Source organism: Pseudomonas sp. NPDC096917, assembly GCF_044762555.1.
Taxonomy (GTDB): Bacteria; Pseudomonadota; Gammaproteobacteria; order Pseudomonadales; family Pseudomonadaceae; genus Aquipseudomonas.
In genome coordinates, this window is record NZ_JBIWEO010000021.1 from 1 (window position 1) to 57,086 (window position 57,086).

General features: G+C 54.9%; 54 protein-coding genes and 1 pseudogene (1 of these 55 running past the window's edge). 38 read left to right on the forward strand and 17 right to left on the reverse strand.

Annotation, left to right across the window (positions count from 1 at the left end):
* The first annotated feature begins 60 nt into the window (after window positions 1–60).
* From rplQ to bfr, 3 genes are all read left to right on the forward strand, one after another.
* Window positions 61–447, forward strand: a complete 387-nt coding sequence (gene rplQ, locus ACIQYF_RS20375) for a 50S ribosomal protein L17 (RefSeq protein ID WP_003444357.1) — start codon at window positions 61–63, stop codon at window positions 445–447.
* 173 nt (window positions 448–620) lie between these two features.
* The gene (locus ACIQYF_RS20380; protein ID WP_402865427.1) at window positions 621–2,069 is read left to right on the forward strand and encodes a catalase; all 1,449 of its coding nucleotides are present in this window, start codon (window positions 621–623) and stop codon (window positions 2,067–2,069) included.
* 154 nt (window positions 2,070–2,223) lie between these two features.
* Window positions 2,224–2,688 (forward strand): bacterioferritin, encoded by a 465-nt coding sequence (bfr, locus tag ACIQYF_RS20385; protein ID WP_019409911.1) that lies wholly within the window; start codon window positions 2,224–2,226, stop codon window positions 2,686–2,688.
* A gap of 83 nt (window positions 2,689–2,771) precedes the next feature.
* Here bfr and uvrA read toward each other — a convergent pair whose 3' ends face one another.
* The gene (uvrA, locus tag ACIQYF_RS20390) at window positions 2,772–5,606 is read right to left on the reverse strand and encodes an excinuclease ABC subunit UvrA (RefSeq protein WP_402865430.1); all 2,835 of its coding nucleotides are present in this window, start codon (window positions 5,604–5,606) and stop codon (window positions 2,772–2,774) included.
* A gap of 198 nt (window positions 5,607–5,804) precedes the next feature.
* Between uvrA and ACIQYF_RS20395 the strand changes: the two genes are divergently transcribed.
* The 11 genes from ACIQYF_RS20395 (at window position 5,805) to ACIQYF_RS20445 (ending at window position 18,209) form a co-directional block, all read left to right on the forward strand.
* On the forward strand, window positions 5,805–7,196 hold the full coding sequence (locus tag ACIQYF_RS20395; protein ID WP_402865432.1) for an MFS transporter: 1,392 nt from the start codon (window positions 5,805–5,807) through the stop codon (window positions 7,194–7,196).
* Between the two features lie 9 nt (window positions 7,197–7,205).
* Entirely contained in the window at window positions 7,206–7,724 is a 519-nt protein-coding gene (locus ACIQYF_RS20400) for a single-stranded DNA-binding protein (protein WP_402865434.1), read from the forward strand.
* Window positions 7,725–7,883: 159 nt separating this feature from the next.
* Complete coding sequence (locus ACIQYF_RS20405; protein ID WP_402865436.1) at window positions 7,884–9,146, forward strand: tyrosine-type recombinase/integrase; 1,263 nt, start codon at window positions 7,884–7,886, stop codon at window positions 9,144–9,146.
* Window positions 9,139–10,665, forward strand: a complete 1,527-nt coding sequence (locus ACIQYF_RS20410; protein WP_402865438.1) for a site-specific integrase — start codon at window positions 9,139–9,141, stop codon at window positions 10,663–10,665. Before ACIQYF_RS20405 ends, ACIQYF_RS20410 begins: the two co-directional genes overlap by 8 nt.
* On the forward strand, window positions 10,658–12,679 hold the full coding sequence (locus ACIQYF_RS20415; protein ID WP_402865440.1) for an integrase: 2,022 nt from the start codon (window positions 10,658–10,660) through the stop codon (window positions 12,677–12,679). The genes ACIQYF_RS20410 and ACIQYF_RS20415 overlap by 8 nt, the downstream gene beginning before the upstream one ends.
* A 9-nt stretch (window positions 12,680–12,688) precedes the next feature.
* Entirely contained in the window at window positions 12,689–13,096 is a 408-nt protein-coding gene (locus ACIQYF_RS20420) for a hypothetical protein (RefSeq protein ID WP_314917642.1), read from the forward strand.
* A gap of 242 nt (window positions 13,097–13,338) precedes the next feature.
* Window positions 13,339–13,824: a hypothetical protein gene (locus ACIQYF_RS20425; RefSeq protein WP_402865443.1), complete on the forward strand. Its 486-nt coding sequence runs from the start codon at window positions 13,339–13,341 to the stop codon at window positions 13,822–13,824.
* A 211-nt stretch (window positions 13,825–14,035) separates the two neighbouring features.
* The gene (locus ACIQYF_RS20430; RefSeq protein ID WP_314917640.1) at window positions 14,036–14,353 is read left to right on the forward strand and encodes a helix-turn-helix transcriptional regulator; all 318 of its coding nucleotides are present in this window, start codon (window positions 14,036–14,038) and stop codon (window positions 14,351–14,353) included.
* 343 nt (window positions 14,354–14,696) lie between these two features.
* Entirely contained in the window at window positions 14,697–15,959 is a 1,263-nt protein-coding gene (locus ACIQYF_RS20435) for a nucleotidyltransferase (RefSeq protein ID WP_402865446.1), read from the forward strand.
* A 250-nt stretch (window positions 15,960–16,209) separates the two neighbouring features.
* Window positions 16,210–17,730, forward strand: a complete 1,521-nt coding sequence (locus ACIQYF_RS20440) for a HesA/MoeB/ThiF family protein (protein WP_402865448.1) — start codon at window positions 16,210–16,212, stop codon at window positions 17,728–17,730.
* 158 nt (window positions 17,731–17,888) lie between these two features.
* On the forward strand, window positions 17,889–18,209 hold the full coding sequence (locus tag ACIQYF_RS20445; protein WP_402865542.1) for a Mov34/MPN/PAD-1 family protein: 321 nt from the start codon (window positions 17,889–17,891) through the stop codon (window positions 18,207–18,209).
* Window position 18,210: 1 nt separating this feature from the next.
* On the opposite strand, the gene ACIQYF_RS20450 is transcribed toward ACIQYF_RS20445, so the two are convergent.
* On the reverse strand, window positions 18,211–18,762 hold the full coding sequence (locus ACIQYF_RS20450) for a 3'-5' exonuclease (protein ID WP_314417583.1): 552 nt from the start codon (window positions 18,760–18,762) through the stop codon (window positions 18,211–18,213).
* 309 nt (window positions 18,763–19,071) lie between these two features.
* Between ACIQYF_RS20450 and ACIQYF_RS20455 the strand changes: the two genes are divergently transcribed.
* The 5 genes from ACIQYF_RS20455 (at window position 19,072) to ACIQYF_RS20475 (ending at window position 24,680) form a co-directional block, all read left to right on the forward strand.
* On the forward strand, window positions 19,072–20,175 hold the full coding sequence (locus ACIQYF_RS20455) for an SAVED domain-containing protein (protein WP_402865451.1): 1,104 nt from the start codon (window positions 19,072–19,074) through the stop codon (window positions 20,173–20,175).
* Window positions 20,176–20,307: 132 nt separating this feature from the next.
* Window positions 20,308–20,784, forward strand: a complete 477-nt coding sequence (locus tag ACIQYF_RS20460; RefSeq protein ID WP_314917631.1) for an MbcA/ParS/Xre antitoxin family protein — start codon at window positions 20,308–20,310, stop codon at window positions 20,782–20,784.
* 52 nt (window positions 20,785–20,836) lie between these two features.
* Complete coding sequence (locus ACIQYF_RS20465) at window positions 20,837–21,682, forward strand: abortive infection family protein (RefSeq protein ID WP_314917629.1); 846 nt, start codon at window positions 20,837–20,839, stop codon at window positions 21,680–21,682.
* Window positions 21,683–22,130: 448 nt separating this feature from the next.
* A complete protein-coding gene (locus ACIQYF_RS20470) occupies window positions 22,131–24,335 on the forward strand; it encodes a hypothetical protein (protein WP_402865454.1) in 2,205 nt (734 codons plus the stop codon).
* 108 nt (window positions 24,336–24,443) lie between these two features.
* Window positions 24,444–24,680, forward strand: a complete 237-nt coding sequence (locus ACIQYF_RS20475) for an abortive infection family protein (protein ID WP_402865456.1) — start codon at window positions 24,444–24,446, stop codon at window positions 24,678–24,680.
* A 2-nt stretch (window positions 24,681–24,682) separates the two neighbouring features.
* Here ACIQYF_RS20475 and ACIQYF_RS20480 read toward each other — a convergent pair whose 3' ends face one another.
* The 3 genes and pseudogenes from ACIQYF_RS20480 to ACIQYF_RS20490 form a co-directional block, all read right to left on the reverse strand.
* Window positions 24,683–25,846, reverse strand: coding sequence for a reverse transcriptase family protein (locus ACIQYF_RS20480; RefSeq protein ID WP_402865458.1), 1,164 nt, complete (start codon window positions 25,844–25,846; stop codon window positions 24,683–24,685).
* A 162-nt stretch (window positions 25,847–26,008) separates the two neighbouring features.
* Window positions 26,009–27,268: a hypothetical protein gene (locus ACIQYF_RS20485; protein ID WP_314917625.1), complete on the reverse strand. Its 1,260-nt coding sequence runs from the start codon at window positions 27,266–27,268 to the stop codon at window positions 26,009–26,011.
* 154 nt (window positions 27,269–27,422) lie between these two features.
* Window positions 27,423–27,637: pseudogene (locus tag ACIQYF_RS20490) on the reverse strand (transposase domain-containing protein); the annotation flags it as partial.
* A gap of 584 nt (window positions 27,638–28,221) precedes the next feature.
* Here ACIQYF_RS20490 and ACIQYF_RS20495 point away from each other — a divergent pair.
* From ACIQYF_RS20495 to ACIQYF_RS20505, 3 genes are all read left to right on the forward strand, one after another.
* Entirely contained in the window at window positions 28,222–30,285 is a 2,064-nt protein-coding gene (locus tag ACIQYF_RS20495) for a mechanosensitive ion channel family protein (RefSeq protein ID WP_402865544.1), read from the forward strand.
* A gap of 145 nt (window positions 30,286–30,430) precedes the next feature.
* Entirely contained in the window at window positions 30,431–31,315 is an 885-nt protein-coding gene (locus ACIQYF_RS20500; protein WP_402865460.1) for a sugar nucleotide-binding protein, read from the forward strand.
* On the forward strand, window positions 31,308–32,237 hold the full coding sequence (locus tag ACIQYF_RS20505) for an NAD-dependent epimerase/dehydratase family protein (RefSeq protein WP_402865462.1): 930 nt from the start codon (window positions 31,308–31,310) through the stop codon (window positions 32,235–32,237). The genes ACIQYF_RS20500 and ACIQYF_RS20505 overlap by 8 nt, the downstream gene beginning before the upstream one ends.
* A gap of 88 nt (window positions 32,238–32,325) precedes the next feature.
* On the opposite strand, the gene ACIQYF_RS20510 is transcribed toward ACIQYF_RS20505, so the two are convergent.
* From ACIQYF_RS20510 to ACIQYF_RS20530, 5 genes are all read right to left on the reverse strand, one after another.
* Window positions 32,326–33,024 (reverse strand): OmpW family protein, encoded by a 699-nt coding sequence (locus ACIQYF_RS20510; RefSeq protein WP_402865464.1) that lies wholly within the window; start codon window positions 33,022–33,024, stop codon window positions 32,326–32,328.
* A 144-nt stretch (window positions 33,025–33,168) separates the two neighbouring features.
* Window positions 33,169–33,678: a DUF3299 domain-containing protein gene (locus tag ACIQYF_RS20515; RefSeq protein WP_402865466.1), complete on the reverse strand. Its 510-nt coding sequence runs from the start codon at window positions 33,676–33,678 to the stop codon at window positions 33,169–33,171.
* A 25-nt stretch (window positions 33,679–33,703) separates the two neighbouring features.
* Window positions 33,704–34,969 (reverse strand): ABC transporter permease, encoded by a 1,266-nt coding sequence (locus tag ACIQYF_RS20520; protein ID WP_402865468.1) that lies wholly within the window; start codon window positions 34,967–34,969, stop codon window positions 33,704–33,706.
* Window position 34,970: 1 nt separating this feature from the next.
* Window positions 34,971–35,681: an ABC transporter ATP-binding protein gene (locus ACIQYF_RS20525; protein WP_402865470.1), complete on the reverse strand. Its 711-nt coding sequence runs from the start codon at window positions 35,679–35,681 to the stop codon at window positions 34,971–34,973.
* Window positions 35,682–35,720: 39 nt separating this feature from the next.
* On the reverse strand, window positions 35,721–36,281 hold the full coding sequence (locus ACIQYF_RS20530; protein ID WP_402865472.1) for a DUF2796 domain-containing protein: 561 nt from the start codon (window positions 36,279–36,281) through the stop codon (window positions 35,721–35,723).
* Window positions 36,282–36,414: 133 nt separating this feature from the next.
* Between ACIQYF_RS20530 and ACIQYF_RS20535 the strand changes: the two genes are divergently transcribed.
* Window positions 36,415–36,756 (forward strand): hypothetical protein, encoded by a 342-nt coding sequence (locus tag ACIQYF_RS20535; protein WP_402865474.1) that lies wholly within the window; start codon window positions 36,415–36,417, stop codon window positions 36,754–36,756.
* Window positions 36,757–36,839: 83 nt separating this feature from the next.
* Here the strand turns inward: ACIQYF_RS20535 and ACIQYF_RS20540 are convergent, their stop codons facing one another.
* The 3 genes from ACIQYF_RS20540 to ACIQYF_RS20550 are packed head-to-tail and all read right to left on the reverse strand — an operon-like array spanning window position 36,840 to window position 38,882.
* A complete protein-coding gene (locus tag ACIQYF_RS20540; RefSeq protein WP_402865476.1) occupies window positions 36,840–37,715 on the reverse strand; it encodes a tetratricopeptide repeat protein in 876 nt (291 codons plus the stop codon).
* A gap of 31 nt (window positions 37,716–37,746) precedes the next feature.
* Window positions 37,747–38,436, reverse strand: coding sequence for a class I SAM-dependent methyltransferase (locus ACIQYF_RS20545; protein ID WP_402865478.1), 690 nt, complete (start codon window positions 38,434–38,436; stop codon window positions 37,747–37,749).
* Window positions 38,433–38,882, reverse strand: coding sequence for a YbaY family lipoprotein (locus ACIQYF_RS20550; protein ID WP_402865480.1), 450 nt, complete (start codon window positions 38,880–38,882; stop codon window positions 38,433–38,435). The genes ACIQYF_RS20545 and ACIQYF_RS20550 overlap by 4 nt, the downstream gene beginning before the upstream one ends.
* A gap of 140 nt (window positions 38,883–39,022) precedes the next feature.
* On the opposite strand from ACIQYF_RS20550, the gene nrdR reads away from it, so the two are divergent.
* The 10 genes from nrdR (at window position 39,023) to ACIQYF_RS20600 (ending at window position 46,471) form a co-directional block, all read left to right on the forward strand.
* Window positions 39,023–39,487, forward strand: coding sequence for a transcriptional regulator NrdR (gene nrdR / locus ACIQYF_RS20555; RefSeq protein WP_003444283.1), 465 nt, complete (start codon window positions 39,023–39,025; stop codon window positions 39,485–39,487).
* A complete protein-coding gene (ribD, locus tag ACIQYF_RS20560; protein ID WP_402865483.1) occupies window positions 39,484–40,617 on the forward strand; it encodes a bifunctional diaminohydroxyphosphoribosylaminopyrimidine deaminase/5-amino-6-(5-phosphoribosylamino)uracil reductase RibD in 1,134 nt (377 codons plus the stop codon). The genes nrdR and ribD overlap by 4 nt, the downstream gene beginning before the upstream one ends.
* 47 nt (window positions 40,618–40,664) lie before the next feature.
* On the forward strand, window positions 40,665–41,327 hold the full coding sequence (locus tag ACIQYF_RS20565; RefSeq protein WP_019409432.1) for a riboflavin synthase: 663 nt from the start codon (window positions 40,665–40,667) through the stop codon (window positions 41,325–41,327).
* Between the two features lie 16 nt (window positions 41,328–41,343).
* Window positions 41,344–42,435, forward strand: coding sequence for a bifunctional 3,4-dihydroxy-2-butanone-4-phosphate synthase/GTP cyclohydrolase II (ribBA, locus tag ACIQYF_RS20570; RefSeq protein ID WP_402865485.1), 1,092 nt, complete (start codon window positions 41,344–41,346; stop codon window positions 42,433–42,435).
* Window positions 42,436–42,527: 92 nt separating this feature from the next.
* Entirely contained in the window at window positions 42,528–43,004 is a 477-nt protein-coding gene (gene ribE, locus ACIQYF_RS20575; RefSeq protein ID WP_402865487.1) for a 6,7-dimethyl-8-ribityllumazine synthase, read from the forward strand.
* Complete coding sequence (nusB, locus tag ACIQYF_RS20580; protein WP_402865489.1) at window positions 43,001–43,501, forward strand: transcription antitermination factor NusB; 501 nt, start codon at window positions 43,001–43,003, stop codon at window positions 43,499–43,501. Before ribE ends, nusB begins: the two co-directional genes overlap by 4 nt.
* A 15-nt stretch (window positions 43,502–43,516) precedes the next feature.
* Entirely contained in the window at window positions 43,517–44,476 is a 960-nt protein-coding gene (gene thiL, locus ACIQYF_RS20585) for a thiamine-phosphate kinase (RefSeq protein WP_402865491.1), read from the forward strand.
* Window positions 44,477–44,634: 158 nt separating this feature from the next.
* Window positions 44,635–45,252, forward strand: coding sequence for a GTP cyclohydrolase II (ribA, locus tag ACIQYF_RS20590; protein ID WP_402865493.1), 618 nt, complete (start codon window positions 44,635–44,637; stop codon window positions 45,250–45,252).
* Window positions 45,249–45,668 (forward strand): MFS transporter, encoded by a 420-nt coding sequence (locus ACIQYF_RS20595; protein WP_402865495.1) that lies wholly within the window; start codon window positions 45,249–45,251, stop codon window positions 45,666–45,668. Before ribA ends, ACIQYF_RS20595 begins: the two co-directional genes overlap by 4 nt.
* Window positions 45,668–46,471, forward strand: a complete 804-nt coding sequence (locus ACIQYF_RS20600) for a cobalamin-binding protein (protein ID WP_402865497.1) — start codon at window positions 45,668–45,670, stop codon at window positions 46,469–46,471. Before ACIQYF_RS20595 ends, ACIQYF_RS20600 begins: the two co-directional genes overlap by 1 nt.
* Before the next feature lie 32 nt (window positions 46,472–46,503).
* Here ACIQYF_RS20600 and ACIQYF_RS20605 read toward each other — a convergent pair whose 3' ends face one another.
* The 4 genes from ACIQYF_RS20605 to ACIQYF_RS20620 form a co-directional block, all read right to left on the reverse strand.
* A complete protein-coding gene (locus ACIQYF_RS20605; protein ID WP_402865499.1) occupies window positions 46,504–48,387 on the reverse strand; it encodes a TonB-dependent receptor domain-containing protein in 1,884 nt (627 codons plus the stop codon).
* A gap of 125 nt (window positions 48,388–48,512) precedes the next feature.
* Complete coding sequence (dxs, locus tag ACIQYF_RS20610) at window positions 48,513–50,411, reverse strand: 1-deoxy-D-xylulose-5-phosphate synthase (RefSeq protein WP_402865501.1); 1,899 nt, start codon at window positions 50,409–50,411, stop codon at window positions 48,513–48,515.
* A gap of 131 nt (window positions 50,412–50,542) precedes the next feature.
* The gene (ispA, locus tag ACIQYF_RS20615) at window positions 50,543–51,430 is read right to left on the reverse strand and encodes a (2E,6E)-farnesyl diphosphate synthase (RefSeq protein ID WP_402865503.1); all 888 of its coding nucleotides are present in this window, start codon (window positions 51,428–51,430) and stop codon (window positions 50,543–50,545) included.
* Window positions 51,427–51,669 (reverse strand): exodeoxyribonuclease VII small subunit, encoded by a 243-nt coding sequence (locus ACIQYF_RS20620; RefSeq protein WP_322237402.1) that lies wholly within the window; start codon window positions 51,667–51,669, stop codon window positions 51,427–51,429. Before ACIQYF_RS20620 ends, ispA begins: the two co-directional genes overlap by 4 nt.
* Window positions 51,670–52,084: 415 nt before the next feature.
* On the opposite strand from ACIQYF_RS20620, the gene tssA reads away from it, so the two are divergent.
* The 5 genes from tssA to tssF all read left to right on the forward strand — a co-directional run.
* Window positions 52,085–53,638: a type VI secretion system protein TssA gene (gene tssA / locus ACIQYF_RS20625; protein WP_402865506.1), complete on the forward strand. Its 1,554-nt coding sequence runs from the start codon at window positions 52,085–52,087 to the stop codon at window positions 53,636–53,638.
* A 34-nt stretch (window positions 53,639–53,672) separates the two neighbouring features.
* Window positions 53,673–54,173 (forward strand): type VI secretion system contractile sheath small subunit, encoded by a 501-nt coding sequence (tssB, locus tag ACIQYF_RS20630; RefSeq protein WP_402865508.1) that lies wholly within the window; start codon window positions 53,673–53,675, stop codon window positions 54,171–54,173.
* A gap of 28 nt (window positions 54,174–54,201) precedes the next feature.
* Window positions 54,202–55,677 carry a type VI secretion system contractile sheath large subunit gene (gene tssC, locus ACIQYF_RS20635; RefSeq protein WP_402865510.1) on the forward strand — a complete coding sequence of 492 codons (1,476 nt, stop codon included), beginning with the start codon at window positions 54,202–54,204 and terminating at the stop codon, window positions 55,675–55,677.
* A gap of 12 nt (window positions 55,678–55,689) precedes the next feature.
* The gene (tssE, locus tag ACIQYF_RS20640) at window positions 55,690–56,097 is read left to right on the forward strand and encodes a type VI secretion system baseplate subunit TssE (RefSeq protein ID WP_402865513.1); all 408 of its coding nucleotides are present in this window, start codon (window positions 55,690–55,692) and stop codon (window positions 56,095–56,097) included.
* 74 nt (window positions 56,098–56,171) lie between these two features.
* A protein-coding gene (tssF, locus tag ACIQYF_RS20645; protein WP_402865515.1) for a type VI secretion system baseplate subunit TssF crosses the window boundary here: on the forward strand, window positions 56,172–57,086 show its 5' portion. Its footprint extends 867 nt past the window's final position; only the first 915 of its 1,782 coding nucleotides appear in the window; its start codon is at window positions 56,172–56,174; its stop codon lies off the right edge, out of view.

Below are 57,086 nucleotides of genomic sequence, written 5' to 3' on the forward strand. Positions count from 1 at the left end.
GACAAGGCGACTGCCTGATCGTCGTAATCACCGAACGTTGTGTTTGGTAAGGAATGAACCATGCGTCATCGTAAAAGTGGTCGTCACCTGAGCCGCACTAGCTCCCACCGCAAGGCTATGTTTCAAAACATGGCAGTGTCGTTGTTCGAGCACGAGCTGATCAAAACGACTCTGCCGAAAGCCAAAGAATTGCGTCGCGTTGCTGAGCCGCTGATTACTCTGGCCAAGAATGATTGTCTGGCTAACCGCCGTCTGGCCTTCGACCGTACGCGTTCGAAAGCCATCGTTGGTAAGCTGTTCAACGATCTGGGCAAGCGTTATGCAACTCGTGAGGGTGGCTACCTGCGCATCCTCAAGTGCGGTTTCCGCGCTGGCGACAACGCGCCTATGGCGTACGTCGAGTTGGTTGATCGTCCAGTTGGCGGCGAAGCTGTATCCGCTGAGTAAGACGTCAGTCTCTACAAAGAACCGGGCCTAGTGCCCGGTTTTTTGTGCCTGTTCGATTATAATTTTCTATTGGTTTCGATTTTTTAATGCATTTGCCCCTACTGGCATAGTGGTCAATACTCTTCCTCAGCCGATTAGCCGGCAGCATCAAGAATGATTGAGGAAGGACTAGCATGAGCCAGACCAAAACGCTTACGACCGCCAGTGGCGCGCCTGTTGCTGATAACCAGAACTCTCGTTCAGCTGGGCCTCGTGGCCCGTTATTGCTCGACGACTTTCACTTGATTGAAAAACTCGCGCACTTTAACCGCGAAAATATTCCAGAGCGTCGTGTGCACGCTAAAGGTTCGGCCGCACATGGCACCTTCACACTGACGCGTGACATCACTCAATACAGCAGTGCCAAGCTGTTTGACACCGTCGGCAAGCAAACCCCTATCTTCTTGCGTTTCTCAACAGTGGGTGGTGAGCGAGGTTCTGCTGACACCGAGCGCGATCCGCGCGGTTTCGCCCTCAAGTTCTACACCGAAGAAGGTAACTGGGACATCGTGGGTAACAACACCCCGGTTTTCTTTATTCGCGACCCGCTCAAGTTCCCTGACTTTATCCACACCCAAAAACGCCTGCCGCAGAGCAACTTGAAAAGTGCACAGATGAAGTGGGACTTCTGGTCGCACTCGCCTGAATCATTGCACCAGGTCACCATCCTGTTTTCGGATCGTGGCATCCCTGATGGCTACCGTCATATGCATGGTTTTGGTAGCCACACCTACAGCCTGATCAATGCTGCAGGTGAGCGTCATTGGGTCAAGTGGCATTACAAAACCAAGCAAGGGATCAAGAACCTGTCGCCACAAGAGGCTGCACGTCTTGCCGGTACAGATCCTGATTACGCCCAGCGCGACCTGTTCGATGCTATCGAGCGTGGCGACTACCCAAAATGGCGTGTGTGCATTCAGATCATGACTGAAGCTCAGGCTGCGTCACACCGTGACAACCCGTTCGACGTGACCAAGACCTGGTCGCAAAAAGAGTTTCCGCTGATCGAGATCGGCGAACTTGAGCTCAACCGTAACCCACTGAACTACTTTGCTGAGGTTGAGCAGTCAGCCTTTGGTCCAAGCAACATGATCCCTGGTGTTGGTCTGTCACCTGACCGCATGCTGCAAGGTCGTGTATTCGCGTATGCGGATGCGCACCGTTACCGCGTAGGGACCAATCACCAGCATCTGCCTATCAATGCTCCGCGCGTGCCAGCGCACAACTACCAGCGCGATGGCTCGATGGCTTTTGGCAACAACGGAGGAGCCTCGCCTAACTACGAGCCCAACAGCTACGCTGATGCGCCCAAGCAGGCCCCACAGTACGCAGAGCCGCCATTAGCGCTCAGTGGAGCGGCAGACCGTTATGATCACCGTGAAGACACTGACTATTACAGTTACGCCGGCGCATTGTTCCGCCTGATGAATGACGAGCAGAAAGTGCTGCTGATCAACAATATCGCAGGCGCGATGGAGGGTGTCACAGATGACGTCGTTCAACGTCAGCTGCAGCACTTCTTCAAGGCTGACACCGCGTATGGTGAAGGCGTTGCAAAAGCGTTGGGTGTAAGCGTGAAGTAAGTCTAAGTGAGAAGCAGAACCGCCCTCAAATGGGCGGTTTTTGCGTTATTTAGGCGTGTTTTCTCGACAAATTACGGTTTTTCTTGCGATTGAACCGTGACCTCTCAGTCAGCTTGGTTCAAACTACAGCCTTTAAGTAGGGAGATGTGGGGCGATGCTAGGGCACCCGGACGTAATCGATTACCTCAACACGTTGTTAACCGGCGAGCTGGCTGCACGTGACCAATATTTTGTCCATTCTCGTATGTACGAGGATTGGGGCTTCACCAAGCTGTACGAACGCATCAATCACGAAATGGAAGAAGAGGCACAACACGCTGATGCGTTGATGCGCCGGATTCTGATGCTCGAAGGCACGCCGCGCATGCGCCCGGATGACTTGGATGTTGGCACCACCGTGCCCGAGATGTTCGCCGCTGATTTGCGCCTGGAATACAAAGTGCGTGCTGCACTGTGCAAAGGCATTGAATTGTGTGAACGGCATAAGGATTACGTGAGCCGCGACATGCTGCGTATTCAGTTGGCAGACACCGAAGAAGATCACACCTACTGGCTGGAAAAGCAGTTGGGCCTGATCAAATCGATCGGTCTGCAGAACTACCTGCAGTCGCAGTTCTGATCCACCTGCAAAAAGCGTAAGCCCCAGGACAGCAAAAAGCCCCTGTCATCATCTCGATGACAGGGGCTTTTTCGTACAGCTAATTAAGCCTTGTCGCGTATCAACAACGGTTTCAGGTAGAACCCGGTGTGAGATTGCGTCATTTCTGCGACCTCTTCCGGAGTCCCGGTCGCAATAATCTGGCCGCCTTTAGAGCCCCCTTCGGGCCCAAGATCCACCAACCAGTCAGCGGTCTTGATCACGTCCAGGTTGTGCTCGATCACCACTACGGTATTGCCGTGGTCGCGCAGTCGGTGCAACACATCGAGCAACTGTTGGATGTCAGCAAAGTGCAGACCCGTTGTAGGCTCATCCAGGATGTACAACGTCTTGCCGGTATCACGCTTGGACAGCTCGCGCGACAGTTTTACCCGTTGTGCCTCGCCCCCTGACAGCGTGGTTGCGGACTGTCCGAGCTTGATGTAGGACAAGCCCACATCCATCAGCGTTTGCAGCTTACGCGCCAGCGCAGGCACCGCATCGAAGAACTCTCGCGCTTCCTCGATCGTCATCTCCAGCACTTCGTGGATGCTCTTGCCCTTGTACTTGATCTCAAGGGTTTCGCGGTTGTAGCGCTTGCTCTTGCACACATCGCAAGGCACGTAGATGTCTGGCAGAAAGTGCATTTCTACCTTGATCAGACCATCACCCTGACACGCCTCGCAGCGTCCGCCCTTCACGTTGAAGGAGAAACGCCCCGGGCCGTACCCTCGAGAACGGGACTCCGGTACACCCGAAAACAGCTCGCGGATCGGTGTAAAGAGCCCGGTGTACGTCGCCGGGTTGGAGCGCGGCGTACGACCAATCGGGCTTTGGTCGATGTCGACTACTTTGTCCAGGTGTTCCAGCCCTTTGATGCTGTCGTGTGCCGCTGCCTCCAGCGTGGTCGCGCCATTCAGTGCCGTCGCGCTCAGCGGATAGAGCGTGTTGTTGATCAAGGTTGATTTACCCGATCCAGACACGCCCGTCACACAGGTCAGCAGGCCAATCGGTATCTCGAGGTCCACATTGCGCAAGTTGTTGCCGCGAGCGCCTTTGAGCGACAACGTCAGCTTCTTGTTGCGCGGTGTACGTTTAGCCGGTACAGCAATTTTTACTCGGCCGGACAGGTACTTGCCGGTTAGCGAGTCAGGGTGCGCCATCACTTCGGCGGGCGTACCCTCAGCAACAATATGACCACCATGCACCCCGGCCCCCGGGCCAATATCCACTACATAGTCCGCCAGACGAATTGCATCTTCGTCGTGCTCAACCACGATCACCGTGTTGCCGATGTCTCGCAGATGCTTAAGCGTTCCCAGCAAGCGATCATTGTCGCGCTGATGCAAGCCAATCGACGGTTCGTCGAGGATATACAGCACGCCCACCAGGCCAGCACCAATTTGACTGGCCAGGCGAATACGCTGAGCTTCACCGCCTGACAACGTATCGGCGCTGCGATCCAGCGACAGATAATCGAGCCCCACATTCACCAAAAACTGCAGGCGTTCGCGAATTTCCTTGAGGATCTTGTCCGCGATTTCACCACGACGGCCGGTCAGGCTCAGCGTGCTGAAATATTCAGTGGCATCGCCAATGGGCAAATTGGTCACGGCGGGCAATGTTTTCTCGCCTACCCACACATGGCGCGCCTCACGGCGCAAGCGTGTACCCCGGCAATCCAGGCACGACTGGGTGCTTAGAAACTTGGCCAGCTCTTCGCGAACAGTCGCCGACTCCGTTTCGCGATAACGGCGCTCCAGGTTCGGCACGATGCCTTCAAACGGATGCGCACGTTTCACAATATCGCCGCGATCATTCAGATAGCGGAAATCCACGTTCTGGGTGCCACTGCCGTACAGAATAACTTTCTGCTTATCGGCAGGCAGCTCATTGAACGGCACTTCGAGGCTGAAATCGTAATGCTTGGCCAGCGCTCCGAGCATCTGGAAGTAATAGACGTTACGCCGGTCCCAGCCGCGAATGGCACCTTCGGCCAGCGTCAGCTCGCCGTTCACCAGGCGTTTGATGTCAAAGAACTGCTTAACCCCCAGGCCGTCACACGTAGGGCATGCGCCAGCCGGGTTGTTAAAGGAAAATAACTTGGGCTCAAGCTCACTGATGGCGTGGCCACAGATCGGGCAGGCGAAGCGCGCGGAGAAGATCATCTCTTCGCCCGGTTCATCATCCATGGGGGCGACCAGAGCAATGCCGTCGGCCAGCTTCAGGGCAGTCTCGAACGACTCGGCCAAGCGCTGTTGCAGGTCGGCACGCACTTTAAAGCGGTCAACCACCACATCAATGGTGTGTTTCTTCTGTTTATCGAGCTTTGGCAGCTCATCCAGCTCGCAGAGCTTGCCATTCACTCGCGCCCGCACAAACCCTTGCGCGCGCAGCTCTTCAAACACCGACAGGTGCTCGCCCTTGCGCTCGCGAATAACAGGCGCCAGCAGCATCAGTTTGCTGCCCTCGGGCTGGGCCAGTACCAGGTCAACCATTTGGCTGACCGTCTGGGCTTCCAATGGAATATCGTGGTCCGGGCAGCGTGGAATACCCACGCGTGCATACAACAGGCGCAGGTAATCGTAAATTTCGGTGATGGTACCCACCGTGGAGCGCGGGTTATGCGACGTCGATTTCTGTTCGATGGAAATCGCCGGTGACAGACCTTCAATCGTATCGACGTCAGGTTTTTCCATCATCGACAGGAACTGTCGCGCATAGGCCGACAGCGACTCGACATAACGCCGCTGGCCTTCGGCATACAGCGTGTCAAAGGCCAGAGATGATTTGCCGGAGCCAGACAGTCCGGTGATGACGATCAGTTTGTCCCTTGGCAGGGTCAGGTCGATGTTCTTCAGGTTGTGGGTTCGTGCCCCACGTATCAGGATCTTGTCCACTGCGGCCTCGCTTGGCGGGCATAACGTAAACGACTGAGTATACGTATCTGTGTGAAAGCTGTGCAGGCTCTTAATGGCTCTATGTCATTAAGCAGGCTTTCATAACTTTTACGTGACAAAGCGTCGCGCCTTGCTCGTGTGTGTGCTGTTACTCGATGGGACTGGTAGAATCGCCGCCGGTTCACATGAGGTTTTTCCATGCACGATCCCCACAGCGAGCGCATGAGTGGTAGCGAGACCCGCGCAGCCAGCGGTCTGGCACTTGTGTTTGCGTTCCGTATGCTTGGCATGTTTATGGTGTTGCCGGTTTTGGCGACCTATGGGATGGACCTGGCAGGCGCGACACCTGCCTTGATTGGTTTAGCGATAGGCGCTTATGGCCTGACACAGGCGATTTTTCAAATTCCGTTCGGGATCATTTCTGACCGTATTGGCCGACGCCCGGTAATTTACCTCGGGTTGATCGTGTTTGCCTTGGGCAGCGTTTTGGCAGCCAACTCAGACTCGATCTGGGGCGTAATTGCTGGACGTATTCTGCAGGGGGCAGGCGCCATTTCTGCGGCCGTCATGGCCTTGCTTTCAGACCTTACTCGCGAACAGCACCGCACGAAGGCCATGGCCATGATCGGCATGACCATCGGGTTGTCATTTGCGGTCGCCATGGTTGTAGGGCCGCTGCTGACTCGCGCGTTCGGCTTGTCGGGGCTGTTCCTGGCCACCGGCGCGATGGCGCTGGTCGGTATCGTGATCATCATGTTTATGGTCCCGCGCTCGACCGGTACCTTGCAGCACCGCGAGTCTGGCGTAGCCAAGCAAGCCTTGATGCCTACGTTGCGTCATCCCGACCTATTGCGTCTGGATCTGGGCATCTTTGTGTTACACGCGATGTTGATGTCGAGCTTCATCGCCTTGCCGCTGGCGCTGGTCGAAAAAGCCGGCTTACCCAAAGAGCAGCACTGGTGGGTGTACCTGACAGCGCTGCTGATTTCCTTCTTCGCCATGATCCCGTTCATCATCTATGGCGAAAAGAAACGCAAAATGAAACGAGTTTTACTCGGCGCCGTCAGTACGTTGATGCTTACTGAGCTATTCTTTTGGCAGTTCGGCGATAGCCTGCGAGCGTTGGTGATTGGCACCATTGTGTTCTTCACCGCGTTTAACTTGCTGGAGGCGTCATTGCCTTCACTGATCAGCAAGGTGTCACCGGCGGGCGGTAAAGGAACGGCTATGGGGGTTTATTCCACCAGCCAATTCCTCGGTTCGGCACTGGGCGGCATACTCGGCGGCTGGTTATTTCAGCATGGCGGTCTGTCGGTTGTGTTCCTGGGATGCGCAGGTCTGGCTGCACTCTGGCTGGCCTTTGCTGTTACCATGCGCGAACCTCCGTACGTGACAAGCCTGCGCTTGCCGTTAACGCCCGAGGCGCTTCGCGAAGCAGGCCTGACCGAGCGTTTGAAGGCTGTTGCTGGAGTAACTGATGCAGTGGTCGTGGCTGAAGAGTCTGCGATTTATATCAAATTGGACACCGAACTATTGGATCGCGCGACACTCGAGCAGTTGGTTAACCCAGCGCCGACGTGCGAAGCCTAGGAGAACGTTATGGCCCGTGGGGTTAACAAAGTTATATTGGTCGGCACATGCGGCCAGGATCCCGAAGTTCGCTACTTGCCTAACGGTAATGCCGTGACCAACCTGAGTCTGGCGACCAGCGAACAGTGGACTGACAAGCAAACCGGTCAAAAAGTCGAGAAGACTGAATGGCACCGTGTATCGATGTTCGGCAAAGTTGCCGAGATCGCTGGCGAATACCTGCGCAAGGGTTCGCAGGTGTACATCGAAGGCAAGCTGCAAACCCGTGAGTGGGAAAAAGACGGTATCAAGCGTTACACCACAGAAATCGTGGTCGACATGCAAGGCACCATGCAACTGCTGGGTGGCCGTCCACAGGGCGATCAACAAAACCAGGGCGGCGGTAACAACTACCAGCAATCCGCTCCGCGTCAGCAGGCTCAACGCCCTGCGCCGCAACAACAGCAGCAGTCGCGTCCAGCGCCACAGCAGCAGGCTCCACAGCCAGCTCCGGATTTCGACAGCTTCGACGACGATATCCCGTTCTGAGAATTACCTGAGACATAGATGTAAAGATTCAGCTTGAAAGCCCCGGTTTAGGGGCTTTTTTTATGATTTTCTGTTGTAAAGTTTTTTGACCTAAATTGGTCAATTTCAAACTTATGCACTACCTTGAAAAATGTAAAGTTTTCATGGGGGGCGATCCTGATGAGCTCATTGGAGGTCAGACACATTCAGTTTCGCCAAGGTGAGCGGCACAAGCTGTTGGTGGATGCGCAGACCGGTATTCCCCTGTACTACCCCTCTCTTTTTATCACTACCCAGGTCCGTGCCGGCGGAGCGTCGGTTTCGACCGTACAGGCGTCGCTGACAGCACTCAAAGTGCTATATGCCTGGCAGACGGATCAAGGAATAAACCTTGAAGTGTTGTTCGCGTCAGGAAAAGTTCTTCGACTTGAGGAAATAACTTCTCTAGTTGGTTTCAGTGCGCGACTGTTAAGGGAGAAGCGCCCGCAGAAGGATTACAAGGTAGTCAGAATGAGGCTGAAAGCGGGGAGAGCGGTTGCATGTAACATTTCAAATGTTGCTGCCCAGACGCAATTTTCGCGGCTCAGCACAATTAGCAAGTACTTGGGCTTCTTGGCTGAGACCTTGCGTGTTGGGCGGCCCAGCCGTCTTACTGACACGCCTGTCAGTGAGATGGTTGAGCGGATCAACGCGTACAGGCCGAAAACCACCCAACCGACGGCAGTAGACCGGGATGAGAAGGGTTTGGACCTTAAGGTCGTAGATGACGTGTTGGAATACCTGCGCCCCGGCCACCCGCAAAATCCCTTTGCTGATCAAGCCGTTCAACAGCGTAATCATCTGATCGTGACATTACTCCGCTACCTAGGCATCAGGCGAGGTGAGCTGCTGAATTTGCGGGTGGAGGATGTGGACTTTAGTAAATCCACGATTAGCATTGTCCGACGGGCAGATAGCCCACTCGACAGCCGTCGACATCAGCCGCTGGTCAAGACCAAGCCACGGCGAATTCCGATCAATGACGCGCTGCAAAAAGTATTGAGCGACTATATTTTTCGTTGCCGAGGGTGTTGTCGCCGGGCGAAAAAGCATCCCTATTTACTGGTGACTCACAAAGCCGGTCCAACTCAGGGTAGTCCAATATCAAATAGCAGCTTTGGCAAGCTGATGGCCATCGTGCAAGGCATGACAAGCGAATTTTCAGCCGTTCATGCCCATGCGTTCAGGCATACATGGAACTATGATTTTTCGTGTATCACGGACGCGGCAGGCAATATTACTCCTGAGCAGGAGCAGAAGATGCGGGCTTATTTGATGGGCTGGTCTGAGACCTCTGATACTTCCGTTACGTACAACAAACGTCACACCAAGGAAAAAGCTACTCAGGCTGCGTTGGCGTTTCAACGGGCTCTGAAGCTTCGGAAGGAGTCAGCCGGTGATTAAAGCTAATCCGGATATGAATGCGCAGTCGGTCTCGCGGTCTCGCGACGGGTGGGAGTTTTCTAAATATGACCGGACTTGGCAGCTCAATAAAAATATCATAATAGAACTTGAGTGGATTGATGATTTAACGGAAGTGCTAAGAAGTTCGTTTCTTAACACCCTGTATTTTTATGCTCTCAATAGTTCATCGTCCCACGCTCAAAATATGATGCGTCGGGCGAAGCACTTTTTTTTATTTACCGGTGGTCGTTTGGATACAAACGCACTGTTGGAGTTTCGGGCCAAATTGAATCCGTCTACAGAGCATTATTTAGGTGCTCTTAGAGGATTTTTTGCCACTTGGTATAGGCAAGGTCATCCAGGGGTAAGCGAGGAGTTTTTCAAGACGCTACAGGGGTGGAGGTTGAAGGGGAATGAGAAAGGCCGCGCGGTATTACAGATGGACAGTCAGAAAGGGCCATTGACTGACATTGAAATGCAAGGCGTGCTTGATGGTGTTATCACCTGTTATTCAAAACGTCGTTTGAGGTTGGAGACCTTTACCTTGATCCTCATTTTGCTATACACGGGGCGGCGGGCGATCCAACTTGTTACCTTGAAGATCAAAGATGTACGGGAAAACAAGACAAACAAAATCACAGGCTATGAAATAAATTTTCCACGCGCCAAACAGCGATATGCTATGTGGCGATCGACATTTAAAGCTTGTGCCATCGACGAAGATCTTTGGCTAGTATTGCAATTGCAGGTGGCCGATACCGTCAAGAAACTGCAGTCTCTTGTTGATTTTCCTCTTTCGGACGCTGTTATTCAGGAACTTCCTCTTTTTCCTGATTTTTCCACTGTCTCTCATAGGACAACTGAGAGTGATTTATTGGGTCTATTGCAGTTCGACTATGTTCACGCGCCCGTCAACATCTGTAATACCGCTTTGGCCCGATTCTCGGAAACACATCAGGTATTTTCCGAGAGAACTGGTGAACCACTAAACCTGACGTCGCGCCGCTTTAGGTCAACGCTCGGGACGAACCTCGCCCGCCAAGGCTACGGCATTGCAATCGTGGCGGAGGTACTGGATCACTCTGATTTGCAGAGCGCGGGTTGTTACATAAAAAGTCTGTCGGATATTGTGGAGCGTATTGATAAAGCGGTTGCACAGCAGTTGGCGCCATTTGCTCAGGCCTTCCAGGGGATTCTGGTTAAATCGGAGCAAGACGCAATTCGGGGGAAAGACCCGTCCAGTCGAATTTCCAATGGTCAGGTCAACGTTGGAACCTGTGGCAGCTTTGGTTTTTGTGGGGCATTAGCGCCAGTCGCCTGTTACACGTGCACGCATTTCCAGCCGTGGGTGGACGGGCCACATGAGCAGGTTCTGAATGAGCTTCTTGCTAGCAGTGATCGCGTATGGGGGGTCACGCAGGACTTCAAAGTGGCTTCGGCCAATGATCGACTGATTCTTGCCGTCACTGAAGTGGTCAGGCGTTGTGAGGTTGCCAAGAAGGAAAGTGCACATGGCTAAAATATTCAAATTTTCCCCCAGCGAAAGCCTCGGGGCCAAAGCCAATGTGCAAGCTTTTATCATTCGCTGTCGTCAAGACCTAGACGTATTAGCGCCGGAGATTGATTGGGACAGTCATTATTGGAAGGGCGAGGTCGGCTTCACCAAAGCAGGGATCAATGCGAGAAAAATTGATCCTGATAACCTTCTTGATCAGGAGATTATTCCCTTTGCGAAGGCTTACGTGACTTATCGAAAAGCCCATCATCCATGCGCGCGGGCCACTTCCCGTAGCATTATGGCAATTCGCTGTGTCGAACCAGCCTTGTTGCGTGTTAAAGGATGTGCCGATATCTCTCTTGTGGATCCTGTCGTATTAGATCAAGCGGTGGCAGTGGCACGTGATTGTTATCCATTCTGTGGTAATCAGGCCAGCTCAGAATTGAATCGGCTCGTCAGTTTTCTGCTTGAGCATAAGATGGTGGACAGAGTTTTTCAGTGGAAGTGCTCTATTTCAGGTCCTAAAGGAAGAGGGAGAACAGACCAGGAAGGGAAAAAAGCAAGCCAAGATAAAATGCCGCCTGAGCATGTATTACATTATATGGCGGAGCTATTTGCAAATAACCCACAAAACTCAGCCGATAAATACGTAGTGTCTACTTTTGCGCTGTTAATGTGTGCGCCCTCACGAATTTCAGAAGTCCACGACTTACCTGTAGATTGTTTATGTGTCGAAGTTGATTCGAGTGGTTCACGAACGGTGGCTTTGCGCTTTGATTCAGGTAAAGGCTTTGGGCCCAACTTGAAATGGGTTCCCACAGTGTTTAATGATGTTGCGATAAAAGCTGTTGAGCGGCTTAAAGAATTAACTGATGAAGGACGGCGCATAGCAAAATGGTATGAAGACCATCCTGATGAATTTTACCGACATGCTGCATGTCCAGATGTAGGTGAAAATACTCACCTTACGCCCACGCAGGCTTGTGATGCGTTAGGAGTTGAGTATGGAGGGCTTACCGGTACTGCTAGGAAAATCCTTAAAAATATAAACAATCCAGTCAGGGAGTTTCTTGAGAAAAACAGCATAGGTGTTGATGAAATCACACTGTCAGTTCTCAATAAATATGCGCGATCGAGGCTGCCTAAAGATTTTCCGTGGAAAAATAGACGGCTTAAGTTGAAATGGTCGGAAAGTATGTTCTGCATGAGAAGTAATGAGCTACATCTTCAAAGAGGCGTGTCACCGGTTATTGTCTGGGGACCGGGTGCCAGTAGTATTAGCAGTGCGCTATCCATCACCAGCGGCACAAGGGATATGCAAACAGTATGGGATCGGAATGGGTACAAAAATCCAGATGGCAGTCGAGTAAGTTTGACGACCCATCAAGTACGCCATTTTTTGAACACCACAGCTCAACGCGGTGATTTGGGGCAATTTGATATAGCGCGATGGTCAGGTAGGGCCAATGTGTCTCAGAACAACACTTACAACCACATGACCGACGATGAGTATCAGAACAAAATCAGCAGTTTTCCGGCTCTCAAGGCATTGTCCGGTCCGTTAGAAAAAATCACCGCCAATGCGCCAGTGACACTGGCTGATCTAGGGGCCATCGGCGACGTCATGGCACATGTCACTGAGTTTGGTTTTTGCGTGCACGATTACTCGATGCTGCCCTGTCAAAAGCACAGAGATTGTTTGAATTGTGGCGAGCAGGTGTGTGTAAAAGGTGATGAGGAGAAATTGGCAAGGCTCAAGCTACAGCGAGACGCAATTTTCTTGCAGCTTTCTCAGGCTGAACAGGCATTGGAGGAGGGTTACTATGGTGCTGATAGGTGGACAGTTCATCAGCAAAAAACCTTGGAGCGAGCAGATCAGTTGATCTCACTGCTGCAATCAGATGACGTCGAGAATGGTGCGGTTGTACGCTTGAATAGTGATCAGGACTTTAGCCGGTTGAAGCGTGAGTTATCTGCGACGAGTTCTCAGCCGAAGATTACTGAACGTGCACGCTCAAAACCTGCCGCTCAATAGGGGGGAGTGATGGCAAAGCACCTTACTGAAGTCGATCTCGAAAAAATACTTCACAAAATGGATGGGTGGGAAGGGCGTCTCACGTGGGAGGCATTGTGTGATTCCTTGCTACCACTTATAGGTACGCGTCCAACACGTCAAACCCTGAGCAGTCATATTAAGCTTCAAGAAGCATTTCAGCATAAGAAAGGTAGAAGTGACCTCTCGAATGAAAAGGCCAAAATACCCCCCTCCCTCACTGTAGCCGCTCAGCGTATACAACGTCTCGAAGAGGAAAATGCTCGGCTTAGAAATGAAAATGAAGCCCTTCTGGAGCAATTTGTCATCTGGCAATACAACGCCTACTGCCACGGTCTTACTGAGCAGCAACTGACAGCGCCGCTCCCCAAGGCCAGGAGGGGATCGTCAGAGGGCTAGTCGTTGGTTCGCTGCTCTAGATAAAAGCCGTACAAGCAACGAACTGAATATGGTTTCAGTGCTCCCTCTAGGCTATTCATGAACGACTTCAGCCAATCACTGACTGTTTATGGACTAGCCAAACGGAGCATTCGACTTCGTCACTTGATACGCTATAGCGTATATTGCTGTTCGATTTCGCGGCAAAGCCAAAACCTAGCATTTCGCGATTTACATCGGTCATACATTACTGGAGTGGAAGTATGTTCTTGGCATATGACCCAGAAAAAGAAGCGATCCGTTCCTGGGGACATTTTGAATTCGAGCAACCTTGTTTCATCCTCACGATTTCTCCAATTGATGAACCAGAGTTAAGCCGGGCAGCGGTGCTGTCGAACCCTTATGACCTCAATCGGTACCTGGCAAACCTCGATGCGGTGGTGGTTCATAACATACAGCTGCTCAGCCCTGGCGAGCTTAATGGTACCGGAACATGGTGCTTGGACGAGTTACTAGAGCTTACCCACCTCTCCGACCCGAAAAGCACAGCAGAGGGCATGCGTTACAAAACGGCTGCCTGGACTGACTCCGACGTAGATCTAGTCTCCACTGCAGAGTGGGGCCACCGTGTGCTTTTTTCGAAGAGCCCCCAACCGATGAAGTTGTTCGGGGCTAGCGCATACTCACCGTTCAGTTCCCCTCAAGACACCCTTCACGAAATGCTGGCGAGGTCATCCTCTTCTCTTTAGGTGCTGACGCTAAGTAACCCCTTACCTGACAACAGCGTAATAGCTGTGCTGTTAACATCTTCAAGCCGTGCCAGATCGATGAGGTTCCTGCCAATGACAGCAAAACCCCTATGTGAAAGGGGAAATATACCTAACGAGGCTTAACTATCGCTATAGCGTATAGCCATTTTGGGCGTAGACCGGCCTTATCGTTCCTTTTGCGAGTAAGCAAATGGAGCTCAGAGAAGCGTTTGGCACGACCATCAGAAAAATCAGGCTATCAAGAGGTTTGGCACAGGACGCAATCGGCCCCAGCCAGGCTTATATCAGTGAAGTCGAGCGCGCAATCAAAAGCCCGACGCTCGATAAAATGCAAGATATAGCCGAAGCTTTGGACGTGCACCTAGTTACTGTCATGGTCGGGGCATTTGCAGAGTCCGGGCTGCCAGCAACAGAGCTGTTGGCCTTGGTCAAAAAACAACTGCGGGCCCAAGGGCTTTGGGATCAGGAGTCTGATACCGCTTCTAAGCAAAAAACTGCTATGCCCTGAATCGCCCATTACCCATCTCCCTATTGAAATACTATAAACGCCCCCTATATATGACATCATGGGGCCATCATGAGTGTTTTTCGTAGATTTCTGGTGAAAAAACCACAATATCTCTGATCTTTGATGGAGACAGGGCATGAATGCCGATAGCTACGAGAAAACGCTCAAGCTGTCAGTGGATACCCTTGAGCTTTACCTCAGTATCTCCTGCTTTAGCAATCGAGTTTGGCGCTCTTACCATACAACATCAAAATCTCTACGCGATATACGACCCGGACGGGACTGAAGAGAATCGATTTCACTGTGTTTTAAATTTGGGCCCCACTTCTGAGGAGAGCTGACAATGACTACGCAAGATGAACAGACAAGACGTCGCAGCTGGGAACGCTTGCTTCTGCGAGCGGCAAGCAGCATCTCCTTGACTGCAAGTCAGTACGAGACAATCGACGATAGGTACTCGCAACTGCAGAAGATCCTGTCAGCTTCAACGAATCCGTTGCTTGCGGGGGCCCATATTTTTCCGCAAGGCTCAATGCGCCTAAGAACCACAATCAATCCAGTCAAGAATGCCCCTAAAGATCTAGGAACGGTCGATGCGGACGCAATCGTCTGGCTTCCCAATGCGGGCAATGCGGATGCAATGACGGTTCTTGTTGCTATCGAAGAACGCTTCCGCGCAGGCAGCCGTGTTCAGTCCGATATAGTTCAGTTACGTCGCGGCATTCGAATTGAATACGCGGACGAAAACCCTGGATTTCACATTGATGTCACCCCAGCTCGGGCAGTTGCAGGTAATGCTGAGCGTGACGGTCAAGGGAAACTTGAAGTGCCTGATCGCGTTACCGGCTGGAAGGCAAGTAGCCCAATCCCCTATGCGGACTGGTTACACAGCACATCCGAGCAAAAAATCTCGCTTGAGCTTTATAAGAGCCTAATAGTCGCTAATGAAAGCCGGGACTTTATGATGGACTCGGCTACTCAGGAGTCTCTGCCCTCTTATCAGGATTACGACAAGCTCGATCCTTTGCGCGCCACCATCAAACTGCTTAAACGGCACCGTGACGAATGGGCGATTGAAACCAGAAGTGAAGATCACCGCCCTATTTCTGCTGTGATCACCACCCTTGCGACTCACGCCTACCTCAAAGTGGTTCAAGAGTCCAAGCTAAATCCAATAACACCTATTGATGCCATCATCAAAATCGTTGAAAAAATCCCCGAGGAGATCAAGGTATTCGGTGGTCACTATCAAGTACCGAACCCGAAGGATCATGGTGAGAATTTCGCTGAAAAATGGAATAGACCTGAAGAAGGGCAAAAATACCGCCTAGCTTTTTACAACTGGCATGCAAGCGCGACGGTTGCTTTCAAGATTGGTCTTCAAAGTCACGATAGTGCTGACGTCTTCGCGCAGCTCATGAAACAAAGCTTTGGGGTTAGCCAAGGCATGATCACCGACATTAACAACGAGATACCCGGAAACTGGACAATGGCTGGACGCAAAGCCGGTACGACCAGAAATATCTTGGCTGCAGCTGCGATTTTTGGCAGCTCAAGTCACGCCACCCCTCAGACTAATGTGAAACCAGTTGAACGCCTCGGTTGAGTCCACATCAAGCTCCTTTGTGGAGCGTGGAATCGCTGCGCTCCACGCTTTTATTGGAGACGAAGTCGCGACTTCCCTTCTTCGCCCGGCAAGTCGCAAGCAAGGTGAAGCGGCCAGCTTCTGGCTTCCTCTTCCCCCTGACTACACCGGTATTGAACGGCGCCTGCGAATCGCCTTCCCAAACCAATTTCCCCTAATCGCCCTTCAGGTCCATGTAGAACCATCCCCTTGGCTTAAGTGGCCGCATTCCATGAAGTCTACGCTGTGCCTACATGGATTCCGTGAAAAGCCAATCACAGGAACGCCGGAGACTGTGGTTCATGACTCCCTACTTCGCCTCGGGGTAATTCTTGACTTTGTCCGGGCGGGATCGGACCCCGCATTGCGTGATGCCGAATTCCGCAAAGAATTCACCACATATTGGAATATGCAGCTTGAAGCCTCCCCTCAAGATATCTTGCTGCTGAAGCGGCCACAGAGTGCATGTGAGCTGTTTGCTATTAGCGACCCGCGCCCTTCGCGACACAGTCGTACTGCATGGCTTGCACCAAGTGTGAATTCACTCAGGACTTACTTCAAACGTATCGTTGGGCGAAATGCAAAGATCCAATCCCCATTGGTGGCCGGCTTTTATGTGAAATTGCAGACTTACCCAGATGTGAAATTTCCGGCTCCCGAACACCTTCTTGACTGGTTGACGCCACACCTTAGTGGGAGCGATCGCAAGAAATTTCTTTCTTGGTTCTCCGGGAAGGGGTCATTGGCAAACCGTTTGGTTGTACTGGAATTACCAGGTTCCGAAAGAGCGCCGATGTATTGTTTGGATGTTCGCTCTTACAGCAAACAGCCTGATCAAGGACGCTGGTACGGATTCCGTTCCGCTCGCCGCTGGTCCGGAAAGAACCAGCCGTCCCACTCACCGGTATTGGTACGAGGTGCTGTCCTTAACATCCTTGATCGAAATGACATTCTTTCACGCGACCTCAGTGGCACCGCAGCGAATCTAGAAAAAGCCAAAGTGGTAATGGTCGGCGTGGGTTCGTTAGGAAGCACTGTTGCGTTACAACTGGCCAGATCGGGTGTTGGAGAAATCGTACTGATAGACCCGGATATTCTAGAATCAGCAAATTTGGGACGACACGTACTAGGCGTTGATGATCTAGCAAGGCCAAAATCAGATGCTCTTGCTGAGAGGATCACTCAAGACCTACCAACCGTTAAGATCGTCCCCTACATGGATTTTGCCGAGTTATTGTTAATTAAAAATCAGGCAATATTTCAAAATGCTGACTTGGTGATCGTCACGACAGCGGACTGGTCTTCAGAAGTTGCATTGTGGCGTAACAAGTCTGAAGGTGCGCAATGGGGCTTGCTTCAAGCCTGGAGCGAACCCCACTCCTTTGTGGGGCATTCGCTCCTTGCTCCCAAAGGGACACCTGATGGGCGATATTTGTTTGATGACTCCGGTAACTTCAAACTGAAGTACACCGAATGGCCAGACGGTGGAGGGGTCGTTCCACTCCCAGGCTGCGGTCAGACTTTCATTCCTGGGGGAGCCTCAGGCATGGCTAATGTGGCATCCATGGTGACCCAGGTTGCATTGAGGTCTCTAACCGGGCAGTTACAAAAACAGGCGTGGAGCACCACTATCTATAGGCCACAAGACGTAGCCAATTACGAAGGTAAGTACTTCGGGCCAGATTTAGCAGAAGGGGTTCAGCACGCAGTTATCGAGCGAGAATGGCCAGCCGTTGAGGATGGAGATCGATGACGGCTATAGCTTGGAGTTGGAAGTGGCCTGACGTCGACTACAGTCTTGCCGTTTCGCAGTCCGTTGCCGATGTACTAGATCAGTACCGGCAACGATCATGGAGAACAGAGCGAGGGGGGCAGTTATTCGTAGATCTAACCAACCCCTACGGTTTGATTATGAGTCTAGCGACACCGCCACATGAAAGTGATCGTGCGGGGTGGACATGGCTGGAACTAAATTCTGAACGCTGCCAGCACGAAGTTGAGTTTGCAAATGCACAAGGACTACGACTAGTCGGATACTGGCATACCCACCCCCAAACCGTCCCGGCAATATCCCCCACCGATATAGCGAGCTTCTCCAGATTTGCAGCGCGCTACGCGGAAGAGCTGCCCCATCCAATTGCTGTAATAGTAGGCCTTTCCCCCCAACCAAATGGTATCAAGGCATGGCTCTTTCGGGACGGGGCTTGCAGGGAGGCATCCTTAGACAGCTAAATCATCCTTGGTCCGCCCGGCGCCGCTGCATTAAGTCGAATAACTCTGCCTGAAAGCGCGCATCTTCTAACGCGTTATGCGTCGGGGAGGTCTGCGGCAGCAAGTTTGCAGTCATGTGCGAAGATTTGGTCTGCTTCCAATCTAGATTAAAAGCCCCCATATAGTATGCTTTGATATCTAGCGCCGCGAATCCGAAAGGGTTTTCTCCTAGGTATTTGTGAAAATAGTAATTCACAAACGACCAGTCAAAAGGAGCATTAAGTCCGACGAAAATTGGCTTTTTATCGGCTCCACTGACTTGCTTGATCCAAGCGGTTAGGGCCTGCATCGCGTCGAGTGGAGTGAGCCCAGTGTTAGCAAGCTCATCAAGATCAAATCCTGTTATGCCTACAGCTTCAGGGTCATGCTTGGGACTGTCAGGTTGGAGCTCCAAATAGATGGCTAGCTCTGGATGCCCAACCACACAAGCGCCTAGGGAGAGCATACTATATTCTCCAGGAATTGGCCCTGAAGCTTCAATGTCAACAGAGATGTATAACTCTTTGTTATTCATTTTGCTATCTCCTAGTGTGAAATTTTATAAGGTGAGCAGGTACGAATGTCAAAGCTAATTTTAGTGAATACGAGCATTCAATCATTAGCTTACTTGGAGCGTCAATCCAGGGTGATTTTTACTCAAATGTTCCTTGCTATATTAAGCGTGACAGTATCATTTTAAAGGCAGCTCAATAAAAACTATTGAGACCTCTCTCTTTCAGCGCATTAGTCCGGTGATGAGTGTTCGTGATGACGATTTTTACTCGATCCACCTAAGGCCAGTCGTAAACCTGCACCAACAATTTTTATACAGAAGGATGTATTGATGCTTAAGGAAGAATTACTCAGTTGGGGAAGAAAGCTTGTCGATTGGTTTGTTCGTCCCAAGAGTATTGGGGTCTGCCTAATCCGTTATGGGGCGGTCGTGATAGGTGTCGCGCTTGCTGGGGGGATTGTTGGGACTATTAAGTACGGCAGCCCTTCAATCCAACTGCAGGCTAACATTGACACCACCGGAGGTCCTGCAGCGTGGGTGAGCATCGCGGCCTTTGTCGTAGGTGTGATAATGGTCTCGGCAGGGGTTTACCTACACCTGCAAGACCGCAAGCAACTAGCCCGACAACGCGTCTTACTCCTAGAGCAGAAAGGGTTGTTCAAAATAGATAGCCCGCTAGATGCGGCGGTAAAAAATACTCTAGGAGGGGTCGTCGATACAATTCTTGTCGACATCCGAGAAGGCATTACAGAAGGTCGTATCACAAACCCGGATGTCGCCCTGCAAAAAGTAGTGGACGGTAGAGGTGACCTAGTCCGCCGTCTTGATGGCCAGAATCGAAACGATATTGAAATTGTTTACGGAGGGCTCATGCCTGTGCCGTTTACTTTTCTCACTGGCTACCTGCTTGATGACGAGGGAGGCGGGATCAAGGTCTTCGACTGGGACCGTTTAGGAGCTGGCCAATGGCGCATGATCCGAAGTGACATCGATGATGGACACAGATTGCGGACTGTAGCTGCCCTCTCCTGCAGTGCTGAGGACGTCGTTCTAGCGCTTTCGATATCCTATCCTGTTGACGAAGTAGGCATTGCAACCACCTTCCCAAGAATGCCTGTCATGCACATGAAAATGGACGAACTATCGTCAAACGCACATTGGTCATTGGAAAAGCAAAGCGCCTTAGCAGAGCAATTTCTACAGGCACTGAAGGGATTGTCGAGTCAGGGTGTAAAAACCATTCACTTGATCATAGCTGCTCCAAACAGTGTGGTTTTCAACCTAGGACGAATCTATGACAGAAGACTGCTGCCGTCAGCGGTTGTTTATCAATACGAGCGCTCAGACAGCCCCACCTATCCATGGGGCGTGGCTCTCCCACCTCACAGCCAAGGGCAGCCAGCTATTGTGAGAGCTCCCTACGATTTAGCGTGAATGGAAGCAATCATATTTCACTGTGAAACGTTTGTTTATTATCGTGGTACTTAGTTACATGAGCTGGAGACTGCCTACCAGATAGATCTCCGGAAAAAGCGGATGCCTCATCCAAGAATCAGAGGAGTATGCATGCACAAACTAATAGTCGCCCAGTGCTTACCTAGAATGAGTGTCGCCTCGCGTCAACGGCTATTCGACGTCTTTTGGGAGCTCAGCGTACAGATCCACAAGCAGACAGAAGCTGAGCGGTTGCAGCAAATCAAGGTCGGAATGCCCGGAGAACTGGTTATGGCCACGAGTGCGACCTTCAACCTGGTAGAGGATCACCTTGTGCTGCTATTCAATGCATCACTCCCCACGCTTAAACGGCGACAACATCAAAATAAATTGCTGGACTCAGTTGCCTCCGAGCGGCTCGATAGGATTGCCTTCATGTGTCAACAAGCTCTGCTAGTTTTTGAGAGTCGTGAGACTGTCGCAAGCTGGATGTCAGTCCCGAATGCCGCCTGTGGTCATAGCGCGCCGGTGCTGCTGTGCGTAACCGAGATCGGAGCCCAACAGGTACGTCGTGTGCTTCATGCGCTCGAGTGGGGCGGTGCAGTCTGATAGGCATCCTGAAAGCGGCTGAGCTGTTTCTAATATAGGGAAAGAGAGGCTTATGAATACCATTCCGCTTACAGATACCCTCGTCCATGCATTGGCTCAGTTGGTAGACGACTCTGGAAATAGTGGCATTTATCGGGAGCCATCCCATTCCGATATTGAGTTTCAAGTTAATGCCGTTGGTCTTTCTAAGCATGATCCAAAGCAGCAAGGACAAACTATTGGCAAGGCTAAGCGAGTTCGTGCTGTGCTCTACAGTGCAATGGAGCTACAGCCTGAGGCGGGTTCTCGTTTAGCCATGGGGCTGCTATCAAAAGTCAGGGCCTGCGGCGGTTTCCGCGAAACGTCCACGAATTATGTGGGGCGTGAGGCCGTGGATAACGCTAAGGGGGCCTTCAACGTAGAGGGCTTCAATCTAGCGGACGATGGAACGGTATCTCCCAAAGTCTTGGCTGCGCTTGTCGGATCGGAATTGACTGACGCTCTGTTGGGCTATGCTCTTCGTGCTCAGAAGGGAGCAGAGGATGCGGCCCTAATAGTGGGTACCGGAAAAGACTTATTAGAAGCCACCGCTGCCCACGTACTTATGAGCCTTGAGGGGCGTTATCCAGAAAAGGCGAACTTTCAGGGGCTTTTGGGTATGGCCTTCATTGCCCTTGAGTTGGCTGTGCCCGAAATTCCCGAGCAGTCTGGTGAGCCAGCGATCAAATCGATGGAGCGTGGCCTTTTCACCGCCGCACTTGGCGTGAACCGCGTACGTAACAAACAGGGGGCCGGTCATGGGAGACCTTGGGTGCCCACTCTGACTTCAGAGGAGGCTAAAGCGGCTATTGAGATTATGGGAACCATCTCGGCGTACTTGCTCGGGAAGCTATCTAAGCGCGAGCGTCGACAGCTCTAGAAAACTATCTGACTCAGCTACTGGCGCATGGTATTTGCATGCGCTATGCGTTCGACAACCTCGAAATGCCATTCGTGTTGGGGACGCTCTCCGGTAACGGTGGATCATCTCTATGCAAGCCAAATGCAGCCTAAGTCAGCGCTCTGGATTGTACTGCGTTCTGGCGTGTGATTGGATTCAACGATTCGAGAGTCGTGGTCAGTGGCAATGACCATTTCGATAGACGACTAAAGGCTATCGCTATCGACAAGCTGCGGCCCATCGATATTTCCGCGAAGCGGGCAGACAGATTTAATCTGCTGCACAGAAATCGTCCACAGAGTGGTTCCAATAGAATCCGTCTTTTTTCTGAGCACTGGGTTCTAGACTTAGGACTTATCCACGGCTAATAGACAGGATGCTGGCAAATCGATAGTGTCGACTGCTCTGAGTACCCTCAAATCGAGAAATGGATATGGACGTCTTAGGCATAAAACTTGAGAATTGCTACGGTATACAGCAACTTGACGCATCGCTTAACTTCCTGGGCAGTCCGAAATTAAAAGGCCGTCCGGAGGTTCCGCCTGGTTCCGCGTTCTCCATCTACGCTCCGAATGGTTTCATGAAAACCTCGCTGGCGCGAACGTTTCTGGATTTTCAGGAAGGGCGAGACAGCCAAGATTTGATATTCCCTGCACGTCCTACCAGTAGATCTATTACATCTGATTTGGCCACACCAATTGCTTCAGAATCCATCTTGGTAATCAAACCTTACGTTGAGCGCTACGCAGGTGGCGGGACTTCAACTCTTCTAGTAAACCCAAAGCTGAGGAACGAATATGAAGAGGCTGTTCGGAACATTGAAACGACTCAAGAAGATCTGCTGAAGGCGTTAAAGGAAATCTCAGGCTGGCCAGGGAAAACAACCCCCGCATCTGAGATCAAAGAGGTGTTTCAATTCAAGAGTCCGTACGATTTTTTTGCAGAGCTAGCTAATAGTTTGGATGGTGATACTCGTTTTTCTGATTTGTCATACGTCGAGATATTTAATGATAAAACGATTGCGGCCTTTAAAGCTGGTACGTTGCACGACCAACTACAAGAATATATGTCAAAGTATCAAGAATTAGTAGATAAGTCTCCACTGCTAAGTAGTAAGTTTAATCATGCTGGTGCAGTTGATGTATCTAAAAACTTACAAAACAATGGTTTCTTTGATGCCAATCATACGCTGAATATTTCAAATGGCGCTGAAAAGCTTGAAATAAGCTCAGCGAGGGATTTGGAGGCCCTAGTTGTTGCAGAGAAGGAGCGCATTCTAGGTGATAAAGAACTATCCAAAAAGTTCGAAGCCGTTGACAGACAGCTTCAAAAAAATGCAGAGCTTAAGAAGTTTCGTGAATACCTAACTGGGCATCCGGAAATTCTGGCTGAGCTTGCTGATTTTAACGGGTTCAGAAAGAAGCTTTGGAATTCCTATTTTAATGTCGCCCAAATAGCGCTCAGTTCGTTTGCAACGGCCTATGCTTCTGCCAAGGACGTGATAGCAGAGACGGCCAAGCAGGCACTAGAGGAGAAGACAAAGTGGGCCGCAGTGGTTACCCAATTCAACGAGCGTTTTTATGTGCCATTCAAACTGGTGGTTCAAAACCAACAGGATGTCATTCTGAAAGGCGAAACCCCTAAGATTGTGTTTGAATTCCAGGATGGGCAAGGCACGTGCGGGGTGGAGGAAGATAAGCTCCTTCAGGTTCTCAGTCAGGGTGAAAAGCGTGCTCTATATATACTGAATGTTTTGTTTGAGATTCAAGCGAGGCTAGAGTCAACGCAGCAGACTTTACTAATAATTGATGATATAGCCGACTCGTTTGATTATAAAAATAAATATGCGATTATTGAGTACTTTAACGATATTTCGAAGATACCGTTTTTCAGGCTTGTATTCCTAACACATAATTTTGATTTTCATCGCACCATCAGCAGTAGGCTACAGATTGCTAGGTCTCGGAGACTGTTCGCCAAAAAAAATCAAGGTACATTAAGTTTTGTAGAAGAAAAATATCAAAAAAATCCTTTTCTGATTTGGAAGAGCGGGTTGGCAAAAAAATCATCTTTTCTTGTTGCTTGCATACCTTTTGTGCGAAACCTAGCTGAATATTGTCACGGTGTTACCAGTCCACACTATCTCAAGCTTACTTCATTGTTGCATATTAAATCCGATAGTCGGACTCTTACTGTCGGAGACCTTGAAGCATTATTTAAGGCGACATTGCTGGATCAAGCCACCCTAACGCTTCCCAATCCGGAAAAATCTGTCATGCAGCTAATTTATGATGAGGCCGAAGAGCTGGCAGCGAAGGCGGATGATGATGTCGAGCTTGAATCAAAGGTGATTTTATCAATTGGGATCCGGCTTAGAGCTGAAGAGCTTATGATTGCTAAGATTAACGATGCTGCGTTTGTTGAATCTATCAGTAGTAATCAGACCTTTGAGTTATATAGCAGATTTTCTTTGGACTTTCCGAATGCGAGAGACCACATTGTAGTACTGTCACAGGTCAATCTCATGACCCCGGAAAATATCCATTTGAACTCATTTATGTATGAGCCAATTTTGGATATGTCCGCGCTTCACCTTTGTGATTTATATAGGAAGGTAAAAGCTCTGGCTTGAACATTTCATCATCCAAGAGTCGAGACTGGAAGGATCGCCCCGTGGTTAGCAGTCCTGCGCATATTGAGATCTCGCATTGCGCTTAAGGCAAAATTAAGTAAGCGCCCGGTGAACACACCTAGTTCAAAGCGCGTATCAGGGCTTGGAGCCATCATCCATGGGGTAGGTACTACCAGAAACGCCGGCAGTATTGCCCACGGCACAAATGATGGCGACTTTCCGCCCGAAGCAGATGTAGCGCAGCTCATCAATCACCTCGCCGGATCTAGTTCCGTGTTTGTACTAAAGCAAACGAAAAAACTTGAAAGCAAGAGAGTAGCGTCAGTGTTGGACTACGCCATCTGATATCAAGGAAACATCACATGATCAACCTGTAACGTCTCACAAATTTGTTTGAGCTTCTGTCCTTGTATAGCTCCCCACTGCGGCTCGATGCTGATGCCGTAAGCGATCTTGCCGCTGACATGGTTAATCAGCCCTTGAAGTGAGTTGAACCCTTTGCGCGTAGCATGGGTCTCGGCGCTTATCTTCGGATGTGAGAGGTAGTAGAGGTGGTCACTGACATACTTCTTGTAGACTTTTGTGAGTCTAGGTACAGGACCATCTACCAATAAGCCCAATACTACTTTTCTTGTTCCAGGGGTGACAACTTTGGTTTTAGCACGGTTCAGCCAGTACCCCTCGCCACGCAATATCTGGTTGACGGACTGAATATGACTAGAGGCCAGCGCTCGATCGAAAGGTTGCCTTGAAGAGAAAATCAGGTCGTCTGCGTACCGGGTGTAGATGAGTTCATTTCTTGAAGCAAATTCGTAGAGCTGTTCGTCGAGAGATCGCATGACAAGGTTGGCAATCTTCGGTGAGGTTGCAGCACCTTGAGGTAGATGGCCAATCCTGGAGTCTTTATATGGCAAGGTCGGCAAGAGCTCTCCATGCCAGAACTGGGTGTCTGGATTACCGCTGACGCGAGTGCGAGTACAGAGTCTCGACAACTCAAAAGCTACAAGAGGCTGATACCCAATTGATCTGAAAAGCTTGAAGACCTTTGGCTCCAGGATGGACTCGAAGAAATTAGTGAGGTCGAGCTTGATCAGCCAGGTTGCCTGGCAGTGGACGCTGGCCGCTTCTAAAACGCCGTTGCGCTCATCATATGCATAGCTCGTATGGTGAGGCGCGAGGTTCGATAGGATGTACTTGTTGATCCATCGCTGAGCTTTGAGCAGCTCAGGACTTGGGGCACAGATGTATCGGAAGCGATCTGGACTGTGGCCCACGTTGGGCTTCTGCAGCCTGAACACGGTGTAAGCTTCCGTTTGGTACGTTCTGCCAATGGTTCTGTGCAGAAAGGGGTAAGGAACACTTGTCAAGTTGGCCAAGTGTTTCAGGGAGAAGACAGGGGGGCAGCCATGATTCATTTGACTGGCGATCTTCACCGCGTTCTGCAGAACGTCCTCAGGAATGCCTGCGGCACGTCCTGCTTTTAAATAGGGCTGAGGGCTCCAGCGTTTCATCTACCTTTAGATTCCGCCCTGGCGGATGAGAGCCTTGAAATAGCCAGACATCGATAGCGTCATTTTAAGGCTCCCAACCTCCTGTCAGCGTGAGATCATTCCAACGGAAAGCAAAGTTTGCTCCCTATAAGTCCCGCACAGCGTGCGGGGTACTAGATTCCGCTATTGCGGAGCCCTCAGTTGCTCCGGATGATACGGAGTGAAGGGGTCGGGAGCTACAAAAAATTTTGCTCCCTGGCGTCGTAGCATTCTTATCTCTTTGCGCCCGGTGAGCGTTAGGGCACCCTCTACTGTAATCCAGTCTCGCTTAACAGCTCGATCTTTCGCCAGCAGCAACGTATCCAGCGATAGTGGGAGAAGCCGCCGTAGATCCGCTGCTCGTCTTTTTTTCTGAGAGAATGCGAGGAGAGTGATCACGGCTAACTTGAGCGTATTGCTTGCACGCCGAAAGCTCGGTGCGCCTTGTATTTCGGGCAGTCGCAGTGCTTCGAGTGCTTTGGTAATGACGGGAGCCATGTCAATCTCGGAAGTGCGCCAGTAGTATTCAGTTACTCGTTTTGGGAACAGAGGTGCCCAGCGTTTGGCACCCCGATTCTTCTCAGACACGAAGATCGCGGGCATATTGTTCGGTGCACCATGCTCGAAAGCTAGGAGTGCAGCTGCGCCTTGATATCCCAGCGGGTTATCACTATGAGCGCCGTACACCTTACACAGGGTAATAATGTCATCCTTGTCTGCATCGAAGCTGTTGAAGATGGTGGGGCAGTCAGTGACCACATGCACTTGAGGCGCAAATCTATGGTTGCGAACGTTGTTAATGCCTTGCTCCGTCCCGCTGTAAGCTAAGACCCAGAACTTGACGAACTTGCCTGAACACCAACTTCTGATGGAGGCCACCCCCCACATGGCATCCAAGATTTTTCGTGCCCGATCGCCGCTACCGATGAAGTCCGTAAGCACTACGAAATTTCTGATTTTCGAGTTTCTGACGTTGTCAGCGGTGGGTTGCAGGAGAAAGCGTGCATCGTTGTGGCGGCATAGAGTGTTTGCTATCCACGCGGTCAGCGCTTCACTGCCAATATCCTGAGTTTTGTACTTGATTGACTTGACCGCTTGGATGGCGGCTCCGTGTGCCCTGACGTGCTTTTTCTTTGATCGTGCACTGAAGGTTTTTTTTTGCTTGTACAGTGGGGGGGGGAGCTTGGCTCTGGTGGGCTGGAGTTCACGCTCGATGAACAGGGCTGAAGGTTGTTTTGATGGAAGGACCTTACGAGTGAGTTTGACCATGCTGCCCTTGAATTCATTCAGCGGGCAGTAATTCACCGAGTTGAGCAGCTTTTCGGCGAGCGCGCGGTCATTCGGTACTTGGTCGAATTGTGAGAGCCAGAGCTTGGCTTTTTCCTTCTGATTAACCTGCTGCATAGTCTGTATCCCTTTAACTTACGCCTCACATCTGAAGAAAGCCTATGTGCCGCCCAGAGCACTCCTTCGTATCGGTAGAGCATACCGATGTTTCTCTACTCAAGGCAGGCTTGGCCTTCAAACGTAAGCGTCTGCGGAAGTCACCTTGCATGACTCAGGCCAGCACCCACTGATGCGGCAGCAGTTGATCAATCTCACTGGCACGCTGTGTTGGCAGCCGTGTCAGCACATCTTTGAGATAGGCATATGGATCATGCCCATTCATGCGCGCCGACTGGATTAAACTCATGATTGCCGCTGCTCTTTTGCCGCTGCGCAGTGAGCCGGCGAACAACCAGCTGGAACGGCGAGTACCCACGGCCGTATCCATTCACTAGAAGGATTGATTGCCGGGTTACAGACAATGTCTTGTTAAGCGGCTCCGTCCTTTGGTTGTGCCTGATTAGAGGCGGCAGGACGAGAAACAGATGTCGGGCTGAGGCCGTCCTCTGAGGTCATTTCGCGGGCTGCAAAATTTAAAAGTGTCGCGTTTTAGGTAGGTAAAATGGTTAAAAATTGACAAAAAAATTTACGTTTCAGTATTACATGATCAGTAACTGATTGAGACGATGGTATTTTTCTTAAGGCTGAGGGCGTGAAGAATTCAAAAGGTATTTGGAACGGTACTAGGTCTTACCTTCGGGTTACCTCCTCAGAACCAAAAAGGCCCGCCGCTGATTCAGCGCCAGGCCTTTTTTTTGGGCCCGGTTTTGCGAGGCAGCAGAAGGTTTTCGAGCGAAGTTGTCGGGCTCGTGTGTCTGTTGACTAAGCTGTATCCAGCCAGAGTGCTGTTGGGCTGTTCATCGAACACGGGTGTTCGTGATCAAGCCACTGCTTACAGATGTCCAGGAGGACCCACGATTTTGTCCATTTTTAAAACTGTCACCTTGTTCGTCGCCTTGCTGCTTGCCGGTATGGGCACCCTTCAGGCCGCGCCGACGCTAGCCTCTGTCATGAAAGCCGAAGAAGCCGGCGGCAAGCCACCGGTGCTGGTCGATGGCGGTTTGCTGGGGGCTTTAGGGTCCAGCATGGACGCAATGCATGACCAGTTGGGCATGAGTCTGCATCTATTGGACATCTGGCGCTTGCGGACTGAGCGAGCGGCAGATGAAGCGGGGGAGTTGGCCGGGCAAGTGGTTACACAACCTGCCAGAAGCGGCATGGGTGATCTGTTGATACTAACGATCATCTGGTTTGGTTGTTTTATTGGACTCATGCTGGTCGGCAAATGGCTGGCGCGGTACCTGAGCAATAGTCGTCTGGTTCGAACCCGACCTCGGGTGTGCATGCTCATTGGCTATGGCGTTCCGTATGTGTTGCCAGCGGTACTGGCCTTGGCGCTGACACTGTTCGGCAGCCGCTATCTGCAAGATTCTATTGGGCGCTCCCTGGCTCTGTGCCTGGCTTATGCCAGCAGCGGCGGGGTGTTTTGCGCGGCCGTGGTGTTATCTCTGAGCGTCATGTTTGATGTAGGACACAAGCGGCGAGCGGTGCAGATTATTCGCCAGTATTCCCTGCGCCCGCTGTTCGCGATTGGCTTTTTTGCAGCCTTGAGCGATGCGACGAACAACCCGCAGATTGCGCAAGATTTTGGCCGCAATATCGCCAGCTGTTTTTCGGTACTGTCAGGGCTGGCGGCGTGTTTCATCTTCGCCTATCTCTCTATCAAGTTACGCCGCCCGGTGGCGCACCTGATTCGAAATCGCGCGCTGGCCCAGCGCCTGGGGCAACCGGCTTTGCAGGAGTCGTTGCGAATTTTTTCGGTACTTTGGTATTGGCCCATCCTTCTCATGCTACTGGTCTCGGCGCTTAACCTGCTGGGTGTTGGCGAGGGCAGTGAACAAGCGCTGCGCAGCGCGTTGCTGACCTCCGGGTTGCTGATTGGCACGGTGTTTTTAAGCACGGTTCTGCATCACTCATTCCGTACTCGCCTGCGCTCCACGGGCGCCTATAAAGAGCGCTTTCTGACGGTGATTTACGCCTTGTTGCGTATTGCACTGGCCGTGACCTTTATCGAATTGCTGGCGCAAATCTGGGGCTTCTCGCTGCTGGCGTTTGCGTCCGATAGCCACACCGGCCAAGTCATCAGTGATTCACTTGGACACATCCTGCTGATTTTGCTGGTCACGTGGCTGGCCTGGGTGGTGCTCGATACGGCTATCCAGCAAGCGCTGGAGCCTACAGTCACGCGGCGCGGTCTACATCAGCCGAGCACGCGGACCAAAACCATCCTGCCGCTGCTGCGCAATGCCATAAAAGTCATTCTGGTCGTGGTGTGCACCATCACCACCATGGCCAATCTGGGCGTGAACGTCGCGCCTTTCCTGGCGGGGGCCGGGGTCATCGGTCTGGCGATCGGCTTTGGTTCTCAGCAATTGGTGCAAGACGTCATTACGGGCTTGTTCATCATTATTGAAGACACCATTTCAGTCGGTGACTGGGTCGTGGTCGACTCCAACCATGCTGGCACCGTCGAGGGGCTGACCATTCGGACCCTGCGGTTGCGTGACTCGCGTGGCTATGTGCATTCGGTGCCCTTTGGCCAGATCAAGGCGGTGATCAATCATTCCCGACAATTTGCCTATGCCTTCTTCTCTATTCAGTTCACCTACGACAGCGATATTGATAAAGCCACGGACTTGATGCGCGAGGCGGGTCGGCAGATCAGCGACGACGCTTTGCTCAACCTCAGTCTGCAGGGTTCACTGACGATTTTTGGGGTCGACAGCATGAATCTGGATGGGGTGACGATGACCGCGCAGTTCAGGACCATGTCCGGTGCGCAGAGCTCTATTACACGGGCGTTTAACGATCGGCTCAAAAAGCTTGTGGATAAGTCGGCGGATGTACATTTTGCGCAACATTATCCGCAGGGCTTCCTGGTGCCGGTGCGTGGACCAGAGGAAACTGCGCAAGCCGCCCCAGAATCTCAGCACTCCACGCTACTGCTGCCTGACGTGCCACCGCCGTCACGGTGATGGCTGATGACCGACTGTGCAGTTTGTCAGTGACGACGGGACTAGAAACCCGCAAAATGCGAGAGTCTTGATCATGACCAACAGCTTCCTCGGTTGGTTTTCTGGTATATATCACCGTTCTGAATAGACTGAGCCTGCACACTCTATGCGAATGCGCCTTATGTTATTAGGCGGCGGAAATGCTCTCGGGCAGGCGCTGATTCGTCTGGGTGCCGAGGAAGACATTAATTTCCTCGCCCCGCGTCCGCCGCAAGACGGCTGGGATGCTGCGAGCCTGACGCAACTGCTGGATGACACCCGTCCAGATGCCGTTATCAACCTTGCCTACTACTTCGACTGGTTTCAGGCGCAGAGCGTGAGCGAGACTCGCCTTGCTGCCCAAGAGCGCGCTGTCGAGCGTCTCGCTGAGTTGTGCCAGCACCACGGCATGACCTTGTTGCAGCCCTCCAGCTATCGAGTCTTCGATGGATCGCGAGCAACGGCATACAGCGAAAAGGACGAACCTGTCCCGCTTGGCCTGCGCGGTCAGGCGTTATGGCGTATTGAGCAAAGTGTGCGGGCGATCTGCCCGCAACATGTTCTGCTGCGTTTCGGCTGGTTGCTTGATGACAGCCCCGAAGGCAGTTTGGGCCGTTTTTTGGCTAAGGCCGAAAAGCCGGGCGAGTTGCTGATGGCCGACGATCGACGTGGCAACCCGACCCCGGTCGATGATGCAGCACGGGTCATTATTTCAGTGCTCAAGCAACTCGATTGCGCGGCGCCCCTGTGGGGCACGTACCACTACGCCGGGCATGAAGCCACCACGCCGCTGGCGTTGGGCCAGGCCATTCTCGATGAGGCGCGACACTTGCGCCCGCAGCTCATCCAAGCCCCTACGCCTCAGGCACACGCAGCATGCCCCGATGCGGCTGAAGAACCTCAGCATGCGGTGTTGGCCTGTAAGAAAATACTTCACACCTTCGGGATCAAGCCGCGCGCCTGGCGTGCGGCGCTCCCGGCTTTACTGGACAGGTTTTATCGTCATGGTTGATGCACCCGTTTTAATCACCGGCGGCGCCGGTTTTATTGGCTCCAACCTGGTGGAAGGCTTACTGGCCAAAGGGTATGCCGTGCGAATCCTCGACAACCTGTCGACGGGCAAGCGCAGCAACCTGCCGCTTGATAACCCCAAGGTCGAACTGATCGTCGGCAACGTCGCTGACGCTGCCTTGGTCAAAAGCGTCATGGTAGGCTGCGGCGCAGTCGTTCACCTGGCGGCAGTGGCGTCGGTCCAGGCCTCGGTTGATGACCCGGTGAGCACCCATCAAAGCAACTTCGTCGGCACGCTCAATGTGTGCGAGGCCATGCGTGAAGCTGGCGTCAAGCGTGTGGTGTTCGCTTCCAGCGCAGCGGTATATGGCAACAACGGTGAAGGTCAGTCAATTGTTGAAGACACGCCCAAAGCACCGCTGACGCCCTACGCTTCAGACAAGTTGGCCAGCGAGTACTACCTGGACTTCTATCGCCGCCAGCATGGCCTTGAACCGGTCATTTTCCGATTTTTCAACATCTACGGACCGAAACAAGACCCGTCCTCGCCGTACTCGGGCGTGATCAGCATATTCAGCGAGCGCGCAGAGAAGGGCCTGCCGATCACTATCTTTGGTGATGGCGAGCAAACCCGTGACTTCATGTACGTGGGCGATCTGGTGACCATTCTGGTTCAGGCCATTGAAGCGCCACAGGTTCAAGAGGGCGCCATCAACGTAGGCCTGAACAAAACCACTACCCTCAAGCAAATGCTTGAAGCCTTGAACGCGGTTGTTGGCGAACTGCCACCGATTAGCTATGGCCCGGCCCGTGCTGGCGATATCCGCCATTCCCGAGCGGACAACACTCGTCTGTTGCAACGTTTCACCTTGGGTGAAACCACGCCCATGAGCGTCGGGCTTGCCCGCTTGCTAGGGCGTTAACAACCCGAGCAAAAAAAGGCGCCTCAAAAGGCGCCTTTTTTGTTTCTTGCAGCTTGAAGCTTACAACTGGCAGCTAAGCGCGCAGTGCTTAAAACTTATAACCCAGGCCGACCATGTAAACGAACGGATCCACGTCAACGTTGACTTTGGCGCGGGTGCCATCACCCACGGCGGAGTTGTTCACGTAGGCATGGGTATCAATGTCGATATAACGCGCTTGGGCGTTGATCATGATGTTGTCAGTCAGCATGTAGTCCGCGCCGATCTGCCAGGCCATGCCCCACGAGTTGGAAGCCCGAAAGTTATCAAAGCCTTGCGCAGTTGCACGGCTGCCAACGTGTTCGTCGTAGATCCAGGTGTAGTTAATACCGGCACCGACGTAAGGCTGGAACACCGACTTGGGGTCCAGCGGGTAGTAAACAACGCTCAGGGTTGGCGGCAAGTGCTTGAGGGTACCCAGTTTGCCGTTGGCTTGAGGCAGACCGGTGTTTTTGAGTTTCACGTCATGCTCAAACGGCGTAGCGGCCAACAGTTCGATACCCACGTGATCGGTGATCATGTAGGCAAAGTTGAGACCCAGTTGCGTGTCGCTGCTCATGGTCGCCTTGCCACCCAGATCAGTGCCCGACAACGACCCGCGATCCACCTTGACGCTGGAGCTGTCGGCTTTCGGGTTCACTGTAATGGCGCCGGCACGGAGGATGATGTCACCCTCGGTGTGTGCTTGGGCGAGCGGGGCTACAACGGCGAGCGCAAGGGCGGCAGCGCTGAGCAGAGACTTGTGCATGGGAGCTCCATTGGGATATTTGAAATTTATATAACCAATGGTAATGAGCAGCCGGACCCACTCAGTTGACCCAGCTCAATGAAAATGTGAAGTTCGGTAAAATTGTGAAAAATTCGTGAACTAATCGTATGGCACGTCGAAGGGTCAATCCGGCAATTCGTACATCACGATCTTTTGCGCATCCATCTGATAGCCCGCGTCTGCCATCTCAGTCGTGCTGGGCTTGACCTGCAATTCGCCGACGATCCAGTACGGCTGGTACAACTCGTCGAGTTGTACCCCGACTTTACTGGTGACGTGCACGATCTGATTCGACGGTGGAGGCGGCACATGGATGCACGCGCCAAAGTACGGTACCAGCAGAAAATCCGTGGTACGCCCATCTTCACTGACTTCCAGCGGCACGATGTACCCCGGCAAACGAATCAGTTGGCCGTTTAGCTGCGGGACGACAGGCGCATTGGGCAAATCCTGTTTGACCGCCGGAGCGGTTTCCATATCGCCCATTTGTGACAAGTCATGCAGCGGCACCATGTCCGGGACTTCAGGCGGTGCGCCAGCCGGAATCATCTGCGACCACGTCAACTCTTTCGGCTCGGCCGCCCACAGCGGCGTGCTCACCAGCAGTAACAGCGCCAACAGCACGCGGGACATCGCAGCTCCTTTCATCAACCTAAGCTCATACACGAATGGACAGACCATCGGCCAGCGATTGTCGGTAGGCACGCCATGCCGGCACGCAGCCCATCAGCAGGGCGGCCGCCAGAATACCGCCAAGCAGCGTCCATTCATATTCACTTGGCCAGGCCAGCGGCAAATAGATCCCGTAGTTCGATTGCACATAGCCTTGAGCCAGCGCGATGCACATGTACAGCAACCCGACGCCTGCCACCACGCCGGCCAAGGCTAACGCCAAGGCCTCAAACACCAGCAAGGTCGCAATATGCCAAGGCCGTGCCCCGACCGAACGCAGAATCGCCATCTCGCGGCGCCGCTCATTGAGACTGGTCAAAATAGCCGTCAGCATGCCGATCAGGCCGGTCAGCACCACAAACAGCGACACCACAAACAGCGCTTTTTCGGCAGTGCTCATCAAACTCCAGAGTTCTTGCAGGGCAACGCCGGGCAAAATCGCCATCATCGGTTCGCCACGGAACTCATTAATCTCGCGTTGTAGGGCAAAGGTTGAGATTTTGCTGTTCAGGCCCAGCATAAAGGCGGTGATCGCCTGCGGTGTGAGGTCCATGTTGCGGGCCTGATTGGCGCTGATGCGTGCCGCGCCCTGGGCGGGCACACCGTTGTGCCAGTCGACGTGAATCGCTTCCATGCCGCCGAGGCTGATATGCAGCGTGCGATCGACCGGCGTACCGGTGCGCTTGAGGATGCCGACCACGGTGAAGGGCTTGTCGTCATGTTTCACCAGACTGATCGCCGCTACGCCATGGGCCAGCACCAACTTGTCGCCCAGTTTGTAATGCAGTGCTTGCGCCACTTCGGCGCCGAGCACCACCTCGAAAGGGTCAGTCTGGAACGCGCGGCCGGTGGCCAATTCAAGATTTTGCCGATGACCATATTGATAGTGTTCGAAGTACGCCTCGCTGGTGCCCATCACCCGGTAGCCGCGGTGTGAGTCCCCCAGTGACATCGGGATTGCCCATTTCACTTTCGGGTTGTTGGCGAAATGCTCAAAGCTGTCCCAACGAATATTGTTCGTGGCATTGCCGATGCGAAACACCGAATACAGCAGCAAATTGACTGAGCCCGAGCGTGCGCCGACGATCAGGTCGGTGCCGCTGATGGTGCTGGCAAAGCTGGCGCGGGCTTCAGTGCGCACCCGTTCGACCGCCAGCAGCAGGCACACCGACAGGGCGATGGCGAACGCGGTGAGTATCGCGGTGAAGCGCCGGTTGGCCAGACTGGCCAGCGCTAGACGAAACAAATACATCTCAGACCTCTGCCGGGGTGGCGGCGCGATTAAGTTCAGACAACGACAGATTGCGGTCGAAGAGCGGGGCCAGGCTTTGGTCGTGACTCACAAACAGCAAGCTGGCGCCGGCCTCGCGACACTCGGCAAACAGCAACTGAATAAAGGCTTCGCGTGCATCGGCGTCGAGGGCAGAGGTCGGCTCGTCGGCGATCACCAACTCGGGTTGACCGATCAGTGCGCGTGCGGCGGCGACCCGTTGCTGCTGGCCGATCGACAGGGAGTCGGCTCGTCGCTCCAGCAGCGCACGGTCTTTAAGGCCCAAATGCGCGAGCAGGGTTTGCGCGGCTTTATCGACACTGCCGTGGCGCTGTGCTGCGCGGCTGGCGCGCAGTTTGGAAAAGTGACAAGGCAGCTCAACGTTCTCGCGCACGGATAAAAACGGCAGCAAATTGAACTGTTGGAAAATATAGCCTGTATGGTCGACCCGAAAACGGTCACGCGCCCCTGAGCCCAGTTCACTCAATTCCTGGTCCAACAAACGAATGGTTCCTTTGTTGGCTTTTTGCACACCGCCCAGCAAACCCAGCAACGTGGTTTTGCCGCTGCCGCTGGGGCCTTTCAGAAACAGGGTTTCGCCGGGTTCAAGGCGAAATGCAGGAATATCCAGCAGTACCGGCTGGCCGGGCCAACTGAAACTCAGGTCGCTGAGTTCGATGAGTGCTTGAGTCATGGAGAAGAGCTATCGCCTGCGTTGAAAAAGTGGGGAAGCTCAGAACTTCAGGCTCGATGCTTTTGGCGTCAATTCCAAGCCTTGTTGGCCGCTGGAGCCGATCAGTTGTACCTTGATTTTCCGGGTGCCTGGGAAGGTCTTGAAGAACTGCGCCAGATCCAGGGTTTTCAAGGCTTCGGGCTTGGCGCAGGTGAACGCGTAGTGGGCTTCAATATCGCTGTGATGGTGTTCTGCATTTGCCCCGGCTGCTTCTTCAGGGGCAGCATCGAACAATGGACTTTCCAGGTCTTGTGCTTCCACGACGCACTCGGCTGCCTTGGGCAAGTTGAACAGCTCCAGCGGGTTTTCCAGTTGCGCGCGGGCAGATGCGACTTTGGCCTTGTCAGCATCGGTGGTTGCGATATGTTCAAAACCCACCAGGTTGATCGAGGGGCCGTCGAGGTCCAACTCAAGAGTCGGGCCATCGAGCGCCACATTCAGCGTCCCTGCACCATGCTCATGGGCGCCAAGGCTGGCGTGTTCATGGTCGTGCTCGTCGGCGGCGTGAGCCATGGCCAGCGGCAACAGAGCAAACGGCAAAGCAAGAAGCAAACGACGCATAGCACGACTCCAGCAAAAGAGATAAAGACTTGTTATGTAATCTTATAACAAGGGTCGCTAGAGTTTGCCCGTGTGCTTGGCGTTCCGCAAGCTGCATGGGAGCATGCGTTCATGAAACTTAAGGAGCAGGGCGATGGTGCGTATTCGCGGAACGATTGGCGATTGGCCGGTGGATTTGACCGTAGAGCTGGATGAAAGTGACTGGGCGAAACTGGGTGCGCAATTACCCCTCAGTGACGCGCCGAACAGCCCTGCGCCGATCAAGCCTGAGAATCCAGACGATGCCGTCTGGCAAACGACCCAAGACTTGCTGCGCAAAGCCGGGCAGATTAGCGGGCCTGAACTGTTGGCACAGTTAGAAGCATTGACCGGCAGCACTGGCGCGGGCAAACGTCTGCTGGTGCGCTTGCGTCATTGCAGCCAGGTCAAGGTGCAGAGCGGCGCGGACTCACCGCTCTACAGCTGGATCGAGTAATACCGCCACCCCTTGGTAGAAGCGAGCTTGCTCGCGATCTTTTGAACGTCTAAAAATCGCGAGGCAAGCGCTGGCATAAACCCTTAATACAGCGCCGCAAACAACTTGCGACGGTAAGTCGTCACCAGCGGGTGGTCATTGCCCAGCAGGTCGAATACTTGCAGCAACGTCTTGTGGGGAATGCCTTCGTTGTAGCTGCGGTTGCGCATAAACAGCTTGAGCAGCCCATCCAGGGCGCCTTCGTACTGCTGGCGTGCCAATTGTTGAATTGCCAATTGATACGCCGCTTCATCATCCTGCGGGTTTTGCGCCACGCGGGTTTTCAAGTCGGCCACATCCGGCAAATCCGCCGCCTGGCGCAGGAAGGTCAATTGCGCCTTGGCACCCGCCAGTTCGGCTTTGTGCTCGTCGCTTTTAACGGCGTCCAATACCGCTTGGGCTTCGTCCAGTTCGTTACGCTCGGCCAGGCAGCGGCCATACAGAATCAGCGCCTTGGCGTTGGTATTGTCTTCAGTCAGGATGCTTTTGAGCAGCGCTTCGGCATCGGCAAAACGGCTTTCGGCAAACAACGCCTGAGCGTGTACCAATGGATCTGCCACTGCTGGCGCTGGCATTTCAACGTGCGGTTCAAGCATGGCGCGAATCGCTGATTCAGGCTGTGCTTCCTGAAAACCATCGACCACTTTGCCGTCTTTGAACAACACCACGGTCGGCAACGTGCGAATGCCAATACGGCCAACCACATCTTGTTCGACGTCACAGTTGACCTTGGCCAGCAGCAGCTCGCCCTGATAGTCCGCGGCAATCTGTTCCAGAATGGGCAGCATCACCTTGCACGGCGCACACCAGTCGGCCCAAAAGTCCACCAGCACCGGTTGCTCGAAAGAGGCCTCAACGACCAGCCTGTCGAAGTCAGCGGAAGTCACGTCGAAGCTATAAGAAGGCGTAGTTTGAGTCATCGTGCGTCTCGAAACAGGTAAATGAGGGCAACTATAAAGGCTGTGCAGGCCGGCTGAAAGCTGCGTGAGTACGTTGCGCGTGATACAGGCTCACGTTGCGAAATTCGTGGGGCTCGGCCAGGTCCGGCAAGGTCAGCGCCTTGAGGCTATCCAACTGCCGGTACAGGGGATGTTTGAAGTCCCGCACCCGAGAATCAGCTACCAGAGTCTGCTGGCCACGGGTTAAAAACTGATCCAACAGCGGCAAGTTTTCACGGTCGTACAGCACGTCTGCCACCAGGATCAAGTCGAAGCGGTCGGCTTGGGCAAAGAAATCGCTGGAGTAACTGAGTTGCACATCATTGAGTTCGGCATTGGCTCGGCAGGCAGCCAGGGCCAAGGGATCAAGGTCGCAGGCCACCACCTCCAGCGCGCCGGCTTTGGCCGCAGCAATGGCGGCGATGCCCGAGCCTGCGCCAAAGTCCAGCACCCGTTTGCCTTGTACCCAGCCCGGCTGCTCAGCCAGATAACGCGCGAGTGCCAACCCGCTGGCCCAACAAAATGCCCAGTACGGTGGCTCATAAAGAATGCGCCGGGTTTCGTCCGGGGTGAACGCCCGGTCCATGTTGTGCGCATCAATCAGCCACAGCTTGAGTGAGGTCTCAGGCAAGTTCGTGATCACCAGCCGCGCATCACCGAGTAACGCCGCCAAAGACTGTTGCAGGTCGAGCGGTGTGTTCATGGTGCGCTGACAAAGGCCAGGGTGCCCAGAGTCTGCGTGGTCGGCTGGCCGATGATTCGCGAGGGCAGGTGCAGAATCAATTGTCCGGACTGGCTGGCACGACCGCGTAATTCAACCCGCGCCCCAGCCGGGAAGGCCTCAGGGTTAAAGCGCAACTTAAAGGGCAAGGGCTGGTTATTGCCAATGATCTTGCTGCTGGCCATCAGCCCTTGCGGACGCCCACGTTCATCGACGATCAGCATTGCCAACTCAACCTCAGCCCCCGCTGGAGCGCCAGTCAAAACACCGCTCAGCTCGCGCTGATAGGCCGGTAGCGGCCCCTGGTCGACCGGGGCGTCTGTTTCTGGCTGGGTCAGGACTTGGGGTTGTGGCGTTTTAGGCGGCCCACTGCTGCAGGCGACCAGCACGCTGGCAAAACACAGCAAAACAAACGTTCGTAGTGACATGGAAAGCTCCAGCGGCAGGTCAGTCGACGTATCAAATTGTATAAAAAGGTAGTAGGCGGACTGTATACCGTAAAGCCTATGGCTTGTCTTGCCAGTGGGATGCGCTACCATGGCGCTCCCCATTTTTGTTGGCTGCCACCATGCACTGTCCCTTCTGCGGTGCCAACGACACTAAAGTCATCGACTCGCGACTGGTTGCCGAGGGCGATCAGGTGCGCCGCCGGCGTGAATGCCTGGCCTGTGGTGAGCGTTTCACCACCTTTGAAACGGCTGAGTTGGTGTTACCGCGCCTTATCAAGCAAGACGGCAGTCGTCAGCCTTTCGATGAAGAAAAGCTGCGTGCCGGCATGCAACGTGCGCTGGAAAAACGTCCGGTGAGTGTCGAGCGTCTCGAAGCGGCGCTGGCCCATATCAAAAGCAAGCTGCGCGCCACCGGCGAACGCGAAGTCAAATCGCTGGTCGTGGGTGAACTGGTCATGGGCGAGCTGCAAAAGCTCGACGAAGTGGCCTATATCCGTTTTGCCTCTGTCTATCGGCGCTTCCAGGACCTCAACGAGTTCCGTGAAGAGATCGACCGACTCGCCCGTGAGCCCTCCAAAGAATGACTGTGTCCACTGAACAACTCATCCTAGATGCCCATTACATGGCGCGCGCCATTGAACTGGCGCGCAATGGGCTGTACACCACTCACCCCAACCCGCGTGTTGGCTGCGTCATCGTGCGCGACGGGCAGATTGTCGGTGAAGGCTGGCACGTGCGAACAGGCGAACCCCACGCAGAGGTGCATGCCTTGCGCGCAGCAGGCGAATTAGCGCGTGGTGCGACTGCCTACGTCACGCTAGAGCCCTGCAGCCACCACGGCCACACACCGCCGTGTGCCGATGGCTTGCTCCATGCAGGCATCGCTCGCGTGGTGGCGGCCATGCAAGACCCTAACCCGGAAGTCGCGGGGCGCGGTCTCAAGCGCCTTGCTGATGCCGGTGTCGACGTTCGCAGCGGCGTACTCGAGCAAGAAGCTCGCGCGCTGAACCCCGGTTTTCTCAAACGCATGGAACACGGCCTGCCGTTTGTGCGGGTCAAACTGGCGATGAGCCTGGATGGCCGCACCGCGATGGCCAACGGCGAAAGCCAGTGGATCACCGGCCCTGCCGCGCGCTCTGCGGTTCAGCGCTTGCGCGCCGAGGCCAGCGTAGTGCTGACCGGCGCTGACACCGTGCTGGCCGATGGCGCCCGGCTCACCGTGCGTGGGCCTGAGCTGGGCTTGAGTCCTGACATGACGGCGCTGGCGCTCAGCCGCCCGCCGTTGCGAGTGCTGATCGATGGGCGTTTGCGTGTGCCGTTGGATGCGCCGTTTTTCAAGGCTGGCCCAGCGCTGGTTGCGACCTGCGTGCCGCCGGCCGAGCAATACCGTACAGGCCCGGAATGCCTGGTGATTCACGGCGCCAATGGCCAGGTCGATATTCGCAAGCTGTTGGTGGCGCTGGCCGCCCGGGGCGTCAACGAGGTACTGGTTGAAGCTGGGCCGCGTCTGGCCGGGGCCTTTGCCGAACAAGGGCTGGTCGATGAATACCAGATTTTTATCGCTGCCAAGTTCTTGGGCTCGACTGCTCGGCCATTGCTTGAACTGCCGCTGACCCATATGAGCGAAGCGCCATTGCTCAAAATTACTGACATGCGCGCCGTGGGGGATGACTGGCGAGTCACTGCCATACCTGTGCCTTGCGCGAGCGTATAATTCTCAGCCTTCGTTTTACGCAGATTTTGTTTTCAAGGGGAACGTCCATGTTTACCGGCATTATCGAATCCATCGGCAGTATCCGTGCACTGACCCCCAAGGGTGGCGATGTGCGGGTTTACGTAGACACCGGCAAGCTCGACCTGAGCGATGTCAAACTCGGCGACAGCATCGCGATCAATGGCGTGTGCCTGACCGCGGTCGAACTGCCTGGTAATGGTTTTATGGCTGACGTCAGCCGCGAGACCCTCGATTGCACCGCGTTCAACGACTTGAAAAGCGGCAGCCGGGTCAACCTGGAGAAGGCCCTGACCCCGACCACACGTCTGGGCGGTCACCTGGTCAGCGGTCACGTTGACGGTGTGGGCGAAGTGATTTCCCGCGAGGAAAACGCCCGCGCCATCGAATTCCGTATCCGTGCCCCCAAAGAGCTGGCCAAGTACATTGCCCATAAAGGCTCGATCACCGTCGACGGCACCAGCCTGACGGTCAACTCGGTCAATGGCGCCGAGTTCTCGTTGACCATCATTCCGCACACCCTGAGCGAAACCATCATGGACGACTACCGTCCGGGCCGCCGGGTAAACCTTGAAGTTGACTTGCTGGCGCGCTACCTCGAACGCCTGCTGCTGGGCGACAAGGCCGCCGAGCCGACCTCGGGTGGCATCAGCGAAAGTTTTCTGGCCGCCAACGGCTACCTAAAATCCTGAATTAAGGGGGTGCCGCGTGGCGCTCAACAGCATCGAAGAACTGGTTGAAGACATCCGCCAAGGCAAGATGGTCATCCTCATGGATGACGAGGACCGCGAAAACGAAGGCGACCTGATCATGGCCGCCGAGTGCTGCAAGGCCGAGCACATCAACTTCATGGCGCGCTTTGCCCGTGGCTTGATCTGCATGCCGATGAGCCGTGAGCGCTGCGAATTGCTCAAGCTGCCGTTGATGGCGCCGCGCAATGGTTCGGGTTTTGGCACCAAATTCACGGTCTCGATTGAGGCCGCCACCGGTGTGACCACCGGCATATCGGCGGCTGATCGTGCCCGCACGGTGCAAGCCGCTGCTGCAAAAGACGCCAAGGCTGAAGACATCGTCAGCCCCGGCCACATCTTCCCGCTGATGGCACAAGCCGGTGGCACCCTGGCCCGTGCAGGCCATACCGAAGCGGCGTGCGACCTGGCGCGCATGGCCGGTTTCGAGCCAAGCGGCGTGATCTGCGAAGTGATGAACGATGACGGCACCATGGCACGTCGTCCTGAGCTGGAAACCTTTGCGGCCGAACACGGCATCAAAATCGGCACCATCGCTGACCTGATTCACTATCGGATGATCCACGAACGTACCGTTCAGCGGATTGCCGAGCAGCCACTGGACAGCGAACTGGGCCAATTCAACTTGGTGACCTATCGTGACTCAGTCGAAGGCGACGTGCACATGGCACTGACCCTGGGCAAAGTCTGCGCCGATGAACCGACACTGGTCCGTGTGCACAACATGGACCCGCTGCGCGACCTGCTGATGGTCAGACAGCCCGGCCGCTGGAGCTTGCGCGCTGCCATGAGCGCCGTGGCAGAGGCGGGCAGTGGCGTAGTGTTGTTGTTGGGGCACCCGCTGGACGGTGATGTATTACTGGCGCAGATTCGCGAAACTGCCGATGCCACGCCGGTCAAAAAACAGACCACTTACAGCATCGTCGGTGCCGGCTCGCAGATCTTGCGTGACCTCGGTGTGCGCAAAATGCGCCTCATGAGTTCACCAATGAAGTTCAATGCCATATCCGGTTTCGATCTGGAAGTTGTAGAATACGTGCCCTCCGAATAATGACCGGACATTTCCAGTCCCTAATTCGTGGCCCAATACCCTTAAAGAACGCACGTGAGTGCGTTCTGGCTCTTTAATACGAGACATACCGAATGACCCTGAAGACCATCGAAGGTACCTTCATCGCCCCCAAAGGTCGCTACGCACTCGTCGTTGGCCGTTTCAACAGCTTCGTCGTCGAAAGCCTGGTGAGTGGTGCTGTTGATGCCCTGGTTCGCCACGGTGTGAGCGAAAGCGACATCACCATCATCCGTGCGCCGGGTGCGTTCGAAATTCCGCTGGTTGCGCAAAAAGTTGCTCAGCGCAACGAATTCGCCGCCATCATCGCCCTGGGCGCTGTGATTCGTGGCGGTACTCCGCACTTCGAATACGTCGCTGGCGAGTGCACCAAAGGTTTGGCCCAGGTGTCCATGCAGTTCGGCGTGCCGGTTGCATTCGGTGTTCTGACCGTTGACTCGATCGAACAAGCCATCGAGCGTTCCGGCACCAAAGCTGGCAACAAAGGCGCTGAAGCTGCCCTGTCTGCCCTGGAAATGGTCAGCCTGTTGGCACAGTTGGAGGCCAAGTGATTTCCGACGAAAGCGATCGTTTCAACCCGCGCGATCCTAAACCTGCGGATGCGGGCAAGCCCTCCAAGAGCGCCAAACGTCGCGAAGCGCGTCAACTCGCGACTCAAGCGCTGTATCAGTGGCACATGGCCAAGCACTCGCTGAACGAGATCGAAGCTCAGTTTCGCGTGGATAACGACTTCACTGACGTTGATGCAGCTTACTTCCGTGAAATCCTGCACGGCGTACCTGCACACCGTGGCGAAATCGACGCGGCCCTGGCCCCGTGCCTGGACATCACCATCGAAGAACTGGACCCGGTTGAACTGGCGGTTCTGCGCCTGTCCACCTGGGAGCTGATCAAGCGTGTCGACGTGCCTTACCGCGTTGTGATCAACGAAGGCATCGAGCTGGCAAAAGTTTATGGCTCCACTGACGGCCACAAGTTCGTCAACGGTGTTCTGGACAAACTGGCGCCACGCCTGCGTGAAGCTGAAGTCAAGGCTTTCAAGCGCTAACCCGCGCTGTTGGCCATGGGCGAGTTTGAGCTGATCCGCAACTTCTTCGCTGCCGCGCCTTGCGCGCAAGGCGGCGAGGGCGTTGCCCTGGGCATCGGCGATGACTGCGCCCTGCTGGATGTTCCCTACGGGGAACAGCTGGCGATCTCCACCGACACCCTGGTAGCCGGGGTGCACTTCGCAGATCCTTGCGACCCTTTCTTGCTTGGTCAGCGTTCGCTGGCAGTGGCGGCCAGCGATTTGGCGGCCATGGGCGCAACCCCCCTCGCGTTTACCCTTGCCCTCACGTTGCCGACGGTTGAAGCCGCCTGGCTGGATGCGTTTGTGCGCGGCTTGAACCTCATGGCTCAGGCGTGCAACCTGCGCCTGATCGGTGGCGACACCACGCGCGGGCCGTTGTGCATCACCTTGACGGTTTTTGGGCGGGTGCCCAAAGGCCTGGCCTTGAGCCGCAGCGGTGCGCGCCCCGGCGACTTGCTGTGTGTTGGCGGGGAGCTGGGCAATGGCGCCGGCGCATTGCCGCTGGTCTTGGGTCAGCGCAGCGCCACGCCGGCCATCGCCGAGCCATTGCTGGCGCATTACTGGTCGCCACAACCGCAATTTGCGCTGGGCCAGGCCTTGCGCAGCAGAGCCACCTCGGCACTGGACATCTCGGATGGCCTGCTGGCGGACTGTGGGCATATTGCACTGGCCTCACAGGTGGGCTTGCAGATCGAACACGATCGCGTACCCACCTCGTTGGCCCTGCAAGAGTTCTTGGGCGACGCGGGTGCGCAACAAGCGGCGTTGAGTGGCGGCGACGATTACGTGCTGGCCTTCACCTTGCCAGCCGTTGAGTTGCCAACCTTGCTAGCCGATGGCTGGCCGATCCACGTGATAGGCCGCGTGACTGAAGGGCAGGGCGTTAGCCTGATCGACGAGCACGGCCAAGACATCACCCCGGCCATTCGCGGTTATCAGCACTTTCACGGCTGACGCCCTCTGCAGCGACTACGGAGGGGTGTGTTGCTGCGAAAAGCCATCAAACTTTTTGATCTTTATCTCCGATAATTCAGCCTAAGCGTCTCCAGGAACCTCCTGTTACAATGCCGCCTCTGCGAATATCCAGTCCTCACACTGATCAGGAGCACACGGTGCCCGTCGTTTTCGTTGCCGCTTGCAAGTTACCCACCCCCTTTGCCGAATTCACCATGCATGGCTTCCTTGAGCAGGCCACGGGTCGTGAACACGTTGTGCTCAGTTTGGGCGACGTGGCCGATGGCGCTCCCGTATTAGGGCGAGTGCATTCCGAATGCCTGACCGGCGATGCCTTGTTCAGCCAGCGCTGTGACTGCGGCTCGCAACTCGAAGCCGCCTTGCAGGCCATCGCCCGTGAAGGCCGTGGCGTGCTGCTTTACCTGCGCCAGGAAGGACGCGGTATCGGTTTGCTGAACAAAGTCCGCGCTTACGAGCTGCAAGATGGTGGCGCCGACACCGTTGAGGCCAACGAGCGTCTGGGCTTCGCGGCCGATCAGCGTGATTACGCGATCTGCCTGCCGATGCTTGAGCATCTGGGTGTGAAGTCGCTGCGTCTGATGACCAACAACCCGCGCAAGGTCAAAGCCTTGACCGACATGGGCATCAACGTCGCCGAGCGCGTGCCGCTGCACACAGGGCACAACCCGCACAACAAACTGTACCTGGCGACCAAGGCCAACAAACTCGGGCACATGATGGGCAATCAGCACCAAAGCGAGGCTGATCCGGCGTGACCCGGGGTCAAGTCCGCCGTCGTCTGAGCTTTAGTTGGTGGCAACAGTTGTTCCTCACGCTGCTGCCCTTGTTGTTGGTCATCCTTGTCTTTGGCAGGTCTGAACCGTTGCTGCCGACACTGGCCATGCCGTTGTTTATCGCCGGCGTGGCCTCGATGTTTGTCACCCTGCGTTTTTTCGGGCCGTACAAACACGGCCTGATTGCCCTGCAAAAAGCCCTCGATACCCCGCAAGAACCTGCCGCCTGGGCTGAACTGGCGCGTGTGCGACGCACGGCTTTGCGGGTGGCAGGCTTGCCGGCCTGGATCGCTGCGCTGGCGGTATTCGTCGGGCTCGAAGGTGTGCCGTTGTTTCTACTGACCCTCTCTACGCTTGTGCTGTTTTACCTGTACCGCGTCCCGCGTCAGGTGGGCTGATGCGCGCCTGGCTGGCGGTATTGCTGCTGGCCGTGGGCTTGCCCTGCCTGGCCGCCCCACGCGTTATCAGCCTGGCTCCGTCATTGTCTGAAATAGTGGTCGAGCTGGGGGCCACCGATCTATTGGTCGGGCGTCTCGACGCAGGCGAGACTTCCCCTGAGCTCGCCGGTGTCGCCTCTGTAGGCCGTTATGGCCAGATCGAGATGGAGCGTTTGCTCAGCCTGCAACCCGACTTGATCTTGCTCTGGCCAGGCAGCGTTGGCGTTGCGCAGCGCGAACAGTTGCGCCGCCTCAACATCCCGACCTACAGCGCAGAACCGAAAAGCCTCGATCAACTGGTTGACCAGGTTCAAGCGTTGGCGGATGCCTTGGGGCGCCCGCAACGTGGTCATGCGTTGGCCGAGCAACTGCGTCAACGTCTGGCGCAACTGCGTGAGCAGTACCGGCGCGATAAACCGCTGCGGGTGTTTTATCAGGTCTGGGATCAGCCGCTGTACACCATTGGCGGCGGGCAAATCATCAGTGATGCCCTGGCGGTGTGCGGGGCGAGCAATGTGTTTACTGATTTAAAACTGCCTGCCCCACAAGTGAGCATAGAGTCCGTTTTGCAGCGTAATCCTGAGGTGATTATTGCCGGAACCCAGGGCCAGTTGGACGCCTGGAAAGCCTGGCCGCAGATCGATGCGGTCAAGCATGGACGCTTGCTGCTACTGACCGACAAAGGTCTGGAGCGCCCGAGCGGGCAGATGCTCGAAGCGACAGGCAAGCTGTGCGAGCAACTTAAAAATACCGAAACCCCGTAGGCGCGCTCGCTCCTGCACCGGTTGTGTTTGATTTAGAACGTTGGGGTCCAAGTCACAGCCAGCTGCACGCTGCGCCGTTCTTCTCGATAGCCGTAATAGGTGCCGTCATAGCTGTACAGCGCACGGGTGAAGGTCTTGTCCAGCAGGTTGTCGACTTTCACATCGAGCCGGACTTCTGAGCTGGCTTTCCAGTTGCCGCGCACCCCCAGCAATCCATAACCGCCAATCGGCTGCTTGTTGTCTTCGTCATTAAAGCTGCCGCTCACTGCTTGCCATGTGGCACCGACACCGAACTGGTCCCATTGGCGGTCCAGATCCAGGCTCAACGTTCGGCGTGCCCGGCGGCTCAAGGTATGGCCTGTATCACGGTCTCGCGGGTCGATCATCGCAACGCCCAGGCTGCTCTGCCAGCCGAACCATTCTTGGCGCAAAGCACTTTCAAACCCTGTAATCCGCGCCGCGCCGATGTTCTGCGGGATAAAGTCAGCGTCGGCCACCATCGCGTCGCGAATGTCGGTGCGATAAAGCGAAGTTTCCAGGCGGCTGGTGTCGCTCAACTGGCTGCGCCATTGCATTTCATAGGTCTTGGAAGACTCAGGTTTAAGGTTCGGGTTGCTGTAGTTCGGGTAGTACAAATCGTTAAACGTTGGCGCCCGAAATCCCTCGCTGTAAGACAGCAGCACATCGTTGTCCCTGTTCAAGGGCAGCGTCAGGCTGGCACTCCAGGTTTTGTGGTTGCCGAACTGTTGGTTCTGATCGTAGCGCAGGCCGATCTCGGTCGAAAAATGGTCGCCATGAAAACGGTGTTGAATAAACGCGGCACGATTCCAGCGGCTGTCTTCGTCGAAAACGGTGCTGCTGCGAACTCTGTCTTCGTAGGCATCGGCCCCTAGAATCAGGTTGTTCTGCTCATTGAGCGTCAGGCTGTTTTGCCAGTTCAACGAATCGCGATAGGTGTTGAAGCTATAAATCTCATCACTGAGCTTGTCGCGGGTCTTTTCGCGGTTTTCGCTATGGCCCAACTCCAGGCGTGAATTCCAGCGTTCCGTCAGTTGCGCATCGATAAAGCTGCCGACACTGCTGATGTCGAAGTCGCTGTACGGCTGCTGACCACTGACGGTCATGGTGGCTGGGTCCCAGCGTCCAAACGAATTGTCGAACTCGGTTTTACCGGTGTTCTTAATGGCGCTCAGGCCGACTTCAAGGTCGTCGTTAAGGGCGTGACTGAGGTTCAGGCTCAAGGACTTGTTACGGTACGCGTCATGGTCGTTGTCGCTGGGGAAAGATTCGTGGGTGCGATTAATGCCCGCCGTGTCTTCCAGGCTGGCGCTCAGGTTGTAGCGGGTTTGTTCATCGCCACCCGACACGCCGAGGCTATTTTCTGTACTGCCATAACTGCCCACCGCGCTGTGCAAACGCAGCTGCGGCGGCTGATCGGCGCCGCGGCGGGTGAAAATTTGAATCACGCCGCCAATCGCATCGCTGCCGTAGATCACCGAACGAGAGCCGCGCAGTACTTCCACGCGCTCGATCTGATCGATGTTCAGGTATTGCAGGTTGCTGTCGGCCGACGTGGCATTGGCCATGCGCTGGCCGTCTACCAGCACCAGGCTTTGTGCCGATTTGGTCCCGCGAACATAAATACCTGGCAAAGAACCGCGCCCGCCCGTGCGGGCCACCTGCACGCCCGGCACCCGGCTTAGCAGGTCGGTGAGGCTGGTGGGTTGCAGGCGGTCAATGTCGTCGCGGGTGAACACCGTACTGGCGCTGCTGCTGTCAGAGCGCACTTCAACCTGGCGGCTGCCGGAGATTAATGTTTGCGGGAGTTTGAGCGCATCTTCGCGCTCAAAGGTATCGGCCAGCAGCGAGCTGGACGGGATAAAACCGACGAGCAAAGCAATGTGCAGATGTTTCATGGGGTCTCAATCTAAAACCTGTACCGCTGCCGCAGGCTGCGATGGGTTGCGCAGCGACCCTGTTGTTGAAGGTGCTGCGGCCCTTATCGCAGCCTGCGGTAGCGGCTACACGTCAGCAGGCCGGGTTACAACCCAAGCAATTGCATGCGCTGGCGCACCGACGCTTCAATGCCGGCAGCATCCAGACCGCATTCAGCCAGCATCTGGCTCGGCTTGGCGTGTTCGACGTACACGTCCGGCAAGCCCAGGTGCAGCACCGACTTGAGCACGTTTTCACGGGCCAGGAACTCACTGACCGACGCGCCTGCACCGCCCATGATGGCGTTTTCTTCAAGGGTCACCAGCAACTCATGGCTGTTAGCCATTTCGCGTACCAGTGCTTCGTCCATCGGTTTCACAAAGCGCATGTCGACCACGGTGGCGTCGATTTTTTCCGCCACCTGCAGGGCTTCTGCCAATTGCACGCCAAACACCAGTAGCGCCACGTTGTGGCCTTGACGACGAATCACCCCTTTGCCGATTTCCAGCGGCTCAAGGGTTTGCTCGATCGGTGCATTCGGTCCCGTGCCGCGTGGGTAGCGCACTGCCGCCGGGCCGTTGTACAGGTGGCCCGTGGTGAGCATTTTGCGCAGTTCGTTCTCATCGCTCGGGGTCATGATGACCATGCCCGGGATGCACCGCAGGTAAGACAGGTCGAAGCTGCCTGCGTGGGTCGGGCCGTCCTCGCCCACCAGACCGGCACGGTCAATGGCAAACAGTACGTCCAGGTTTTGCACCGCAACGTCATGCACCAATTGGTCGTAACCACGCTGCAAGAACGTTGAATAAATCGCGACAACCGGCTTGGACCCTTCGCAGGCCATGCCCGCAGCAAAGGTGACGGCGTGCTGCTCGGCAATCGCAACGTCGAAGTAACGCGACGGGAAGCGCTCACTGAACTTGATCAGGTCCGAACCTTCTTTCATTGCCGGCGTAATACCCACCAGGCGCGGGTCTTCTTCGGCCATGTCACACAGCCAGTCGCCAAACACCGCGGAGTATTTCGGCCCGCTCGGGACTTTAGGGGCGACTTTTGGCGTATCCAGTGGCTCGAGCTTGGTGATGGCGTGGTAGCCAATCGGGTCGGCTTCGGCCGGGGCAAAGCCTTTGCCCTTTTTTGTAACGATATGCAGGAACTGCGGGCCTTTGAGGTCGCGCATGTTGCGCAGCGTAGCGATCAGGGTCGGCAGGTCGTGGCCATCAATTGGCCCGATGTAGTTCCAGCCCAGCTCTTCGAACAGGGTGCCGGGCACCAGCATGCCTTTGGCATACTCTTCGGTGCGGCGGGCAATTTCCCAGGCGCCGGGTAGGCGCGACAGCACTTTTTTACTGCCTTCGCGCATGCTGGCGTAGGTACGGCTGGACAGGATTTTGGCCAGGTAATTGGACAATCCACCGACATTGCGCGAAATCGACATGTCGTTGTCGTTAAGGATCACCAGCATGTTGGCATTCACTTCGGGCGCGTGGTTCAGCGCCTCAAAGGCCATGCCGGCGGTCAGTGCGCCGTCGCCAATCACGGCGATGGCCTTGCGCTCGCTGTTTTGCAGGCGGGCCGCAATGGCCATGCCCAGCGCAGCACTGATCGAGGTGCTGGAATGGCCGACGCCAAAGGTGTCGTACTCGCTCTCGGAGCGGCGCGGGAATGCCGCAATGCCGTCCTTTTGGCGCAGTGTCGCCATCTGGTCGCGACGACCGGTGAGGATCTTGTGCGGATACGCCTGATGACCCACGTCCCACACCAGCCGGTCATCTGGGGTGTCAAACACGTAGTGCAGCGCGATGGTCAGCTCAATGACCCCAAGGCCAGCACCAAAATGCCCGCCTGTCTGGCCAACGGTATAGAGCAATTCCAGGCGCAATTCATCGGCCAGGGTTTCCAGCTCGGCTTCCGCTAATCGGCGCAGGCCAACAGGCGTGCCTGCTCTGTCGAGCAGGGGCGTAGTTGGGCGCGTGCGGGGAATCTCTTGAAACGTCGTTGGCATCAGGCGAATCGTTATAGGTATAGAAAGAGGCAGCAGTTTACCTTAACGAGCGTAAGCTGCCCACGCAGTCTGATGTTCCTTAGTCAGACCTTGGCATTACATGCTGTGCGAAATAATCGCTTGCAACAGTATTAGTGGCGGCGTTCCACGATATAACGTGCCAATTCTCGCAAGGGATCTGCGGCTGCATCAAAAGGTCGCAGGGCCTCGAGGGCCTGGTTGCGCAGCTCAAGGGCGTAGCTTTTGGCTTGCTCCAGCCCCATCAATGCCGGGTACGTGGGTTTATCGAGTGCAACGTCAGCACCTTGGCGTTTGCCCAGGGTGGCGGTGTCACTTTCAACATCCAGAATGTCGTCCTGAACCTGAAACGCCAGACCAATGGCTTGCGCATAGAGACTCAGCGCCTGCAAATCAGTTGGTTGGGCACGACCGCTGGCCAGAGCCCCCAACTGCACACTGGCTTCAATCAGGGCACCGGTCTTGTGCCGGTGCATGTATTCCAGCGCGGTTTGATCCAGCTTGAGCCCGACGGAGCCCAGATCAATCGCTTGCCCACCCACCATGCCCGCCGGGCCTGCTGCGAAGGCCAGGGCCGTCACCATGCGCAGGCGCGTTTCGGCGTCCAGGGTATTGAGCGTGGGGTCGAGCAGGGCGCTGAAAGCCAGGCTTTGCAGGCCATCGCCGGCCAAAATCGCGCATGCTTCATCGAACGCCTTATGGGTCGTTGGCAGGCCGCGTCGCAGATCATCATCGTCCATGGCCGGTAAATCATCATGCACCAGCGAATAGGCGTGAATCAGCTCCACTGCACACGCCGCACCGTTGGCCTGCTCGGGCGCACTGCCCAGGGCTTCGCAGGCGGCATAGGCCAGCAACGGTCGAACGCGTTTGCCACCATTCATCACGCTATAGCGCATGGCCTCGTAAAGACGGGCCAATGGCGGCGCTGGAGCTGCAAACAAGCGCTCAAGAGCCGCGTTGACGCGAGCCTGGCTGCTGGTTTGGTAGGCATCAATCATTCTGGCTGTTCCGCATCAAAGGGCTCTTGCGCGATCTCTCCATCACGTTCAAGCAGGATTTGAACTTTCTGTTCCGCTTGAGCCAGTGCTCCCTGGCAGTCACGGGTCAGGCGAATGCCTTGTTCGAAGGCGGTCAGCGAGTCTTCCAGTGACAGTTCGCCGTTTTCCAGGCGCTCAACCAGCGTTTGCAGGTCAGCAAGGGACTGCTCGAAATCCAGGGAAGCTTTTTTGCGGGCCATGGCAGCGTTCTCGGTAGGCGTTAAAACCGGCTGACACTAGCAGACAGCGGGTTTTGGGGCAAATCGAGGGGCTGTTTAAGCCTGTGGCGCGTGAGACAAATCTGTTTAGTGCAAGGCTTTTGCCGACACGTAATACCGATTGTTGAGCCAACCCCATCTGAACCGATGCTTGGATCAGTGCAGATATTCAAATGGGTGCATTTTCTTTCTTTGTGGCACTCAAATGGATTTCTTTTTTCTCTGGATGCTCAAGGTGCGGAATTTTCTCTGAGGATTGAAGAGATGTCTGACATTTTTTCATTTTTCGATCACTTAAGGTCTCGCCACTTGAATGGACTCGGTAGCGAACAGTGACACTTTCTTTATGCGCCTTTAATGCTTGTGTACTGCCTTGCATATTGAGGTGTAGGCAGTCATGACGTACTCCAGCAAATTATTTGCCCGGCTGATTGCTCTGGCCAAAGCGCCTGTTTCCAAAGTCAGCTTTGCCGGCACCGATGTGCGCTTTTCGAATGAGTTCGAAGCCCTTGAGCGCGAGATAGGCAAGGCGCATTCCATGTCCGAGAAAAACCAGATCGACTGGTTTGTCGTTCATGAGCAAAGCGAGGCCATGCTGCGCGATCAGTCCAAGGATCTGCGTGTCGCTGTCTGGCTGACATGGGCGCTTTATCAGCGCGAGTCGTTTGCAGGGTTGCTGGCAGGCCTGGGGTTGCTGCATTACCTGTGTGCCGAACAGTGGGCGCACATCCACCCGCTCAAATTGCGCACCCGTGCCGCCGCTATCAGTTGGTTGGTGGGGCGTCTGGATCGAGCGCTGAACGAAAACATCCCGATTAAAGAGCAACTGCCGCTCTTTCGGCACATGGTCCAATTGCTGATTGAGCTGGAGAGCGCGCTGGCCAGGCATTTGGGTGATGACGTGCCCTTGTTGCTGCCGATCTGCCGTCGCCTGACCCGCATGGTCCAGCGTGCAGTGGACAGCCAGCCCGAAACCGGCGTGATTGCGGCGGCGGTGGCGCAGGTCAAGCAAGTCGCCACGCAGTTGATTGAGCCCAATGCGGTCATCGACAACGAAAAAGATGCCCTCAAGGCGCTGCGCCAGCAGCAGGACAGCGCGCGGGCGCTGTGTGCCTGGTGGTTGAAACAGAAGGCTACGGACCTGCGTGCATTACGTCTGAATCGCACCCTGAGCTGGCTGCCGATCGACTCTGCTCCCGAGCGTAATGCCGAACAGGTCACACCCGTGCGCGGGATGCCGGTCGAAAAACTTAAAAGCTACCGAGAGCGATTCGAGCAGGGGCAATTTGCCGATCTGGTGGTGGACCTTGAAGCCAGCCTGGCCAAGGCCCCGTTCTGGTTCGACGGCCAGCGCATGGTCTGGGAGTGCCTGAACGGCTTGAAGGCCGAGCCGGCGATGCGTGAAGTGGAGCTTAATTTCGCCTTGCTGCTTCAGCGTCTGCCAAACCTTGTGGACCTTCGCTTCAGCGACAGCGTGCCGTTTGCCGACCTCCAGACGCGTGCCTGGATCACCGCACAGGTTCTGCCTCATCTCACGCGAAGCGAGCCGGAAAAGCCCGAATCAGAGACCACATTGCCCGCCTGGGACATTGCCCTCGAAGAGGCGCAAGAGGTGTTGCGTGTCAGTGGTTTCAAGCCGGCTGTGCAGTTGGTCAAGCGTGGACTGATCAGTGCTCACGGGGAGCGGACGCGTTTTTTCTGGCAACTGACCCTCGCCCGATTGTGCTTCCAGGCCAAGAAATACGAGCTCGCCAAGACCCAGCTCGAAATGCTCGACGAAGTGCTCCATCGCTCCGGGTTGCAGACCTGGGAACCGGATCTGGCACTCGAAGTTTTGCGTCTTTTGCATCGCTGCTGCGAGCTGCTACCGCAAAACCACGAAGTGCGAGAACGCAAGGAAGAGATGTATCGCAGGTTGTGCCACCTCGATCTTGAAGTGGTACTCGAATAGGCCCTAGGGCCACACACACCCAAGGAAAAACGTCATGGCCAAAGAAAGCTCGGTAGCCCCCAAGGAACGGATCAATATTACGTTCAAACCCGCTACTGGTGGCGCTCAAGAAGAAATCGAACTGCCGTTGAAGCTGCTGGTGCTGGGTGACTACATCCATCGTTTTGACGAGCGCAAGCTTGAGGACCGCAAGCCAATCGCCATCGACAAAATGACCTTTGACGAGGTGCTTTCCAAGCAAGGGCTGGAACTGACCCTGAGCGTGCCCAATCGCCTTCAGGACCAGGACAGCACCGATGAGCTGGCAATTGCGTTGCGCGTCAACACGATGAAGGACTTCAACCCGGCGAGCCTGGTTGAGCAAATCCCCGAACTGAAAAAACTGATGGAGCTGCGTGATGCCCTGGTTGCGCTTAAAGGCCCGCTGGGCAACGCGCCGAGCTTTCGCAAGGCGATTGAAGGCGTACTGGCCGACGACGTCTCACGCGCTCGAATACTGAGCGAGCTGGATTTGCTTCCGGCATTGGACGTTTAAGCCCCCCATCAGTAAAGGAAGCTACACAATGAGCACCAGTGCCTCACAGCAAAAAGACGATAACAGCACCGCATATAGCGTTCTCGATGACATCATTGCGCAAACCCGACTGACGCCCGAAGACGACGCCTATGGCATTGCCAAGCGTGGTGTGGCGGCCTTTATCGAAGAACTGTTAAAACCCCAAAACCAGGGTGAGCCGGTCAAGAAGGCCATGGTCGATCGCATGATCGCCGAGATCGATGCCAAGCTCAGCCGCCAGATGGACGAAATCCTTCACCACCCGGCATTCCAGTCGCTGGAATCAGCGTGGCGGGGTTTGCAACTGCTGGTCGATCGCACCAACTTCCGCGAAAACATCAAGATCGAGCTCCTCAACGTCTCGAAAGAAGACCTGCTTGAAGATTTTGAAGATTCCCCAGAGGTCATGCAGTCCGGCCTCTACAAGCACATCTACACCGCTGAGTACGGCCAGTTCGGTGGTGAGCCGGTAGGCGCGATTATCGCCAACTACTTCATGACCCCAAGCTCGCCCGACGTAAAGCTCATGCAATACGTGTCGAGCGTTGCGTGCATGTCCCATGCTCCGTTTGTTGCGGCAGCCGGCCCTAAGTTCTTCGGGCTCGACAGCTTCACCGGCATGCCCAACCTGAAAGACCTGAAAGACCATTTCTCCGGGCCGCAATTCGCCAAGTGGCAGAGCTTTCGAGAGTCCGAAGACTCGCGCTACATGGCGTTGACCGTTCCGCGCTTCCTGCTGCGCAACCCGTACGACCCGGAAGAAAACCCGGTCAAATCCTTCGTGTACAAAGAAACCGTTGCCAACAGCCACGAGCATTACCTGTGGGGCAACACCGCCTACACGTTTGCCTCCAAGCTGACCGACAGCTTTGCCAAGTACCGCTGGTGCCCGAATATCATCGGCCCACAAAGCGGCGGTGCGGTTGAAGACTTGCCGCTGCACCACTTCGAAAGCATGGGCGAAATCGAAACCAAGATTCCGACCGAAGTGCTGGTCTCTGACCGCCGCGAATACGAATTGGCCGAGGAAGGTTTCATCTCCCTGACCATGCGCAAAGGCAGTGACAACGCGGCGTTCTTCTCGGCTAACTCCGTGCAAAAGCCGAAGTTCTTTGGCATCAGCGCCGAAGGCAAAAACGCAGAGCTGAACTACAGGCTCGCCACACAACTGCCTTACATGATGATCATCAATCGCCTGGCTCATTACCTGAAGGTTTTGCAGCGCGAGCAGTTAGGGTCGTGGAAAGAACGCTCCGACCTTGAGCTTGAGCTCAACAAGTGGATTCGCCAGTACGTCGCCGACCAGGAAAACCCCAGCGCCGAAGTCCGTGGCCGTCGCCCGCTGCGCGCAGCGCAAATCGCCGTCAGTGACGTCGAAGGCGACCCTGGCTGGTACCGCGTCAGCCTCAACGTACGCCCGCACTTCAAGTACATGGGCGCTGACTTCACCTTGTCACTGGTTGGCAAGCTGGACAAAGAGTAACGGGAGTTGGGCATGACGGCATACGGCAGCCTTTTTGAGCGCTTGGGTGGGGAGGAGGGGCAACGCCGCGGCTGGAGTCGCGAAGCCAGCGCCCAAGCGTCCGTGGCTGCTCACCTGGCCAAAATGCTCAGTACCCGTGCGGGCAGCGTGCAAACGCTGCCCGACTATGGGCTCCCAGACCTTAACGACATGCGTTTGAGCCTGCATGACGCGCTGACACAGGCGCGCGAGGCCATCGAAAAATTTATAGAGCGCTATGAACCACGCCTGAGTCAGGTACAGGTCAACTCCTTACCCAATGACGGCGATTCGTTGCAGCTCGTGTTCAGTCTGCAAGGGTGGCTGGAAGTGGAGGGGACCAAACATCAGGTCAGCTTCTGCGCGCACCTCGATGGAAGTGGCCAGGTCAAGGTGCGCTAGACCCTGCGGTGGTCGTGCCCAAGCCCTGTCTGCTTTCCCGTATTAGCTGTCGTCGACAATTAACAGGTAGCACCGTGTCCTTTAATCATTTTTACCAAAGCGAACTCACGGCATTGCGTCAGTTGGGAAGTCGTTTCGCCGAGCGTAACCCTGCGTTGGCTCCGTTTTTGGGCCAGGCGGGGCGTGATCCGGATGTTGAACGGCTGCTTGAAGGGTTCGCCTTCTTGACGGGGCGCCTGCGTCAAAAGCTCGATGACGAACTGCCGGAGCTCACGCACTCGCTGATGCACTTACTGTGGCCCAACTACATGCGGCCCCTGCCTGCATTCAGCATGCTGCAATTCGACCCTCTGGAGCGTCCCGGGCCTGCGCTGCACGTTGAGCGCGAAACCCGTGTGGCGAGCAAGCCCATCGAGGGGGTGAGTTGCCAGTTCAGAACCTGTTACCCGACAGACGTCTTGCCGCTGCAACTGGTTGAGCTGAAACACTCGTTGAACGGTGAGGGCTCCATGCTAAGCCTGCGCCTGAACATGACCTGCGACGGCCATCTGGGCGAGTTGGCGTTGAGTCGCCTGCGCTTGCATCTGTCGGGTGAGCGTTACGTCAGCCAAATGCTGTATCTCGGATTATTACGCCACCTGCACAACGTCGTGGTGGTGCCTTTGAATGGCGAAGGCAACGTCCTGGAAAGCGACCAGAGCCTGGCGTTTACCCTGGCCCCCACCTGCATGCAGGCAGTGGGTTTTGCCGAAGAAGAAGCGCTGATCCCATACCCGCTCAACACCTTTCGCGGCTATCGCTATTTGCAGGAGTACTTCGCCTTTCAGGACAAGTTTCTGTTTGTTGACCTTAACGGCCTTGAGCGGCTCAACACCCTGCCCGAAGACACCCTCAAACAGGTTCGCGGGCTGGACTTGCGCTTTGACATTCGCCATAGCAGCGCACAGCGCCTGCGCCCGACCCTGGACAACGTGAAGCTTTACTGCACG

Bases quoted from the DNA above. Each gene is read 5' to 3' on its own strand.
- ACIQYF_RS20480 (WP_402865458.1), bottom strand. From the start codon at position 25,846: ATGAAACGCTGGAGCCCTCAGCCCTATTTAAAAGCAGGACGTGCCGCA.
- dxs (WP_402865501.1), bottom strand. From the start codon at position 50,411: ATGCCAACGACGTTTCAAGAGATTCCCCGCACGCGCCCAACTACGCCC.
- ACIQYF_RS20565 (WP_019409432.1), top strand. From the start codon at position 40,665: ATGTTTACCGGCATTATCGAATCCATCGGCAGTATCCGTGCACTGACC.
- ACIQYF_RS20460 (WP_314917631.1), top strand. From the start codon at position 20,308: ATGCACAAACTAATAGTCGCCCAGTGCTTACCTAGAATGAGTGTCGCC.
- ACIQYF_RS20445 (WP_402865542.1), top strand. From the start codon at position 17,889: ATGAGTCTAGCGACACCGCCACATGAAAGTGATCGTGCGGGGTGGACA.
- tssB (WP_402865508.1), top strand. From the start codon at position 53,673: ATGGCCAAAGAAAGCTCGGTAGCCCCCAAGGAACGGATCAATATTACG.
- ACIQYF_RS20485 (WP_314917625.1), bottom strand. From the start codon at position 27,268: ATGCAGCAGGTTAATCAGAAGGAAAAAGCCAAGCTCTGGCTCTCACAA.
- ACIQYF_RS20545 (WP_402865478.1), bottom strand. From the start codon at position 38,436: ATGAACACACCGCTCGACCTGCAACAGTCTTTGGCGGCGTTACTCGGT.
- ACIQYF_RS20520 (WP_402865468.1), bottom strand. From the start codon at position 34,969: ATGTATTTGTTTCGTCTAGCGCTGGCCAGTCTGGCCAACCGGCGCTTC.
- ACIQYF_RS20400 (WP_402865434.1), top strand. From the start codon at position 7,206: ATGGCCCGTGGGGTTAACAAAGTTATATTGGTCGGCACATGCGGCCAG.
- ACIQYF_RS20550 (WP_402865480.1), bottom strand. From the start codon at position 38,882: ATGTCACTACGAACGTTTGTTTTGCTGTGTTTTGCCAGCGTGCTGGTC.
- ACIQYF_RS20415 (WP_402865440.1), top strand. From the start codon at position 10,658: ATGGCTAAAATATTCAAATTTTCCCCCAGCGAAAGCCTCGGGGCCAAA.
- ACIQYF_RS20435 (WP_402865446.1), top strand. From the start codon at position 14,697: ATGACTACGCAAGATGAACAGACAAGACGTCGCAGCTGGGAACGCTTG.
- ispA (WP_402865503.1), bottom strand. From the start codon at position 51,430: ATGATTGATGCCTACCAAACCAGCAGCCAGGCTCGCGTCAACGCGGCT.
- ACIQYF_RS20440 (WP_402865448.1), top strand. From the start codon at position 16,210: ATGAAGTCTACGCTGTGCCTACATGGATTCCGTGAAAAGCCAATCACA.
- ACIQYF_RS20450 (WP_314417583.1), bottom strand. From the start codon at position 18,762: ATGAATAACAAAGAGTTATACATCTCTGTTGACATTGAAGCTTCAGGG.
- ACIQYF_RS20420 (WP_314917642.1), top strand. From the start codon at position 12,689: ATGGCAAAGCACCTTACTGAAGTCGATCTCGAAAAAATACTTCACAAA.
- ACIQYF_RS20535 (WP_402865474.1), top strand. From the start codon at position 36,415: ATGGTGCGTATTCGCGGAACGATTGGCGATTGGCCGGTGGATTTGACC.
- ribE (WP_402865487.1), top strand. From the start codon at position 42,528: ATGACCCTGAAGACCATCGAAGGTACCTTCATCGCCCCCAAAGGTCGC.
- ACIQYF_RS20495 (WP_402865544.1), top strand. From the start codon at position 28,222: ATGGGCACCCTTCAGGCCGCGCCGACGCTAGCCTCTGTCATGAAAGCC.
- ACIQYF_RS20425 (WP_402865443.1), top strand. From the start codon at position 13,339: ATGTTCTTGGCATATGACCCAGAAAAAGAAGCGATCCGTTCCTGGGGA.
- ACIQYF_RS20455 (WP_402865451.1), top strand. From the start codon at position 19,072: ATGCTTAAGGAAGAATTACTCAGTTGGGGAAGAAAGCTTGTCGATTGG.
- ACIQYF_RS20380 (WP_402865427.1), top strand. From the start codon at position 621: ATGAGCCAGACCAAAACGCTTACGACCGCCAGTGGCGCGCCTGTTGCT.
- ACIQYF_RS20405 (WP_402865436.1), top strand. From the start codon at position 7,884: ATGAGCTCATTGGAGGTCAGACACATTCAGTTTCGCCAAGGTGAGCGG.
- ribD (WP_402865483.1), top strand. From the start codon at position 39,484: ATGACTGTGTCCACTGAACAACTCATCCTAGATGCCCATTACATGGCG.
- rplQ (WP_003444357.1), top strand. From the start codon at position 61: ATGCGTCATCGTAAAAGTGGTCGTCACCTGAGCCGCACTAGCTCCCAC.
- ACIQYF_RS20470 (WP_402865454.1), top strand. From the start codon at position 22,131: ATGGATATGGACGTCTTAGGCATAAAACTTGAGAATTGCTACGGTATA.
- tssA (WP_402865506.1), top strand. From the start codon at position 52,085: ATGACGTACTCCAGCAAATTATTTGCCCGGCTGATTGCTCTGGCCAAA.
- thiL (WP_402865491.1), top strand. From the start codon at position 43,517: ATGGGCGAGTTTGAGCTGATCCGCAACTTCTTCGCTGCCGCGCCTTGC.
- ACIQYF_RS20465 (WP_314917629.1), top strand. From the start codon at position 20,837: ATGAATACCATTCCGCTTACAGATACCCTCGTCCATGCATTGGCTCAG.
- ACIQYF_RS20515 (WP_402865466.1), bottom strand. From the start codon at position 33,678: ATGTCCCGCGTGCTGTTGGCGCTGTTACTGCTGGTGAGCACGCCGCTG.
- ACIQYF_RS20540 (WP_402865476.1), bottom strand. From the start codon at position 37,715: ATGACTCAAACTACGCCTTCTTATAGCTTCGACGTGACTTCCGCTGAC.
- tssC (WP_402865510.1), top strand. From the start codon at position 54,202: ATGAGCACCAGTGCCTCACAGCAAAAAGACGATAACAGCACCGCATAT.
- ACIQYF_RS20505 (WP_402865462.1), top strand. From the start codon at position 31,308: ATGGTTGATGCACCCGTTTTAATCACCGGCGGCGCCGGTTTTATTGGC.
- nrdR (WP_003444283.1), top strand. From the start codon at position 39,023: ATGCACTGTCCCTTCTGCGGTGCCAACGACACTAAAGTCATCGACTCG.
- ACIQYF_RS20395 (WP_402865432.1), top strand. From the start codon at position 5,805: ATGCACGATCCCCACAGCGAGCGCATGAGTGGTAGCGAGACCCGCGCA.
- ACIQYF_RS20620 (WP_322237402.1), bottom strand. From the start codon at position 51,669: ATGGCCCGCAAAAAAGCTTCCCTGGATTTCGAGCAGTCCCTTGCTGAC.
- ACIQYF_RS20600 (WP_402865497.1), top strand. From the start codon at position 45,668: ATGCGCGCCTGGCTGGCGGTATTGCTGCTGGCCGTGGGCTTGCCCTGC.
- ACIQYF_RS20430 (WP_314917640.1), top strand. From the start codon at position 14,036: ATGGAGCTCAGAGAAGCGTTTGGCACGACCATCAGAAAAATCAGGCTA.
- bfr (WP_019409911.1), top strand. From the start codon at position 2,224: ATGCTAGGGCACCCGGACGTAATCGATTACCTCAACACGTTGTTAACC.
- ACIQYF_RS20525 (WP_402865470.1), bottom strand. From the start codon at position 35,681: ATGACTCAAGCACTCATCGAACTCAGCGACCTGAGTTTCAGTTGGCCC.
- ACIQYF_RS20605 (WP_402865499.1), bottom strand. From the start codon at position 48,387: ATGAAACATCTGCACATTGCTTTGCTCGTCGGTTTTATCCCGTCCAGC.
- ACIQYF_RS20500 (WP_402865460.1), top strand. From the start codon at position 30,431: ATGCGAATGCGCCTTATGTTATTAGGCGGCGGAAATGCTCTCGGGCAG.
- ACIQYF_RS20530 (WP_402865472.1), bottom strand. From the start codon at position 36,281: ATGCGTCGTTTGCTTCTTGCTTTGCCGTTTGCTCTGTTGCCGCTGGCC.
- ACIQYF_RS20510 (WP_402865464.1), bottom strand. From the start codon at position 33,024: ATGCACAAGTCTCTGCTCAGCGCTGCCGCCCTTGCGCTCGCCGTTGTA.
- tssE (WP_402865513.1), top strand. From the start codon at position 55,690: ATGACGGCATACGGCAGCCTTTTTGAGCGCTTGGGTGGGGAGGAGGGG.